The sequence below is a fragment of the Bradyrhizobium sp. SZCCHNRI2009 genome (assembly GCF_032485115.1).
Lineage (GTDB): Bacteria > Pseudomonadota > Alphaproteobacteria > Rhizobiales > Xanthobacteraceae > Bradyrhizobium.
This window is the reverse complement of record NZ_JAUEUH010000017.1, coordinates 1-46,713: the sequence shown is the minus strand read 5'-3', so window position 1 is coordinate 46,713 and position 46,713 is coordinate 1. Positions and strand designations below refer to the sequence as shown.

General features: G+C 64.8%; 49 protein-coding genes. 23 read left to right on the top strand and 26 right to left on the bottom strand.

Annotated elements, in window-relative coordinates; all coding sequences use genetic code 11:
* Nucleotides 1–362 precede the first annotated feature (362 nt).
* On the top strand, nt 363–2,525 hold the full coding sequence (locus tag QX041_RS34305) for a malate synthase G (protein WP_315713848.1): 2,163 nt from the start codon (nt 363–365) through the stop codon (nt 2,523–2,525).
* A gap of 64 nt (nt 2,526–2,589) precedes the next feature.
* Here QX041_RS34305 and QX041_RS34300 read toward each other — a convergent pair whose 3' ends face one another.
* Nucleotides 2,590–2,745 (bottom strand): Thivi_2564 family membrane protein, encoded by a 156-nt coding sequence (locus QX041_RS34300; RefSeq protein WP_315713847.1) that lies wholly within the window; start codon nt 2,743–2,745, stop codon nt 2,590–2,592.
* A gap of 178 nt (nt 2,746–2,923) precedes the next feature.
* Here QX041_RS34300 and QX041_RS34295 point away from each other — a divergent pair, with 178 nt between their 5' ends.
* On the top strand, nt 2,924–5,017 hold the full coding sequence (locus QX041_RS34295) for a methyl-accepting chemotaxis protein (RefSeq protein ID WP_316168110.1): 2,094 nt from the start codon (nt 2,924–2,926) through the stop codon (nt 5,015–5,017).
* 13 nt (nt 5,018–5,030) lie between these two features.
* Here QX041_RS34295 and QX041_RS34290 read toward each other — a convergent pair whose 3' ends face one another.
* Nucleotides 5,031–5,690: a DUF2865 domain-containing protein gene (locus QX041_RS34290; RefSeq protein WP_316168108.1), complete on the bottom strand. Its 660-nt coding sequence runs from the start codon at nt 5,688–5,690 to the stop codon at nt 5,031–5,033.
* Between the two features lie 15 nt (nt 5,691–5,705).
* Complete coding sequence (locus QX041_RS34285) at nt 5,706–6,455, bottom strand: L,D-transpeptidase (protein ID WP_315825994.1); 750 nt, start codon at nt 6,453–6,455, stop codon at nt 5,706–5,708.
* A gap of 218 nt (nt 6,456–6,673) precedes the next feature.
* Between QX041_RS34285 and QX041_RS34280 the strand changes: the two genes are divergently transcribed.
* From QX041_RS34280 to QX041_RS34270, 3 genes are all read left to right on the top strand, one after another.
* Nucleotides 6,674–7,792: an AI-2E family transporter gene (locus QX041_RS34280; RefSeq protein ID WP_315825993.1), complete on the top strand. Its 1,119-nt coding sequence runs from the start codon at nt 6,674–6,676 to the stop codon at nt 7,790–7,792.
* Between the two features lie 80 nt (nt 7,793–7,872).
* Nucleotides 7,873–8,244, top strand: a complete 372-nt coding sequence (locus QX041_RS34275) for a YqjD family protein (protein ID WP_315713842.1) — start codon at nt 7,873–7,875, stop codon at nt 8,242–8,244.
* A gap of 102 nt (nt 8,245–8,346) precedes the next feature.
* Entirely contained in the window at nt 8,347–8,790 is a 444-nt protein-coding gene (locus tag QX041_RS34270) for a hypothetical protein (RefSeq protein ID WP_315713841.1), read from the top strand.
* 91 nt (nt 8,791–8,881) lie between these two features.
* Here the strand turns inward: QX041_RS34270 and QX041_RS34265 are convergent, their stop codons facing one another.
* Nucleotides 8,882–9,322, bottom strand: a complete 441-nt coding sequence (locus QX041_RS34265) for a hypothetical protein (protein ID WP_315713840.1) — start codon at nt 9,320–9,322, stop codon at nt 8,882–8,884.
* Between the two features lie 378 nt (nt 9,323–9,700).
* On the opposite strand from QX041_RS34265, the gene QX041_RS34260 reads away from it, so the two are divergent.
* Nucleotides 9,701–10,186 (top strand): energy transducer TonB, encoded by a 486-nt coding sequence (locus QX041_RS34260; RefSeq protein WP_315713839.1) that lies wholly within the window; start codon nt 9,701–9,703, stop codon nt 10,184–10,186.
* Between the two features lie 78 nt (nt 10,187–10,264).
* Here the strand turns inward: QX041_RS34260 and QX041_RS34255 are convergent, their stop codons facing one another.
* Nucleotides 10,265–11,068: a response regulator gene (locus QX041_RS34255; protein ID WP_315713838.1), complete on the bottom strand. Its 804-nt coding sequence runs from the start codon at nt 11,066–11,068 to the stop codon at nt 10,265–10,267.
* Nucleotides 11,069–11,264: 196 nt separating this feature from the next.
* Between QX041_RS34255 and QX041_RS34250 the strand changes: the two genes are divergently transcribed.
* Both QX041_RS34250 and QX041_RS34245 read left to right on the top strand, forming a co-directional pair.
* Nucleotides 11,265–11,501 carry a NepR family anti-sigma factor gene (locus QX041_RS34250; protein WP_315713837.1) on the top strand — a complete coding sequence of 79 codons (237 nt, stop codon included), beginning with the start codon at nt 11,265–11,267 and terminating at the stop codon, nt 11,499–11,501.
* Nucleotides 11,502–12,050, top strand: a complete 549-nt coding sequence (locus QX041_RS34245) for a sigma-70 family RNA polymerase sigma factor (RefSeq protein ID WP_006612137.1) — start codon at nt 11,502–11,504, stop codon at nt 12,048–12,050.
* A 129-nt stretch (nt 12,051–12,179) separates the two neighbouring features.
* On the opposite strand, the gene QX041_RS34240 is transcribed toward QX041_RS34245, so the two are convergent.
* The 16 genes from QX041_RS34240 to urtA form a co-directional block, all read right to left on the bottom strand.
* The gene (locus tag QX041_RS34240; protein WP_315713836.1) at nt 12,180–13,835 is read right to left on the bottom strand and encodes an HWE histidine kinase domain-containing protein; all 1,656 of its coding nucleotides are present in this window, start codon (nt 13,833–13,835) and stop codon (nt 12,180–12,182) included.
* A 293-nt stretch (nt 13,836–14,128) separates the two neighbouring features.
* The gene (ureG, locus tag QX041_RS34235) at nt 14,129–14,752 is read right to left on the bottom strand and encodes an urease accessory protein UreG (RefSeq protein WP_315713835.1); all 624 of its coding nucleotides are present in this window, start codon (nt 14,750–14,752) and stop codon (nt 14,129–14,131) included.
* Nucleotides 14,753–14,815: 63 nt separating this feature from the next.
* On the bottom strand, nt 14,816–15,538 hold the full coding sequence (locus tag QX041_RS34230) for an urease accessory protein UreF (RefSeq protein ID WP_315714368.1): 723 nt from the start codon (nt 15,536–15,538) through the stop codon (nt 14,816–14,818).
* Nucleotides 15,525–16,142: an urease accessory protein UreE gene (gene ureE / locus QX041_RS34225; RefSeq protein WP_315713834.1), complete on the bottom strand. Its 618-nt coding sequence runs from the start codon at nt 16,140–16,142 to the stop codon at nt 15,525–15,527. Before ureE ends, QX041_RS34230 begins: the two co-directional genes overlap by 14 nt.
* A 42-nt stretch (nt 16,143–16,184) precedes the next feature.
* Nucleotides 16,185–16,484, bottom strand: a complete 300-nt coding sequence (locus QX041_RS34220) for a putative quinol monooxygenase (RefSeq protein ID WP_315713833.1) — start codon at nt 16,482–16,484, stop codon at nt 16,185–16,187.
* A gap of 47 nt (nt 16,485–16,531) precedes the next feature.
* Nucleotides 16,532–18,247, bottom strand: a complete 1,716-nt coding sequence (gene ureC / locus QX041_RS34215) for an urease subunit alpha (protein WP_315713832.1) — start codon at nt 18,245–18,247, stop codon at nt 16,532–16,534.
* 42 nt (nt 18,248–18,289) lie between these two features.
* The gene (locus tag QX041_RS34210; protein WP_315713831.1) at nt 18,290–18,820 is read right to left on the bottom strand and encodes a hypothetical protein; all 531 of its coding nucleotides are present in this window, start codon (nt 18,818–18,820) and stop codon (nt 18,290–18,292) included.
* Nucleotides 18,817–19,356: an HD domain-containing protein gene (locus QX041_RS34205; protein ID WP_315713830.1), complete on the bottom strand. Its 540-nt coding sequence runs from the start codon at nt 19,354–19,356 to the stop codon at nt 18,817–18,819. Before QX041_RS34205 ends, QX041_RS34210 begins: the two co-directional genes overlap by 4 nt.
* A 4-nt stretch (nt 19,357–19,360) precedes the next feature.
* Nucleotides 19,361–19,666, bottom strand: coding sequence for an urease subunit beta (locus QX041_RS34200; RefSeq protein WP_315713829.1), 306 nt, complete (start codon nt 19,664–19,666; stop codon nt 19,361–19,363).
* A gap of 127 nt (nt 19,667–19,793) precedes the next feature.
* The gene (locus QX041_RS34195; protein WP_315713828.1) at nt 19,794–20,096 is read right to left on the bottom strand and encodes an urease subunit gamma; all 303 of its coding nucleotides are present in this window, start codon (nt 20,094–20,096) and stop codon (nt 19,794–19,796) included.
* 48 nt (nt 20,097–20,144) lie between these two features.
* A complete protein-coding gene (locus tag QX041_RS34190) occupies nt 20,145–20,981 on the bottom strand; it encodes an urease accessory protein UreD (protein WP_315713827.1) in 837 nt (278 codons plus the stop codon).
* Nucleotides 20,982–21,039: 58 nt separating this feature from the next.
* A complete protein-coding gene (gene urtE, locus QX041_RS34185) occupies nt 21,040–21,735 on the bottom strand; it encodes an urea ABC transporter ATP-binding subunit UrtE (RefSeq protein WP_315713826.1) in 696 nt (231 codons plus the stop codon).
* A 3-nt stretch (nt 21,736–21,738) separates the two neighbouring features.
* Nucleotides 21,739–22,500 carry an urea ABC transporter ATP-binding protein UrtD gene (gene urtD / locus QX041_RS34180; protein WP_315713825.1) on the bottom strand — a complete coding sequence of 254 codons (762 nt, stop codon included), beginning with the start codon at nt 22,498–22,500 and terminating at the stop codon, nt 21,739–21,741.
* Between the two features lie 4 nt (nt 22,501–22,504).
* Nucleotides 22,505–23,668 carry an urea ABC transporter permease subunit UrtC gene (gene urtC / locus QX041_RS34175; RefSeq protein ID WP_315713824.1) on the bottom strand — a complete coding sequence of 388 codons (1,164 nt, stop codon included), beginning with the start codon at nt 23,666–23,668 and terminating at the stop codon, nt 22,505–22,507.
* Nucleotides 23,665–25,278, bottom strand: coding sequence for an urea ABC transporter permease subunit UrtB (gene urtB / locus QX041_RS34170; protein WP_410051909.1), 1,614 nt, complete (start codon nt 25,276–25,278; stop codon nt 23,665–23,667). Before urtB ends, urtC begins: the two co-directional genes overlap by 4 nt.
* Before the next feature lie 88 nt (nt 25,279–25,366).
* Nucleotides 25,367–26,689: an urea ABC transporter substrate-binding protein gene (urtA, locus tag QX041_RS34165; RefSeq protein ID WP_315713823.1), complete on the bottom strand. Its 1,323-nt coding sequence runs from the start codon at nt 26,687–26,689 to the stop codon at nt 25,367–25,369.
* A gap of 509 nt (nt 26,690–27,198) precedes the next feature.
* Between urtA and QX041_RS34160 the strand changes: the two genes are divergently transcribed.
* The 3 genes from QX041_RS34160 to QX041_RS34150 all read left to right on the top strand — a co-directional run bounded on the left by QX041_RS34160 (nt 27,199) and on the right by QX041_RS34150 (nt 29,436).
* A complete protein-coding gene (locus QX041_RS34160) occupies nt 27,199–28,608 on the top strand; it encodes a DEAD/DEAH box helicase (RefSeq protein ID WP_316168107.1) in 1,410 nt (469 codons plus the stop codon).
* Between the two features lie 24 nt (nt 28,609–28,632).
* On the top strand, nt 28,633–28,923 hold the full coding sequence (gene infA / locus QX041_RS34155; protein ID WP_315713821.1) for a translation initiation factor IF-1: 291 nt from the start codon (nt 28,633–28,635) through the stop codon (nt 28,921–28,923).
* Nucleotides 28,924–29,223: 300 nt separating this feature from the next.
* On the top strand, nt 29,224–29,436 hold the full coding sequence (locus QX041_RS34150; protein ID WP_006612155.1) for a cold-shock protein: 213 nt from the start codon (nt 29,224–29,226) through the stop codon (nt 29,434–29,436).
* 198 nt (nt 29,437–29,634) lie between these two features.
* Here the strand turns inward: QX041_RS34150 and QX041_RS34145 are convergent, their stop codons facing one another.
* The 4 genes from QX041_RS34145 to QX041_RS34130 form a co-directional block, all read right to left on the bottom strand.
* Nucleotides 29,635–30,195, bottom strand: a complete 561-nt coding sequence (locus QX041_RS34145; RefSeq protein ID WP_315713820.1) for a TadE/TadG family type IV pilus assembly protein — start codon at nt 30,193–30,195, stop codon at nt 29,635–29,637.
* Between the two features lie 68 nt (nt 30,196–30,263).
* Complete coding sequence (locus QX041_RS34140; RefSeq protein ID WP_315713819.1) at nt 30,264–30,809, bottom strand: TadE/TadG family type IV pilus assembly protein; 546 nt, start codon at nt 30,807–30,809, stop codon at nt 30,264–30,266.
* Nucleotides 30,810–31,119: 310 nt separating this feature from the next.
* Nucleotides 31,120–31,620 carry a pilus assembly protein N-terminal domain-containing protein gene (locus QX041_RS34135; protein WP_315713818.1) on the bottom strand — a complete coding sequence of 167 codons (501 nt, stop codon included), beginning with the start codon at nt 31,618–31,620 and terminating at the stop codon, nt 31,120–31,122.
* Nucleotides 31,621–31,754: 134 nt separating this feature from the next.
* Nucleotides 31,755–32,582: a sterol desaturase family protein gene (locus QX041_RS34130; RefSeq protein WP_315713817.1), complete on the bottom strand. Its 828-nt coding sequence runs from the start codon at nt 32,580–32,582 to the stop codon at nt 31,755–31,757.
* 462 nt (nt 32,583–33,044) lie between these two features.
* Here QX041_RS34130 and QX041_RS34125 point away from each other — a divergent pair, with 462 nt between their 5' ends.
* From QX041_RS34125 to QX041_RS34080, 10 genes are all read left to right on the top strand, one after another.
* Nucleotides 33,045–33,209, top strand: a complete 165-nt coding sequence (locus QX041_RS34125) for a Flp family type IVb pilin (RefSeq protein WP_231317342.1) — start codon at nt 33,045–33,047, stop codon at nt 33,207–33,209.
* A 326-nt stretch (nt 33,210–33,535) separates the two neighbouring features.
* A complete protein-coding gene (locus tag QX041_RS34120; protein WP_315713816.1) occupies nt 33,536–34,060 on the top strand; it encodes a prepilin peptidase in 525 nt (174 codons plus the stop codon).
* Between the two features lie 126 nt (nt 34,061–34,186).
* Nucleotides 34,187–34,987 (top strand): Flp pilus assembly protein CpaB, encoded by an 801-nt coding sequence (gene cpaB / locus QX041_RS34115; RefSeq protein ID WP_315713815.1) that lies wholly within the window; start codon nt 34,187–34,189, stop codon nt 34,985–34,987.
* Between the two features lie 17 nt (nt 34,988–35,004).
* Nucleotides 35,005–36,486 carry a type II and III secretion system protein family protein gene (locus QX041_RS34110; protein ID WP_315714366.1) on the top strand — a complete coding sequence of 494 codons (1,482 nt, stop codon included), beginning with the start codon at nt 35,005–35,007 and terminating at the stop codon, nt 36,484–36,486.
* A gap of 22 nt (nt 36,487–36,508) precedes the next feature.
* On the top strand, nt 36,509–37,249 hold the full coding sequence (locus QX041_RS34105) for a CpaD family pilus assembly protein (protein ID WP_315713814.1): 741 nt from the start codon (nt 36,509–36,511) through the stop codon (nt 37,247–37,249).
* Complete coding sequence (locus QX041_RS34100; RefSeq protein WP_315713813.1) at nt 37,246–38,514, top strand: CpaE family protein; 1,269 nt, start codon at nt 37,246–37,248, stop codon at nt 38,512–38,514. Before QX041_RS34105 ends, QX041_RS34100 begins: the two co-directional genes overlap by 4 nt.
* Nucleotides 38,515–38,535: 21 nt before the next feature.
* A complete protein-coding gene (locus tag QX041_RS34095; protein ID WP_315713812.1) occupies nt 38,536–39,999 on the top strand; it encodes a CpaF family protein in 1,464 nt (487 codons plus the stop codon).
* Between the two features lie 11 nt (nt 40,000–40,010).
* Nucleotides 40,011–40,985 carry a type II secretion system F family protein gene (locus QX041_RS34090; RefSeq protein ID WP_315713811.1) on the top strand — a complete coding sequence of 325 codons (975 nt, stop codon included), beginning with the start codon at nt 40,011–40,013 and terminating at the stop codon, nt 40,983–40,985.
* 8 nt (nt 40,986–40,993) lie between these two features.
* Complete coding sequence (locus QX041_RS34085) at nt 40,994–41,968, top strand: type II secretion system F family protein (protein WP_315753445.1); 975 nt, start codon at nt 40,994–40,996, stop codon at nt 41,966–41,968.
* Nucleotides 41,969–42,052: 84 nt separating this feature from the next.
* Complete coding sequence (locus QX041_RS34080; protein WP_316168105.1) at nt 42,053–43,294, top strand: Zn-dependent hydrolase; 1,242 nt, start codon at nt 42,053–42,055, stop codon at nt 43,292–43,294.
* A gap of 25 nt (nt 43,295–43,319) precedes the next feature.
* Here the strand turns inward: QX041_RS34080 and QX041_RS34075 are convergent, their stop codons facing one another.
* Complete coding sequence (locus QX041_RS34075; RefSeq protein WP_316168103.1) at nt 43,320–44,126, bottom strand: tetratricopeptide repeat protein; 807 nt, start codon at nt 44,124–44,126, stop codon at nt 43,320–43,322.
* 193 nt (nt 44,127–44,319) lie between these two features.
* Between QX041_RS34075 and QX041_RS34070 the strand changes: the two genes are divergently transcribed.
* The gene (locus tag QX041_RS34070) at nt 44,320–45,702 is read left to right on the top strand and encodes a leucyl aminopeptidase family protein (protein WP_316168102.1); all 1,383 of its coding nucleotides are present in this window, start codon (nt 44,320–44,322) and stop codon (nt 45,700–45,702) included.
* Complete coding sequence (locus QX041_RS34065; RefSeq protein WP_316168101.1) at nt 45,695–46,534, top strand: NlpC/P60 family protein; 840 nt, start codon at nt 45,695–45,697, stop codon at nt 46,532–46,534. Before QX041_RS34070 ends, QX041_RS34065 begins: the two co-directional genes overlap by 8 nt.
* Nucleotides 46,535–46,713: the final 179 nt, after the last annotated feature.

Here is a 46,713-nt window from a genome sequence, read left to right as displayed (position 1 = left end):
GATTTTGAAGTGTCAACCATCTCCCCGAACACCCGTCAGCTATGTCCCCGGGCTGAACAGAAGCGAAGCAATCCAGACTGTTTCCACGGAGGTAGCCTGGATTGCTTCGTCGCTTCGCTCCTCGCAATGACGGCGGAGCCTGGAGCGAGCGTTTGCGGGCCTCAGCAACGTCGGATCGTCCCGCCCTCGGACCACCGCACCCGGAACCACCGGCCCTCCCCCCGACCAACTGCGATACCCCTCCCCCCTTTCGTGGCCCCCGCTTTGGCGCTAAATGCACTGCACACGCCGCCTTCGAGGCGGCCATTTCAGCACGCCCAAGACACGCGCAACGTCGCCCTATTCGAGAGAAACGTCTCATCATGACCCGTATCGACGCCCATGGACTGAAGATCGCCCCCGTTTTGTTCGACTTCATCGCCAAGGAGGCCGCGCCGAAGACCGGGATCGATCCGGACGCGTTCTGGGCCGGCCTTGCCGCGATCCTGCGCGATCTCGGCCCTAAGAACCGCGAGCTGCTCGCCGTCCGCGACGCCCTGCAGGACAAGATCGACGCCTGGCACCTCGCCAACAAGGGCAAGGCCTTCGACCTCGGCGCCTACACCGCATTCCTGAAGGAGATCGGCTACCTGCAGCCCGAGCCGGCCACGCACAAGGTCGAGACCGCCAATATCGACGAAGAGATCGGCAAGATCTGCGGGCCGCAGCTCGTGGTGCCGCTCACCAACGCCCGCTACGCGCTGAACGCGGCGAATGCGCGCTGGGGCTCGCTCTACGACGCGTTCTACGGCACCGACGCCATCCCGCACGATCCGAGCGAAGCGGGCAAGGGCTACAACAAGGCCCGCGGCGACAAGGTGATCGCCAAGGCCAAGGCCTTCCTCGACGCCGCCGTGCCGCTCGCCACCGGCAGCCACACCGACGTCACCGCCTACAGCGTCATTGCCGGCCAGCTCTCGGCCAAGCTGAAGAGCGGCAACGCCACTGCGCTCAAGAACGCCGACCAGTTCGCCGGCTATCAAGGCTCGGCCGACGCGCCCTCCGTGATCCTGCTTGCCAACAACGGCCTCCACGTCGAGGTCGTGATCGACCGCAGCCATGTCATCGGCAAGGACGATCCGGCCGGCGTCTCCGACATGATCCTGGAAGCCGCGGTCTCGACCATCCTCGACATGGAGGACTCGGTCGCCGCCGTCGACGCCGAGGACAAGGTGCTAGTCTACCGCAACACGCTCGGCCTGATGAACGGCACGCTGTCGGCCGACTTCGAGAAGGGCGGCAAGACACTCACCCGCGCGCTGAACAGCGACCGCAGCTACACCACGCCGTCCGGGGGCAGCCTCACGCTGCACGGCCGCAGCCTGCTGCTGATCCGCAATTGCGGGCATCACATGTTCACCGACGCGGTGCTCGACTCCCAGGGCAAGGAGGTGCCGGAGGGCATTCTCGACGCCGCGGTGACCGGCCTGCTCGCGATGCACGACCTCAAGGGTCTCTCCAAGGTCAGGAACAGCCGCACCGGCTCGATCTACATCGTCAAGCCGAAGATGCACGGCCCGGACGAGGTGGCGCTGACGGTCGAGCTGTTCGCGCGCGTCGAGAAGATGCTCGGCCTGCCCGAGAACAGCATGAAGGTCGGCATCATGGACGAGGAGCGCCGCACCACGGTGAACCTCAAGGCCTGCATCCAGCAGGCGTCCAAGCGCATCGTCTTCATCAACACCGGCTTCCTCGACCGCACCGGCGACGAGATCCACACCTCGATGGAAGCCGGTCCGATGATCCGCAAGAACGAGATGAAGGCGCAGCCCTGGATCAAGGCCTACGAGGATTGGAACGTCGACAACGGCCTGACCTGCGGCCTGCCTGGCCATGCCCAGATCGGCAAGGGCATGTGGGCCGCGCCGGACAAGATGGCCGACATGCTGGCGCAGAAGATCGGCCACCCGCAGGCCGGCGCCACCACCGCCTGGGTGCCGTCGCCGACCGCGGCGACGCTGCACGCTTTGCACTATCACCAGGTCAACGTTCACGCCCGCCAGGCGGAACTCGCGAAGGGCGGCCCGCGCGCCAAGCTCGGCGACATCCTCACCATTCCGGTGTCGCAGTCGAACTGGGCGCCCGACGACGTGCGCCAGGAGATCGACAACAACTGCCAGGGCATTCTCGGCTACGTCGTGCGCTGGATCGACCAGGGCGTCGGCTGCTCCAAGGTGCCCGACATCCACGATGTCGGCCTGATGGAGGACCGCGCCACCTTGCGCATCTCGAGCCAGCATCTCGCCAACTGGCTGCACCATGGCGTGGTCAGCAAGGAGCAGGTGATGGATTCGCTGAAGCGCATGGCCGTCGTGGTCGACAAGCAGAATGCCGGCGACGCGCTCTATCAGCCGATGGCGCCGTCGTTCGACGGCGTGGCGTTCAAGGCGGCCTGCGACCTCGTGTTCGAAGGCCGCACCCAGCCGAACGGCTACACCGAATACATCCTCACGGCGCGGCGCCGCGAGGCGAAGGCAAGCGCCTGATGCGAAAAGCCCCGGCCATCCGCCGGGGCTTTTTTTGATCTGCCGAAGGTAACATGATGCTGGATCATATCACCGCGATGAATCGAAGCAGCGAGATCACGCCGAGCACGATGACGATCACACGGCAGATCTGCTTGGCCCGGCCGTCGATCGGCAGCAGGTTGATCAAATAGAGGATCAGGATGACGACGAGAAAGGTGACGAGAGCACTGACGAGCATGAATGAGCCCCTGAACGAGAGGAGGATGCGCTGGCGGTGATCAGCTAACACGCTCGGCGGCTGGTAGTTCCACTCCCGGAACCTGGGTGCTCAGCGACTGTCTCCGTAGTTCAACGGAGCCAGCCCTCATCCAGATTTTTACGGCTCTGCGGTCAAATGCGGTGAATCGGAGATCAACATGCTGAACCGCCTGACCATTTCCACGACCTTGAAGGCCATCATCCTGGTGACGGCATGCCTGTTTGTCGGCCTGTTCGCCTCGCGGGCCTACAATTCGTGGCAGCAGCTCGAGCTCACCGCGCGCATCAGCTCGATCGTCGATGCCTCCGAAAGCATGTTCAAGGCGATGGACAAGCTGCGGGCCGACCGCTCGACCTCGAACCGCATGGTGACTGTGGACGAGAAGGTCGAGCCAGAGACCGAGCGATACGTCCGCGGCCTGCGCGACGTCGCCATGCCCGCCATGGGCCGCGCGCTGGGCACCCTTCCGGGCATCGAGTTTGCCGACAAGGCGGCGCTGCTCTCGCAATTCCAGCAACTGCTGACAACGCTGAGCGATCAGCAGAAGGAATTCTGGCAGGAGGTCGCCAAGCCGAAGGCGTCGCGCCGATTGGCGCTCGGCAAGGAATACATGCAGACCGAGGACAGGCTGCTGGAGACGCTGGAGAAGATCCAGGCCATTCTCGCGGCCGAGGTCAACCATGCGGATCCGACCATCGATCAGCTGTTGCAGATCAAGCAGATCGCATGGCTGCTGCGCAACACCGCCGGCGACGCATCCTTCCTGGTTTCGAACGGCCTCGCCGCAGGCAAGATCACGCCCGAGGCGCGGCTGAACTATACCAAGGCGGTCGGCGGCGCCGAGGCCGCGTGGAAGGCGCTCGAACTCGCGACCACCGGCGCAAAATGGCCGGCCGCGATGACGGCCGCGCTGGAGGCCACGCGCAAGGCCTATTTCGAGACCGAGTACACGGCGCTGCGGGATCGCCTCGTCAACGCGCTCGCGAGCGGCGAGACGCCGGAGATGGTCGCCAACAAATGGAGCCCGTTCACGGTCGGGCGCCTCAATGCGGCGGTTGCGGTCGCCGAGACCGCGCTCGAGACCGCAAGGACCTATATCGAGCAGCAGCATGCGGCGGCCATGCGGACCCTTGGGGTCGAACTCTGCCTCCTGATCGCGGCGACTGTGATCGGCGGCACCGCGCTGATGCTGGTGAGCCGCCGGGTGATCCAGCCCCTCAATAGGATGCGCGATGCCATGCTGGCGGTTGCGGGCGGCGACCTCAGCGTCGAGACGGGCTACATGCAGCGGCAGGACGAGATCGGTGCGCTGGCGGGCGCGCTCGAAACGTTCAAGCAGCAGGCCAAGGACAAGCTCGCGATCGAGGCCCAGGAGCGCCAACGCAACGAAACAACGGTCGCGCGCCAGCGGGCGATCGAAAGCTATGTGAGCGAGTTCGAGGGGCTGGTCCGCGACTCGCTCGAGCAGCTCGGCCGCGCCTCCACCGACATGCAGGCGACGTCCGCCGGACTGACCAACGTCTCGCGGCAGACCAATGCCCGCGCCGAGGAGGCCTCGAAGGCCTCCAGCGATGCGTCGATGAGCGTGCAGACGGTCGCCTCGGCCGCGGAGGAACTGAACGCCTCGATCGCCGACATCAGCAAGCAGGCGTCGCATGCGGCCGGCATCGCCAGCCGCGCGGTGGAGCAGGCCCGCATGACCGACGGCACGGTGCAGGGGCTGGCACAATCGGCCAATCGGATCGGCGAGGTGGTCGGGCTGATCAACAGCATCGCCTCGCAGACCAACCTGCTCGCGCTGAACGCGACCATCGAGGCAGCGCGCGCCGGCGAGGCCGGCAAGGGTTTTGCCGTCGTCGCCTCCGAGGTGAAGACGCTGGCGAGCCAGACCGCGAAGGCGACCGACGAGATTTCCGAGCAGATCGCCGACATCCAGCGCGTCGCCAACGACGCGATCGACGCGATCAAGCGCATCGGCGGCATCATCGGCGAGGTCAACGAGGTGGCGACCGCGATCGCCGCGGCGGTGCAGGAGCAAGGGGCGGCGACGCAGGAGATCTCACGCAGCACCCAGTTCGCCGCCGACGGCACCAGGAACGTCTCCGACAACATCACCGGCGTCAAGTCGGACGCCGATGCCGCTGCGGCGGCGGCCGACGACGTGCGCACGGCCTCAGAGACGCTGGAGAGCCAGAGCAGGAATCTCGGTCATCAGGTCAGGGACTTCCTCGGCAAGATCCGCGCCGCCTGACGACCTCGCAGGATCAGTCGGACGCCGTCACCGGCGCGCGCTCGTATTTCGCGCGCAACGCCGCGGGCGCCGGCGAGAAGTTCAGCTCGGCGCGCTTGCCGCTGCCGGTCCGGTTGGCGACCTTGAGGCCGTCGTCGCTGGCAACGACGTCGCCCTTGCGCAGGGTCGGATCGTTGTCGATCGACACCTTGGCAAGGCCGAAATGGTCCTTGCCGTTGCAGGTGCAGCCGTCGACGATCTCGGTGCGATACTTGAAGGCGTTGGGCAGCGCCGAATACGGCTTGCCGCCATCGGTCTCGGCACCGTCGATCGAGCTGCCATATACAATCTCGGTCTTGGCCGCCGGGCAGAAGCTGTTGCAGGCGGCTTCCTTGCTCTGGTCGCCGGTCGCGCCGAGCGGGAAGTAGCGGCCATCACAGGTGCGGACACACCAGGCGACGCTGCTGCTGCCGCCGCGATAGGTGACGTCGCCCCGCGGGGCCGGCCGTGGCGCCGGTGGCGCCTCGTCGGCGAACGGCATCCGGATATAGGGCGCCTGACGCTGCGGTGCGTTGAAGCCGCCGAACAGCGCCGAGAAAAAATCCTGCGCGCCCGCTGTGGTCGGCGCTGCCAACGCACCCGCGGTTGCCACGGTTGCCACTGCAATGGCGGCGAGTGCACGTCGACCGTTCATCATTCCGCTCCCATATCAATTGACGGCCGAGACGGGCAGCGACATCGCCTGCCGCCCCGACGGCAGCGACGTCACGCGCGGCGTACGGCCGGCATTGGTGCGCGCCTGCAGCAAGGCGGCCTTCGGCAGCACCACGACCTTCGTCCCCACCTGCACGCGGCTGAACAGGTCGGAAACATCCTCATTGGTCAGGCGGATGCAGCCCGACGACACGAACTTGCCGATCGTCGTGGGGTCGTTGGTGCCATGGATGCGATACTCGCTGGACCCGAGATACATGGCCCGGGCGCCGAGCGGATTGCCTGGGCCGCCGGCCATGAATCGCGGCAGATAGGGCTGGCGCGCGATCATCTGCGCCGGCGGATGCCAGTCCGGCCATTCCGCCTTGCGCGTCACCGTCTGGACACCCGACCAGGTGAAGCCCTGGCGCCCCACGCCGACGCCGTAGCGCAGCGCGCGGCCGCCGCCGAGCACGTAGTACAGATAGGTATTGCCGGTATCGATGATGATCGTCCCCGGCGCCTCCCGCGTATCGAGATTGACGATCGTGCGCCGCAACCTGTCGGGCAGCCGGCTGTCCTCGTCCTGCTCCACGGCGGGTGCAGTCGCCTCGTCCGGCGGGAAGGCCTGCTGCTGTTCGACCGACGCATATCCGAGGCTCTGTGCGTGAGACGCGGTGGGACCAGCAACAAGAAGAACCGCGACGCCGGCGATCAGCGAAGCGGTCCGCGCAAAGCTGCGGTGATCGGAAACGAGCTGTGTCATGGAGTGCCCCTGTCAGACGAGCATCGCGGTACGATGCGTGATTGCTTTCCAAACGCCGAACGTCTCGCCGTAGTTCCGGCCCGGTGTGGTCGCCCTGCGTCAGTCAAGCGTATGAGTTCTCACGTTTGCGCGACGGAACCGGATGGCCCCTCGGCTGTTGGATGACGAGAACGTCACCACGCGAGCTGTGCGCGAACGACTCGATCGGGAGATTCATGGTGCGTGTACTTCCCACCGAGCGGCTGCTCGCCAGCGGGAACGACGATTCAGCCTTGAATGAAAGTCGCCAAGAAGTACCGCCCGTGATTAGGCGGGCTGACGTCGTCGCCATCGCTCTCGTCATCCTCACGGCCGTCTGCGTGACGGGTGTCCTCTATGTCGCCCGGGGGTTTTTCCTGCCGATCGTCATGGCCTTCGTGGTCGGCACCATGCTGTCGCCGGCCGCCAACTTTCTCGAACGCCATCACGTGCCGCGCGGCGTCGGCGCCGTGTTGATCGTGATCGCCGTTGCCACCGGGCTCGCCTTCATCATTGGCCTGATTTCGGCGCCTGTGCTCGACTGGACCAATCGCCTTCCCGAGCTTGCCACGACGCTCAAGGCCAAGCTGCACGTCTTCGATCGACCGCTGGCGCTGTGGCACGAAATGCAGGCGGCCGTCGGCGGCGGAAGCGCACAAGCCTCGGCCAGCCTGGAGCTCCCCAAGTTCGATTGGGTTCAGCCAACGATCGAATTCCTGTCGCCGACCTTCACCGAATTCCTACTGTTCTTCGCGACGCTCGTGCTGTTCATCGCAAGCTGGCGCGATCTCCGGCGAGCGCTGATCATGACCTTTGGTGATCACGAGGCACGGCTGCGGACGCTGCGCATCCTCAATGAGCTCGAGCTGCACCTCGGCAACTACCTCCTGACAGTGACGCTCATCAACACCGGTGTCGGTATTGCAGCCGGCCTCGCCTGCGCCCTCGCCGGCATGCCCAATCCCGCCGGCCTCGGGGCGCTTGCGGCAACGCTGAACTTCATCCCCATCATCGGGCCGATCGCGATGTTCGCGGTGCTCGTCCTGGTCGGCGCAATCGCATTCCCGACCTTGAGCGCCGGCATGGTCGCGCCCGCCATCTTCGCCGTGATCACCTTCATGGAAGGCCACTTCGTCACGCCGACCATCATCGGCAGGCGGCTGGCTCTCAACGCACTCGCGGTGTTCATCGCGCTGGCATTCTGGACCTGGCTGTGGGGCCCGATGGGAGCCTTCCTTGCCTCGCCGCTCCTGATCGTCGCCCTCATCGTCAAGGAGCATCTGCTGCCGGACGACTCGCCGCAACTGCCGGCAGACTAATTCGGTTTCCACCGTCGGAACTTCGGCTGAGACCCCGCGTTTGTCGAGCAGACGCAATCACCTTGCTCCGGGAGCTTGCCATGCCACCGACTGACGGTGAGACCGCCCTGAAAGATCTCGTCGACAAAGCGAACTACGAACGCCTGCAGAAGGATGTCCACGCCGTGAAAAACGATATCGCAGCTCTCACCGAACAGATCACCGACGCGCTCAATGCTTTCGCTGGGCAGGCCAGCAAGCAGGCCCGCAGCGGCTATCGTCAGGCACGCGAGAACGTAGACCAGACGTTCGACGACATGTCCGAGCGCGGCACTGCGATGTTTGGTGCAGCCCAGGATGCCGCAAACTCGCTGGAGGAGCGCCTTGAGGACGTGATCTCCCATCGCCCACTCGCCACCGTGGGTCTTGCGCTCGGACTCGGATTTCTCATCGGCGCCGCCTGGAGACGCTGAGGGTTGGCCCCTGAAATCCAGAGGTCGTCTTGTTTCGGCGCCGCGTTATCGGCGCCGATTTGAGTTTGTTGCGCAGATGAACGAGACGAGGAGGAGAATGACATGCTGCAGCGCCTGATTGCGGACTTCCAGGAATCGACCGGGCATGCCGTTCGGCTCACATCGCTCGCAATCGCTGCAGCGGTCGGACTGTTCGTAACCACGAGCTTTCTGTGCGCCGCAGCTTTTGTCGCCGTCCTGGATCGTTACGGGCTCGTGGCCGCGTGCCTCACAGGTGCCGCCATCTTCTTCGTGGTGACGTTGATGGCCGCAATCAGCTACATGGCGCGCAAGCGCGCAATCGAGAGTCGTGCCGCGCGGACCGCGGAAACGGCGCGGTCGGCAGTCCAATCTGCTTTCGCAGACCCGATGTTGTTGGCTAGCGGCCTGCAGATCGTCCGCATGATTGGCATCAAGCGGCTGATTCCCATTCTGGCTTTGGGCGGTCTGGCGCTCGGATTCATGGTCAGCCGCCCAGCCGCGGAGGAGCAAACTCCCGCAGAGTGAGGACTGCCCCTGACCGTCATCGGACGGCTTTTATCATTTGCCAGGCGTTGATCCGCCGCTTGAGCCGCGGGCCTGGTGCGAGGGGCTGTAACTAAGTCACACACCGTCCCGGTTGCAGGCGCTTGGCGATCTCCGTCAGCACGGACACCGACGGCTCGCACGCCACCGGATGCTTGACGGCCTGCCGCTCGTTGCCGGTGGTGATGAGCTGCGATCCCTGCGGCGATGGTAACGAGCCCGCGCTTACACCCGTGGGGTTGAAGGGAAGCCGCACCAAGAAGGAGGTCTCCGCGAAGGCTGCCAGCTTGATCGACACAGTCTGCGACGGCGCCGCAGTACCGTTTTGTTTGGCGCGGTCAGCCTTGGCGGCCCGGTTCACGTCATTCGCGGTTGCGACGATCGGCTGGGGAGAGGGGCTCTGAACCGGCAGGTTGGCGCCAAGATCATGGCCTGAAGCCAGTTGCATTGCGCCCACGAGCATCGCGGAAGCCGCAAGCGAACCCAAAACGATAACCTTCCTGGTCTGCGACATGTCTCTGCTCCCCTCGCCGTAAGGCGATCGGCATACCAACGTAAGTCGCAGGAACTGGGTTCTCGGTTGGGCAAATCACTTAACCGTGTGTAAACTGCGGCGGTATTCTTCAATTTCATGGCGCCAAAAAATTCGATCTCACGCGGAACGACTTTTCGGGTCGCGCGTCATCTCGGCAGCCGGTTATTCCCCCTGCCCCATTGACCGGCGACGCGGGGCACCGCCGTGGTGATGCCGGCGGTGCCCCGCATTCTTTTCTGATCCGCCCTTCCGGTCAGATCGCTGCCCCGACATTCGCGGCGCTTTATCCCCTTTTCGTCCCGGTTATATGTTGAAGCAGCGCGGCTGCGTTCATGGTCCGCGCGCGTGGGGGCAGGGATGCTGAGCTCGCTGGATCGCGTCGGCGTATGGAGAGGGTTTGGACTGGCGCTGGTTCTCGTGTGCCTGTTTCCCGGGATTGCAGCGGCCGACGGCGCCAGGGACACTTGGATCAAGAACCTCGTCGCACAATTGAAGGTTCAGCGTCGCTATCCGCTGCAGGCCTCGGATCAGGGCGGGACGGCCAAGGTCCTGTTTCACATCGACCGCGAAGGCCACCTGATCTCGGCGGTGCTGGCCGAAACGACCGGTGACCCCGCGCTCGACCGGGAAGCGCTCGCCATGGTGGAGCGAGCCCAACCATTTGCGCCACCGCCGCCGGAACTGGCGGACGGCGATCTCACTTTTCTCGTGCCGATCGTGTTCGCGCCTCGACGGACGTCCGCAATCATCCGGCTTGAGGAGACAACGTTGAAGCTCCAAGAGACCAAGCCGAATGACGCGACGCTGAAGGCACGGCTCAACGGCGTGTGCCGCGGCTGCTGATCTCGTCTTCGATGCTGCAACGAAATCCGGCGCGCTCCGTGAGGAACGCGCCGGGGCGACGTTGTGCGCGCGGCTTGATCAGGCCGCCGGCTTCGGCATCCTGTTGCGCGAGTTGCGCTGGAAGAACAGAGCCTGGCTGGCGACTGCCGACACCATGGCCGGCTGGAACGGCTTTGAGATCAGGAACGCCGGTTCGGGCCGCTCACCCGTGAGGAAGCGCTCCGGATAGGCGGTAATGAAGACCACCGGCACTTCGAAGGTGCGCAGCAGCTCGTTGACGGCATCCAGGCCGGACGAACCATCCGCGAGCTGAATATCAGCCAGGATCAGACCGGGCTTCTTGTTCTTGGCCAGAGCCACCGCGTCGGCATGGGTGCGGGCCACGCCGATCACGTTGTGACCGAGGTTCTTGACGAGGCTCTCGAGGTCCATCGCGATGAAGGTCTCATCCTCGATGATCAGGACATCGGTGGCGATCTCGGCGGCGAGCTCACGTCCGGCTGCATCCGCCAGCCGGCGGGTTTCCGCGACGTCGATGTCGAGGATGAAGGCCACTTCCTCCTCGGGAAAACCCTCGAGCGAGAGCAGCAGGAAGGCCTGGCGGGGCAAGGGGGTGATGTTGGAGAGGCGCCGCTCCGGCGGCATCGGCAGAGTCGCCACTTCGGCGTCGTCGTTGAGCGCCACCGAGTTCCAGATCTGCGTGAACAGCCGGAACAGCGCAGCCCGCGGGCCATAGCGCTCGTCCAGCAGAGCGGGATCCTGAATCAGCGCCTCGAGCATCGCTCCGACATAGGCGTCTCCGGAACCCTGGCTACCGGTGAGGGCCCTCGCATACCGGCGCAACAGCGGCAAATGTTCAGCAACAAGCTGTGATCGGCTCATCCCCACTCCATTCGGTCATCTGGGCTTCCCGCCCGGGTTCCATGATGGGCTGATTACGCCCGAACCGACGAAAAGTTCCCCAAACGCGTGGAACTTTTATCGCCCCGTCGCATTAGTTCCCGACAGACCCTCTCGGTGGCGAGAATAATTCTTGAAGCTTCAGGGACTTAACTCTCGGGGAAACGTGGAAAAGGTCATGAAAGATGTAAAGTCTCAAGCCAGCAAGAATGCGGCACCGCGCAAGCCCGGCGGACTGAACGCGGAAATTCAATCCAGAATCGGTCATCAACTCCGCGCGATGTACGACGACGTCGTCCGTCAGGGAGTGCCGGACCGCTTCGCGGATCTGGTGCGGAAGCTTGATGCGCCGGCAGCACAGTCCCACGTGGAGAACGGCGGGGGATCCAACGACCAAACCGACGGGAGGGAGTGAATGCCTCTCACTGATTCCTTGCGGGACGATATCCTCGCGGCCGTCCCCAGCCTTCGCGCATTTGCGATTTCCTTGAGTGGTAACAGCGATCGTGCCGACGACCTCGTGCAGGAAACCCTGCTCCGGGCGTTGGCCAACATCGACTCGTTTCAACCAGGATCGAATCTGCCTGCCTGGCTGTTCACGATCCTGCGCAACCTGTTCCGATCCGACTACCGAAAACGCCGGCGCGAAGTGGAGGATGCCGAAGGGAACTACGCCAAGACGCTCAAGACGCATCCCTCGCAGGGCGCGCATCTCGAGTTCGAGGAGTTCCGCGCGGCGCTCGAGAAGCTGCCTCAGGACCAGCGCGAGGCGCTGATCCTGGTCGGTGCATCGGGCTTCTCCTACGAGGATGCGGCAGCAATCTGCGGCTGCGCGGTGGGCACTATCAAGAGCCGCGTGAACCGCGCGCGCTCGAAGCTGGCAGCGCTGCTCTATGTCGAAGGCGCCGAGGATTTCGGCCCGGACGAGACCGTGCGGGCGGTGATCGGCGGCAGCGGCGGCTGATCAGCCAAGCCGTCGCAAACGAACCAGTAAAGAGGCGGCTCGCGAAAGAGCCGCCTCTTCTTGTTGTTGTTGATCACGTGCACTCGGGCATCGTGCGCCCTGGCATCCTGTTTGCCGAGAGCGCTGCGGCTATCGCGCCGGATGCACCGGCGCGGAGAACTGCTCGGTGCGATCGCGCTCGGTCATGTCGATCACCGTCTCCATCGGAGCGGTCAGCTCATACACATAGCTCGCCTCGGTGAAGAAGCGCTTTGACGTGCCGCCGAGCGCCTCCGGCGCCACGCGATCGAGCAGGATCAGTCCGAAATCGCTGTCCGGCCGCCGCGTTGCTTCACTGGTGTTCAATTCCTCCCAACGGAAGTGGAAGACGGCATTCGGCTCCTCGCCGGTCACCTCCCATTTGGCGGTGATGTGCGGGTGCTTTCCCACCAGCGAGAGGCCTTCGTCCGAGTGCGAGGCGAGTTCGAAAAACAGCAGCGACAGGCTCTGCGCGGCACGCGCGCTCACGGTGATGTCGGGTCCGTTGACCGCAATCCTGTCCGCATGCGGGATGGCGCGAGCTTCGAACAGTCCGCGCAATTGCACGCCTTGCCATTGGCTCTCGCTGAGCAGCGTGACGACGTTCGACATCGCATGGATCCGTCCGATCAGCAGCTCGCGTGCGACGTCCATGTCGCTGCCATGACGCAGCGTGCGCGTCACGATGGACTGGATCACCGCCAGGATGTTCTTGACCCGGTGGTTCAGCTCGTCGATGACCGCCGTCAGTCGGCGCTCGAAGCCGATCCGCACCTGGATTTCGCGGCTCAGGCGCAGATTGTTGTAGGCGACGTAGCCGAACAGGCCGCAGATGATACCGGTCAGCGCCATCCCGATGACGCCGACGATCGCCGCGGTCTGTTGCGCGCGCCGGACCGCATTGCCCTTGGCGTAATAGACCAGCGACCAGTCGTGATTGCCGAAGGCCACGGTGCGGGTCGACGACGGAGCAGGATCGTCCGGCCTGCGGGTCCGGCTCGTCACCGCCCCCTGATCGTTGGCAACCAGCTCATCCGAGGCGTTGCGCGGATCCTTCAACGCCACCGAGAACAACGACAGATCGTCATTGGTGAGCAGCAGTGGCCCGATCTCGTAGGAAAACGTCACGAAGCCCGCCGGCGCAGTGGCACCTTGCGGGACAACCGGGGCTGCCAGCACGATCCCGATCGGACCATCGCTCCGCACCAGCGGAGTGGGATCGGATGCGACCGGCTTGCCCTCGGCCATGGCACGCGCGAGCATCGGTCCGACGATCGGCTGCCGGTCGAGTGCGATACCGGGAAGCTTCGAGGTCTCGGCATTGCGTGGCTCGAGATCCATCAGAACGTCCAACGGACGATCGACGTTCGGCCCGAGCGGCATGTCGTCGAAATTGCGAATGGTTGGATTCGGGAAGCCAGCCTGACGCAGCTCGGCTTGCGCGATGGGGAGCTCATCCGGCCGCAGCCGTGCGATCCACGATGCCACCACGAAGTCGGTCTTGAACGCGTAGATCGACGATCGCAGCGGCTCCAGCATATTGGCCTTGATCACGGAGGGAGCGCGGAACAGCCCGGAGGCCACCCGGGCCAGCAGCTCACGTTCGGTCAGCCGGTCCTGGACGAGGCTGGCATGGACGTCGATGGCACGGGCCAGCGCAATGCGATCGAGCGCCAGCTCCTGGTCGTGTACGCGATAGGCGGCCAAGCCGGACAGCGCCGTCCCGACCAGCGCGATCAAACCGATGATGACACCCAGCCGGAGCACTCGTTCACTCTGAAGTAAAGGGTTGGCGAAGGAGGAGACGAGTCATCCAATAACCGGGCCTGCAACTCAAGGACGCACCTCGGGGCGATCGGAAGTGATCGGAGCGATCAGCGGATAGCGATCCCAGGATACCGGTGCATCGGCGCCGAGACGCCTTGGGCAAGGCGCACCCCGGGTCGAGGCAACACCCGAGGGCTCAAGTTGTTCCGGCCGGATGAGGCTTTTTTGCGTCGGTCATTCCAGCAGACGCATCGAGCAACGAAGAGCCGTGCGACGCAGATCCGTCCCCGCGCTCAGGCCGACGGCTTCAGACCGCCCTTGGCTTCGATGAAGCCGATGATCCGGTCAAGCCCCTGGCTCTTCTTCAGGTTGGTCATGACGAAGGGCCGTGAGCCGCGCATGCGCTTGGCATCCGTCTCCATCTTCTCCAGAGAAGCGCCCACATGGGGTGCCAAGTCAATCTTGTTGATCACCAGAAGGTCGGAGCGGGTGATACCCGGTCCGCCCTTCGACGGGATCTTGTCGCCCGCCGCGACGTCGATGACGTAGATCGTGATATCGGCGAGTTCCGGCGAGAACGTTGCGGCGAGGTTGTCGCCGCCCGACTCGATCAACACCAGGTCGAGTCCGGGAAACTTGGCTCGCATGTCGGCCACGGCGGCGAGGTTCATGGACGCGTCCTCGCGGATCGCAGTATGCGGGCAGCCGCCGGTCTCCACGCCGGCGATACGATCCGGAGTCAGCGATCCCGAGCGAACGAGAAACTCCGCGTCCCACTTGGTGTAGATGTCGTTGGTGATCGCAGCGATGTCGTAGTGCTCCCGCATCGACTTGCAGAGCAGATCCATCAACGCAGTCTTGCCGGACCCGACCGGGCCACCGACGCCAACGCGGAGCGGACCGTGAGACGATGCCATGTCATTTATCCTTCTGTCGTGCGCGCGACCGCGCGGGGCCGTGATCGCCGTTGCCCCGCTTCATCACGACCGAAACAGCCTTGTATATTGCGTCTCGTGATGAAGGCTTGCGAGATCGGAGCGGAACGTTGCGCCGCCGATGTGATCGAGCGAGGCGAGCAGAGCGCGGTCCGCCGTCGCGGCGACGACAGGTTCCAACGCGGCGAGCACGCGCTGGCTGTCGGTCTGCCCCAACGGTACGAGACGACTGCCGGCGGAAATCCAGTTCGACGTCAGGGCGTGCAGAAAGCCGTGCAGCAGGGGTCCCAGAGGAACGCCGTGAAGCGCGCCGACCAGCCCCACGGCGACCGGATAGACGATGGTCTCACAGCGCGCCACCGCCTCGTCGAGGCCTGCGCAGTTCCAGGCGGACCGCGCGATCTCGATGAAGGCCCGGCCCTGCGCGGTGGTCTCGAGCTGACGCTCGCGCGACGGTACGAACGCGGCCGCAAGCTCGGCCACCTCGCGGAGGCTGGCCATATCGTCGAGCTCGACCGCGCGATACGCGTGCGCGAGGAAAGCCGCGTCGCAGAAGCCGGAGCCGTTGGTCAGCATCGTCGCGAGCCAGCCGCGCAGCTCCGCCGCATCGCCGATGTCGCCTGCCTCCACGGCCCATTCGATGCCGCTCGAATAGGAGAAGCCGCCGATCGGAAACGCCGGCGACAGCCATGTCAGCAGCCGATACAGCGCAGCCGAATCCGCGGCCCTGATTGCAGCCGGCCGAGCCCCCTCCTCATTTGTGCTCATGAGCATGGGAATGACCGTGATCGTGATGGTCATGGCCGCAGTGCTCGTCATGCACGTGATGATCATGTGCATGGCCGTCGTCGTGGCCGTGATGCGCGTGATCGTGCCCGGCATGATCGTGATGATGATCGTGACCGTGGTGATCATGATCATCGTGGCCGTGCGCATGGCTGGGCTCGGCGTAGGCGCCGCCTTCCGGATCGAACGGTGCCTCGATCTCGATGACGCGCGCGCCGAGACCCTTGACCATGGCCTCGATCACGTGGTCGCGGCGGATGCGCAGGCTCTTGGCCATGATCTGCGTCGGCAGGTGCCGGTTGCCGAGGTGCCAGGCCAGCCGCACCAGATGATGCGGATCGGAAGCCCGGATCTCGAGCAGCGGCTCGGCCGCCGCCACGACCTCGATCAGCCGGCCGTCCTCCAGCACCAGGGCATCGCCACCGCGCAATGCGGTAGCGTGCTCGAGGTCCAGCAGAAACTCCAGCCCACGCGTTCCGGTCATCACCAGCCGCCGCCGGTGCCGGTCATCGAAATCGAGCAGGACGGAATCGGCGGCAGCCTCCTTCCAACGATGCTGCCCGAGCACGCGTGTCGCGCGGATCATGCTGAAACTCTCATTCTCTTATTGCGCTCACTCTTATTCCGCTCAGCGGACATCGACCTTCTCAGGCGTGATGATCTCGATCTTCGGCGGGGCCGACATGCATTTGACCGCGACGCGCCCGAACGTCTTCATGTGCTCGGTCGCGCGGTGCGGCACCAAGGCCTCGGCATTCTCCCACTGCTCGACGAAGACCATCTTGCTCGGGTCGGTGACGCTCTCATGCAAATCATAGGCGATATTGCCGGGTTCTTTGCGGGTCCCCGCAATGCAGGCAGCCGCAGCGGCGATGAATTCCGCACGGGTTTCGGGCTTGATGGTCAAGGTGGCAACGACATAGATCACGAACTCGTCCTCCCGGTACTTTTCTGGTTCTGGTACCGGGCGGGAGCTTAGTACATGAAGTAGCGCTGCGCCATGGGCAGCACCTCGGCCGGCTCGCAGGTCAGGAGCTCGCCGTCGGCCCGCACCTCGTATGTCTCCGGATCGACCTCGATGTTGGGCGTCGCATCATTGTGGATCATGCTCTTCTTCGAGATCCTGCCGCGGGTGTTCTGCACCGCGTAGAGCTTCTTCGAAAGGCCGAGCTTGCGGGCGAGCCCGCCGGTGATGGCCGCCTTCGAGGTGAAGATCACGGACGAAGCCGTCAGCGACTTGCCGAACGCGCCGAACATCGGCTGGTAATGCACCGGCTGCGGGGTCGGGATCGAGGCGTTCGGATCGCCCATGGGCGCGGCGACGATGGTGCCGCCCTTGATGACGCAGTCCGGCTTGACGCCGAAGAAGGCGGGCGACCACAGCACGAGGTCGGCGAGCTTGCCCTTCTCGACCGAGCCGATCAGCTTCGACACGCCATGCGCAATCGCCGGGTTGATCGTGTATTTGGCGATGTAGCGCTTGACGCGGAAATTGTCGTTGTCCTTGCCCTTGTCCTGCGGCAGCGCGCCGCGCTGCTTCTTCATCTTGTCGGCGGTCTGCCAGGTCCGGATGATGACCTCGCCGAGCCGGCCCATCGCCTGCGAATCCGATGACATCATCGAGAGCGCGCCGAGATCGTGCAGGATGTCCTCCGCCGCGATCGTCTCCTTGCGGATGCGGCTCTCGGCAAAGGCGAGATCCTCGGCGATCGACGGATCGAGATGGTGACACACCATCAGCATGTCCAGATGCTCGTCGATGGTGTTGCGCGTGAACGGCCGCGTCGGGTTGGTCGACGACGGCAGCACGTTCTTCAGCCCGGCGACCTTGATGATATCAGGCGCGTGCCCGCCGCCGGCGCCTTCGGTGTGGAAGGCGTGGATGGTGCGGCCCTTGAAGGCCTTGATGGTGTCCTCGACGAAGCCGGATTCGTTCAGCGTGTCGGAGTGCAGCATGACCTGCACGTCGTGATCGTCGGCGACCGAGAGACAATTGTCGATCGCCGCCGGCGTCGTGCCCCAGTCCTCGTGCAGCTTCAGCGCGCAGGCGCCGGCCTTGACCATCTCGACCAGCGCGGCCGGGCGCGACGCGTTGCCCTTGCCGGAGATGCCGAGGTTCACAGGGAACGCATCGAACGACTGCATCATGCGCCCGATGTGCCAGGGGCCGGGCGTGCAGGTGGTGGCGAAGGTGCCGTGCGACGGGCCGGTGCCGCCGCCGAGCAGCGAGGTGACGCCACTCATCAGCGCGTGCTCGATCTGCTGCGGGCAGATGAAATGGATGTGGCTGTCGAAACCGCCGGCGGTGAGGATCTTGCCCTCGCCCGCGATCACGTCGGTGCCCGGGCCGATCACGATGGTGACGCCGGGCTGGATGTCCGGATTGCCGGCCTTGCCGATCGCTGAGATCATGCCCTCTTTGATCGCGACGTCGGCCTTCACGACACCCCAGTGATCGACGATGAGCGCATTGGTGATGACCGTGTCGGCGGCGCCCTGCTTGTTGGTCGCCTGCGACTGGCCCATGCCATCACGGATCACCTTGCCGCCGCCGAACTTCACCTCCTCACCATAGGTGGTGAAGTCCTTCTCGACCTCGATGATCAGGTCGGTGTCGGCGAGGCGCACCTTGTCACCGGTGGTCGGGCCGAACATGTCGGCGTAGACGGAACGCTTGATCTTGACGGACATGTCGTGCTCCAGCCTCTAGCTCTCAAATATATCCGGTGCGGCTCATTTGGGACGCGCGCAGATCGATTGAAACTTGGCGACGTTCTCAAGACCCGCCTTGAACTCCTCGCGAACGACGGTCTTGCCGACTTTGAACGTCAATCGTCCGGACCGCTTAAACGCATCGAAGGCGGGCGCATCCGCCTCCAACTCAAAGCTATACTCCCAGACCGATCCCGCCTCGCTGTAGGACACGCTCAGGAGGGCTTGCCCGAACCGGCTCGCCGGGACCATCTCGACCTGCGGATAGCCGTTGGACCGCAGAAGATCAGCGACCGCATTGCGAAGCTCCTGGCCGGCATCTCCCGTGACGGCGATGGTCCCGGATTTGGCCTTGCAGCGAAAGGAGGGCGAACCGACATCGTCGGTGGCCTCATCGCTATGACTCGGAGATAGCAGCGCTCCCCCGTCCTGTTCGAAAATGCGCCAGCGCTGATCGTCGGCCGCCCAAGCAGCAGAGGCAAATGCTGCAAGAGCCGATGCCGCACGCAGGCCGCAGACAGCAGCAGGGCGCATGCGAGCCAATACGCTCACAACGTCGCCCTCGCATTCGCAACCGTCTCATCGAACAGCACATCGAGCCGCGCGTTGACACCGCGGCAGCCGGCGACGACCTGCTCGGCCCAGCCGAGATACTCCATCAGCTCGAGCTGCTGCTCCAGGTCCGGCTCGAAGAAGATGCGGGCGCGGATGTTGCTGATCTTGTCGGCGATCTTGATCTGCTTGGCACCAGCGGACTTGCCGGGCGCGGCGATGACCTGGACCTGGCGCCGCTCGCTCTTCGGCAGGGTCATGTCATCTGTGACTTCCACGACGAGGTCGGCAACACGACGCCCAAAGCGCTCCGCCAGCTCGTCAGCGGCCGTATCGGTGTCCTCGATGGTGTCGTGCAGCCAGCCTGCCGCGACGAGCTCGGCGTCCTCGCCGTCGCAGGTTGCCGACAGGATGTTTGCGACCTCGGCGAGATGATTGATGTAAGGCTCCTCGTCGCGGCCCTTGCGCTGCTGGCCGGCGTGACGGCGCGCCGCCAGCTCGGCGGCTTCGGAGACGAGGCGTAATCCGGTCAGCATCGGCTTACAACTTGCCCATGACGTCGCCGCGAAAGCCGTAGACCATGCGCTTGCCGGCGAGCGCCACCAGTTGCACGTCGCGGGTCTGGCCCGGCTCGAAGCGCACGGCCGTGCCGGCCGCGATGTCGAGCCGCATGCCGCGCGCGCGTCTGCGATCGAACTTCAGCGCCGGATTGGTCTCGAAGAAATGGTAGTGCGAGCCGACCTGGATCGGCCGGTCGCCGGTATTTGCGACCGACAGGGTCACGGTTTTGCGGCCGGCATTGAGCTCGATCTCGCCGTCCTGGATGAAGAGTTCGCCGGGGATCATTTCGCTTTTTCTCCGTCATTCCGGGGCGGTCCGCAGGACCGAGCCCGGAATCTCAAACGATTGTTTTCAAGCCATCTCTGGATTCCGGGCCCAGCGCTGCGCGCTGTCCCGGAATGACGTGCAATGATTAGCGGATCGGCTCGTGCACCGTGACCAGCTTGGTGCCGTCCGGAAACGTCGCCTCGACCTGGATGTCGTGGATCATCTCGGGGATACCGGGCATCACCTGGTCACGGGTCAGGACCTGGGCGCCGGCCTGCATCAGTTCGGCCACGGTGCGGCCGTCACGCGCGCCCTCCAGGATGAAGTCGGAGATGATCGCGACCGCTTCGGGGTGGTTCAGCTTGACGCCGCGATCGAGCCTGCGGCGGGCCACAATGGCGGCCATCGAGATCAGGAGCTTGTCCTTTTCGCGGGGAGACAGGTTCATGCGGACTCTCTGGTGATGGTCTTCTGGTAGTCATCAGTTGGTAAACGTCTAGTTGAGCCACAGCCGCGGCAGCGGCCCGGTCGAAGCACAGCCGAGCACCGCCATCATGTCGGCGCGCAGGCTTGCGGCATCTTGGGCACAGAAGCGGGCCATTGCAAATCCATTCCAGGCCGACAGCGCGACCTCTCCCCGGAAGGCCGGCAGGCTGTCCCTGATGCGGTCGACCAGCGCGGCGTCGCCCGGCACGATCAGCGCGGTCCCGATGGCCGCGCCGCCCTTGGCGATGGCCGGCCGCGCCAGCTTGTCGCCGATGTCGCCGTCGAGGCGGACCGTCTCGGCGAACACCAGCTTGCCGCCGCGCCGCAGCCGCCAGCGATCGACGAATTCGCCCTCGCGCATGCACTCACCCATCGCGGTGCGGCCGAACACGACGATCTCGCACAACAACAGCGAGGCGGTATCGGCAAGGTCGATGTCGATCCGGCGATGGATGCGGGCGCGGTCGAACAGGATGGTCTCCTGCGGCAGCCAGGAGATGTGGGCACCCGCATGGGCGGTCAGCGCGATATCGAGCTCTGCGGGCTTGCCAGCGGCGCGATAGACCTTTTCGGCCGCGGCGCTCGAAAGCGTCATGCGGCTACCTTCGCCGGCTGTGACCTCGATCGCAAAGTGGTCACCGCCGGCGATGCCGCCGGCCGTGTTGACGAACATCGCCGACAGACCGTCGTCCTCGGGCGAGGGAAAGCGCACCCGCAGCGAGCCGGATTCATGCAGATGATGGCGCCGCGTCATGCCATCCTGCAGCCGCACGTCGAAGCGCACCGCGCCTCGGGCGCGGTTGGCCTCGAAGATGTCGGCAGCGGCGCTGGCGGGATCGGCCCGCATCGATCCCCTCCCCTGGGACCAGACGCGGGCGAGACCGCGTCGAGAAGCTACGTGATGATCACAGCGCCATCTGGCGGCTGATCTCGGCCTGATCGAGATTGGCGCGGGTGCAGGTGAACTTCACCGCGCCGCGATCCATAACGGCGAAGTTGTCGCCGAGTTCGCAGGCAAAGTCGAGATACTGCTCGACCAGGACGATCGCGATGTTGCCAAGATTGCGCAGATACGAGATCGCCCGGCCGATGTCCTTGATGATCGAGGGCTGGATGCCCTCGGTCGGCTCGTCGAGAAGCAGGAGCTTTGGCCGCATCACCATGGCACGGCCGATCGCAAGCTGCTGCTGCTGGCCGCCGGAAAGATCGCCGCCGCGGCGGCCGAGCATCGATTCCAGCACCGGAAACAGCGAGAACACGTCGTCCGGGATGCTGCGATCGCTGCGCTTCAGCGGTCCGAAGCCGGTCTTGAGGTTCTCCTCCACCGTGAGCAGCGGGAAGATCTCGCGACCCTGCGGCACGAAGCCGATGCCCTTGCGCGCCCGTTCATAGGGCTTGAGATGGGTGATGTCGGCGCCATCGAAGGTGATGCTGCCGGAGGCCAGCGGATATTGTCCGACCAGCGCCCGCAGCAGCGAGGTCTTGCCGACGCCGTTGCGGCCGAGCACGCAGGTGACCTTGCCGGGCTCCGCCGCGATCGAGACGCCGCGCAGCGCCTGGGCGGCGCCGTAATAGAGGTTGATGTCCTTGACGTCCAACATCGCCTAGCGCCCCAGATACACTTCGATTACCCGATCGTTCGACGACACCTGATCGATGGTACCTTCGGCCAGCACCGTGCCTTCGTGGAGGCAGGTGACCTTGACGCCGAGCTCGCGCACGAAGGTCATGTCGTGCTCGACGACCATGACGGTATGATCCTTGTTGATTTCCTTGAGCAGCTCAGCCGTCTGATGCGTCTCGACGTCGGTCATGCCGGCGACCGGTTCGTCGACCAGCAGCAGCTTCGGGTCCTGTGCCAGGAGCATGCCGATCTCCAGCCACTGCTTCTGGCCGTGCGACAGGCTGCCGGCGAGCTTGCGTCTGGCATCCTTGAGCCGCACGGTCTCGAGCACCCGGTCGATCTGCTCGGACTCGCTCCTCGAGCCGCGCCAGAACAGCGTGCCCTTGACGCTGTGATCGACATTGAGCGCGAGCAGCAGGTTGTCCTCGACCGACTGGCTCTCGAACACCGTCGGCTTCTGAAACTTGCGGCCGATCCCGAGCTCGGCGATGCGGGTCTCGTCGAGGCGGGTGAGATCCGTCTTGCCGTCGAACAGCACCGTGCCCTCGTCGGGCTTGGTCTTGCCGGTGATGATGTCCATCATCGTGGTCTTGCCGGCCCCGTTCGGGCCGATGATGGCGCGCATCTCGCCGGACTCGAGCGTCAGCGAGAGATTGTTGATGGCGTGGAAGCCGTCGAACGAGACGTGCACGCCGTCGAGATAGAGCAGCGACGACGTCGCGCGGGTGTCCATCACGTTCATGCGCTCACTCCGCCATCTTGGGTTCGGTGACGCCGTCCTCGCGGGCGGCGCTCTCGGCGTTCAGCCTCCTGCTGCCGAGCTGATCCCACCAGGAATTGAAGGTGCCTATGATGCCTTTTGGCAGCAGCAGAGTGACGAGCACGAACAATGCGCCGAGCATGAACAGCCAGTACGGCGCCAGCACGCCCGAGGTGAAGAACGTCTTCGCGTAGTTCACGACGACGGCGCCGAGCGCAGCACCTACCAGCGTGCCTCGGCCGCCGACCGCGACCCAGATCACGGCCTCGATCGAATTGCCGGGCGCGAACTCGGATGGATTGATGATGCCGACCTGAGGAACGTAGAGCGCGCCTGCGACGCCGGCCATGCACGCCGACAGCGTGAACACGAACAGCTTGTAGGACTCGACACGATAACCGAGGAAACGCGTCCGCGACTCGGCATCGCGGATCGCGATCAGCACCTTGCCGAGCTTCGACGACACGACGGCCCGGCAGATCAGGAACGCCAGAATGAGCGCGAGACAGCTCAGCGCGAACAGCGCGGCGCGGGTGCCTTCCGCCTGGACGTTGAAGCCGAGGATGTCCTTGAAGTCGGTCAGGCCGTTGTTGCCGCCGAAGCCGAAATCATTGCGGAAGAAGGCGAGCAGCAGCGCGTAGGTCATCGCCTGGGTGATGATCGACAGATACACGCCGGTGACGCGCGAGCGGAAGGCGAGCCAGCCGAAGCAGAAGGCGAGCAGGCCGGGCACCACGAGCACCATCAAAGCCGCGAACCAGAACATGTCGAAGCCGTGCCAGTACCAGGGCAGCTTGGAATAATTCAGGAACACCATGAAGTCCGGCAGGATCGGATTGCCATAGACGCCCCGGGTGCCGATCTGGCGCATCAGATACATGCCCATCGCATAGCCGCCGAGCGCGAAGAACGCGCCGTGACCGAGCGAGAGGATGCCGCAATAGCCCCAGATCAGGTCGATCGAGAGCGCCAGGATCGCGTAGCAGACATATTTGCCCCACAGCGCGACCAGATAGGTCGGCACCTGCAGCGCCGAACCGGCCGGCAGCAGCAGGTTGGACAGCGGGATCAGCACGCCGCAGGCGGCGACGACGAGCACGAAGACGGTCGCAGCGCGGTCCAGCGACCGGGTGAGGACGTGCGGCATCATGCTTCCACCGCCCGGCCCTTGAGCGCGAACAGCCCGCGCGGGCGCTTTTGAATGAACAGGATGATCAGCACCAGAATCGCGATCTTGCCGAGCACGGCGCCGGCGACCGGCTCCAGGAACTTGTTGGCAATGCCGAGCGTGAAGGCGCCGACCAAGGTGCCCCAGAGATTGCCGACGCCGCCGAACACCACGACCATGAAGGAGTCGATGATGTAGCTCTGGCCGAGATTCGGGCTGACATTGTCGATCTGCGACAGCGCCACCCCGGCGATGCCGGCGATGCCGGAGCCGAGCCCGAAGGTGAGCGCATCGACCCGCGAGGTCGCGATGCCCATCGACGCCGCCATGCGCCGGTTCTGCGTCACTGCACGCATCTCCAGGCCGAGCGCGGTGTAGCGCAACATCGCCAGCAGGATGGCGAACACCGCCATGGTGAAGCAGAGGATCCAGAGCCTGTTATAGGTGATGGTGATCTGTCCGAGTTCGAACGCACCGCTCATCCAGGAGGGATTGCCGACCTCGCGGTTGGTCGGACCGAATGCCGTGCGCACCGCCTGCTGCAGGATCAGCGACAGGCCCCAGGTCGCCAGCAGGGTTTCGAGCGGGCGGCCGTAGAGGAAGCGGATGATGGTGCGCTCGATCAGCACGCCGATCGCGCCGGCCACCAGGAAGGCGAGCGGGACGGCAATCAGCAGCGAATAGTCGAACAGCGCCGGGTAGCGCGTGCGGATGACCTCCTGGACGACGAAGGTGGTGTAGGCGCCGAGCATCACCATCTCGCCATGGGCCATGTTGATGACACCCATGACGCCGAAGGTGATGGCAAGGCCGATGGCGGCCAGCAGCAGCACCGAGCCGAGCGACAGGCCGTACCAGGCGTTCTGCACGCCGGACCAGATTGCGAGCGAGCTCTGGATCGACGAGATGGCGCTCGCCGCAGCCTTGGCGACGGTTGCCGGCTGGTCCGCGCCGCCGATCTCCGTCAGCAGCGCCAGAGCTTCCTGGTCGCCGCGCGCCCTCACGGTGGCGACGGCTTCGAGCTTGTCGACCTCGCTGGCGTCAGACTTGAACAGGAGGATGGCGGCACGCGCCTCGGTCAGCGCCTGCTTCACGGCGCGATTGGTTTCCTTGGCGAGCGCCGACTCCACCGTCGGCAACGTCGCCTCGTCATGCGACTTGAACACCGATCTTGCGGCGGTCAGGCGCGTGTTGGTATCCGGCGACAGCAGCGTCAAACCGCCGAGCGCGGCATCGACGCTGCGGCGCAGCCGGTTGTTGAGGCTGACGGCGGCGGCATTGTCGGGCAGTTTGTCGACGGCGGCGCCGGTGGCAGCATCGATGATCCTGCCGTCGGCCTGCTTGATGAAGACCTTCTTGGTGTCGGCATCGAACATCAGCCATTCGTCCTGGAGCGCGCTGATGATCGGGAAAGCCAGCGGGTTGCCCGACACGGCGATCTCGCCGACGGCCTCGTCCGTGTCCGAGAAATCATCGTTCGCGAACTTCGCGACGGACTCTTCGAAACTGGCTGCGAAGGCGGGAACGGAAACGGCGATCAGGGCGAGCAAAACAAGCAGACGGCGAATGATCGCCAAAAAAGGAGCAGGCACTGGACAACCCCGGCAGGAGTTCAGGAGGTCGGGAGAAGGCGGCAACATCGCCGCCTTCTCCTGTCGTCATGGTCGCGTCAGGTCGAGATCAGGAGCCCGAGCCCAGGCACTTGTTGGTCTTGACGTTGAAATTGCCGCACTTCTTGCCGACCCAGTCGCCGATCAGGTCCTTCGAGCCCTCGAGCTCCTTCGACCAGGCGTCGCCGGGGACGAGGTCCTTGGTCTTGTAGACGACACTGAACTGGCCATCGCCCTTGATCTCGCCGATGAACACCGGCTTGGTGATGTGGTGGTTCGGCAGCATCTTCGACACGCCGCCGGTCAGATTCGGCGCCTCGGTGCCCGGGAGAGCGTCGATGACCTTGTCCGGATCGGTCGACTTCACCTTCTCCACCGCCTTCACCCACATGTTGAAGCCGATCACATGCGCTTCCATCGGGTCGTTGGTCACGCGCTTCGGGTTCTTGGTGTAGGCCTGCCAGTCCTTGATGAACTTCTCGTTCGCCGGGGTCTTGATCGACTCGAAGTAGTTCCAGGCGGCGAGATGGCCGACCAGCGGCTTGGTGTCGATGCCGGCGAGCTCTTCCTCACCCACCGAGAATGCGACGACCGGAATGTCCTTGGCCTTGATGCCCTGGTTGCCGAGCTCCTTGTAGAACGGAACGTTGGCGTCGCCGTTGATGGTCGAGACCACGGCGGTCTTCTTGCCGGCCGAGCCGAACTTCTTGATGTCGGCGACGATGGTCTGCCAGTCGGAATGACCGAACGGCGTGTAGTTGATCATGATGTCGTCCTGAGCCACGCCCTTGGACTTCAGGTAGGCTTCGAGGATCTTGTTGGTGGTGCGCGGATAGACGTAGTCGGTGCCGGCCAGCACCCAGCGCTTCACCTTCTCTTCCTTCATCAGGTAGTCGACCGCCGGGATCGCCTGCTGGTTCGGCGCCGCACCGGTGTAGAACACGTTGCGCTCGCTCTCCTCGCCTTCGTACTGGACCGGGTAGAACAGGATGCTGTTCAGCTCCTTGAACACTGGCAGCACCGACTTGCGCGACACCGAGGTCCAGCAGCCGAACACGACCGCGACCTTGTCCTTGGTGATCAGCTCACGCGCCTTCTCGGCGAACAGCGGCCAGTTCGAAGCGGGGTCGACCACGACGGCCTCGAGCTTCTTGCCGAGCACGCCGCCCTTCTTGTTCTGTTCGTCGATCAAGAACAGGATCGTGTCCTTCAGCGTGGTCTCGCTGATGGCCATGGTGCCGGACAGAGAATGCAGAACGCCAATCTTGATGGTGTCGTCAGCGGCCTTGGCCGGGCCAAAGCCGGCTGCGCCGAGCGCCAGGCCGGCAGCAGCAGCCAGCCAGCGACGGCGGCTGAACGGCGCCGTTAATTCCCGAGTGAGTCGAGTAAGCATGAGGTAATATCTCCCTGACGCAGACCTGCTTCGCAGCCAAGGCGGCCGGCGGTCTGCGCAGGCAGGAATCGCAAGAAGTGTGCCATGCCGTGCACATCTGGTAAGGCATTGACATAAAAGTGGAACTAGGCGTTCTCGCAGAGAGGTACCGCGACCTTCTGCTGCCGGATTGAGCAAGCCCGATGATTAATCAGATGGCATACAGCGCAGGATTTGTGCACTTTGTTTTGAATGGCTAAATTTAAAGCAGCCGAGTACCACCCGGAAAGCCAATCCGTTGCGCACCGGCCTTGAAAGTGCCGTCCATCTGTTCCATATAGCTGGTAGATCAGGGCGAATCGGCCGGATCTTTGCAAGCCGCGTGTTCTTTAGCTCGACCAGAGCTTCTGGCTTCGCATTCTCACCCATCCAATCTAGGCGCTCCAAACACGCGGGTGTCTCTCAACCACCCACCCGCGTCCGGCTGCCTGCCGACACGGGCCTTATCCTCTTATGGAAAGCCCCATCTTTTGACATCCTTCCAGGATTTTAACCTCGCCGAGGCGCTGACGCGCGCGCTGAAGGAAGAGAACTACACCACCCCTACCCCGATCCAGGCCCAGACCATCCCGCTCGCGCTCGAAGGCCGCGACGTGATCGGCATCGCCCAGACGGGAACCGGCAAAACGGCCTCGTTTGCGCTGCCGATCCTGCACCGCTTGCTGCAGAACCGGATCAAGCCGCAGCCGAAGACGGCACGCGTGCTGGTGCTGAGCCCGACCCGCGAATTGTCGGGTCAGATCCTCGACAGCTTCAACACCTATGGCCGGCACATCCGGCTGAGCTCGGCGCTCGCGATCGGCGGCGTGCCGATGGGGCGCCAGGTCCGCGCTATCATGCCCGGCCTCGAAGTGCTGGTTGCCACCCCTGGCCGGTTGCTCGATCTGGTTCAGAGCAACGCTTTGAAGCTGACCCATGTCGAGTTCCTGGTGCTCGACGAAGCCGACCGCATGCTCGACATGGGCTTCATCAACGACATCCGGAAGATCGTGGCCAAGCTGCCGATCAAGCGGCAGACGCTGTTCTTCTCGGCCACCATGCCTAAGGACATCGCCGAGCTCGCGGACGCCATGCTGCGCGACCCCGCGCGGGTCGCGGTGACCCCCGTCTCCTCGACGGTCGAGCGCATTGCCCAGCGCGTCATCCACGTTGACCACTCGGCCAAGCCGAACCTTCTGGCTCAGTTGCTCAAGCAGGAGCCGGTCAACCGCGCGCTGGTGTTCACCCGCACCAAGCACGGCGCCGACAAGGTCGTGAAGAGCCTCGAAAGAGCCGGCATCCCCGCCCAGGCGATTCACGGCAACAAGTCGCAGAACCATCGCGAGCGCACCCTGGCGGCGTTCCGCACCGGCGAGATCCGAACCCTCGTCGCAACCGACATCGCGGCCCGCGGCATCGACGTCGACGGCGTCAGCCATGTCGTCAATTTCGACCTGCCGAACGTGCCCGAGACCTACGTCCACCGGATCGGCCGCACGGCGCGCGCCGGCGCCGAGGGCGTTGCGATTTCGCTCGTGGCCGGATCGGACGAGCTGTCCTACCTTCGCGACATCGAACGGCTGATCAAGATCTCGCTGCCGCGCGACGATCGCCGCACGCCCGGCCTCCGCGAGGCCGCTGCACCGGCCAAGCCGCCTCAGCGCGGTGGCCGTCCTGGCATGCAGAATGCGCGGACCAACGAGGGTGGCACCGCCGCAAAAGGCCCTCGCCGTCACCGTCGTTCCAATGCTAAGATGGCGTCTCTGCCAGGCAATCGTCAGGAGCCCCAGCGGCCGTCGCAAGGCGGCGGTAAGGCCGGGTCGATTCAAGGCGTTGCTTTCCTGCATCGCGAGGGCAGACCCAAAAACCACGCTCAAAACCGCAACCAACGGCCAAACTAGACGTCTATCGATCTGGAGAAAGACATGGCTAAGGAAGAGCTGATCCAGTTCGAAGGGCTGGTCACCGAAATCCTTCCCGACGCACGCTATCGGGTACAACTCGACGCGGGGCACGAGATCGTCGCCTACACCGCGGGCAAGATGAAAAAGAATCGCATCAAGACGCTCGCGGGAGACCGCGTGACGGTCGAGATGTCGCCCTACGACCTCGAAAAGGGCCGGCTGATCTTCCGCCACAAGGACGAGCGTGCCAGCTCGCCCGGCGGTCCTCCGCGTGGCGCAGCGCAGCGCGGCGGCCAGTTCCGTCGGCGCTAGGGGCATTGGGCGGAGCAATGTTCCGCCCGGCCCGGCGGATTGATCAAGCCTTGCGCAATCAGCGACAATTCAGCGCGTCGGCGTCGAGCCGGCGCGTCAAAAAATCATGCACTCTCGCGCAGCTCAGGATTGTTTTGCGCGGGCATTTCCAATAATATATCCCGCAATCGATTTTCGGCCGGACGAGATTAGCTATTACCGGTACAGCCGGTTCAGACGCTGACGACCCTTCCAAAAATTCGATCTAACCAGCCCAGGAGACTGGGCTACGCATTTGGTATCTGAGAAGGGAACTACCCCGTGAGCATGGGAACCGTGAAGTGGTTTAACGCAACCAAGGGCTATGGCTTCATTCAGCCGGACGACGGCGGCAACGACGTGTTCGTGCACATCAGCGCCGTCGAGCGCGCTGGTCTCGGCACGCTGCGGGAAGGCCAGAAGATCTCCTACGAGATCGTGGCGGACCGCCGTTCGGGCAAGTCGTCGGCCGACAATCTCCGCGCCGCCAATTGAGCGACGCCGGGCGATCGCGCATGCGATTGCCCATCTGGACAACGAAAGGCCGCCTTGCGCGGCCTTTTTTATTGCCTTGATTGTTTGCCGCCGAGTTCTGCTCGTCCAAATGACCGTAGTGTCGGTCGCTCCGGTTCGCAGGCGCGTATGCGACTGCGGCCCCGGGGCCGGGCGGGCTCCGTTGCGGCAGCCCTCACCTCAGCAGGAAGTCGCCGGGCTATACATCACACAGGTCGACTGCCGCGGGCGGGTATAGGCGACGTCGCTGAGATTGACGCCCGTCTTGCCCATGACGTAGCCGATCGTCGGAACGTACTGGTAGTTCACCTCGCTGAAGATCAGATAGGTGCCGGACACCAGCAATTCAGCCGGCACGCCGACCGTCATGCCGACGGTTCGCGGCGTCGATCCCTTGCTCCACTTCACCGTCGCCTGCTTGGTGGTGGGATCGACATAGAGCTCGGTGATCGTCGCATTCACCGGCGTCGTGGAATACGGGTACATGATGCCGGTCGAGGCGGCGAAGAAGTTCGACATGTCGCTGTCGCCAACCGAGGTCGATTGCGAGGTCAGATCCGACAGGGTGCGCGCCATCAGGGTGACCTTGCGGTCGACGGCGATGGCCGAGCAGAATTCGACCGTGCCGAAGAACATCACCAGCATCAGCGGCACGATGAATGCGAACTCGGTGGCCGCGACACCGCGACAATCGGCAGCGAAGGCGTCGATGCGACGCCACAGGCGCAGGCTCGAAGACATACCCGGCATTCTTCCCAACGGCATGATGAATTCCTGGTGTCCCTCAGAAGAAGCTCGCGAGGTCAGCGTTATGAATACGGCTCGTTCTTGAATGCGGCCGTACCCACCAGCAGGCGCTTACTGCCGCTCAGATTGGCGATGTTGTAGCCGAGCCCCGTCACGAAGATCGGCCATTGATAGAACAGCCTGACGACGACGATGTCTCCGGCCGCGCCCGGGCTGTAGGTCATGTTGTTGACGAAGTTGCCGCTGTTGTCGATCTGGTTGCTGATGGAGACGCTCCCGAACGAGGAGTAGCTCTTCACGTCGATATAGATCTTGTTGCAGTCGAACAGCGCGGGAACCTGGGTGCAGACGTAACTCGCGAACTGCGACTGCGTATAGGCGCCCTGTTGCGCCTGTCCGGTCAGGATCATGCGCGCCGAGTCCTGCGTGATCGTCTCGAGCACCTGGCCGGCAAAGAACATCAGCGCCGTTTCGATGATCGCGAACAGCAGCGCAAAGAAGACCGGCGCGACCAGCGCGAATTCGAGCGCGGCCGATGCCCGCCGGTTACGCCGGAAGCGGCGCAACAGCCGGCGCATCGAAGCGGTCAAGGAGACGGGGGCTTGCATGGGGTCATCCGGACTGGAAGGCATCAACCTGGGTGAAACGAATAGCGGAAACTCCTTGGGAAAGAGTTTCCTACAATACGGACAGTATGGCCCGCCGCATCAACGTCCCGCTAACCATGCTTGGGGGTTCGCTCGCAGCCAGCCCTTCGAGGCAGCGCGCCACCTGCCCGACCCGATCATCGAAACCAAACGAATCGGGCGATCCAGCCGCAGCACCGGCGGCAAGGCTCACCGCATCGTCGGTGCGGAGGCGCGTGGAGATCCGGTCAGGCGCTGCCATCGACCCGGCCAAGCATGGCCAGGCCAGCGCTCAGTTGGTCTTCGAGGCCGCTGCCGCGTTGCCGCTCGCCGTGCTGGACATCGTTCCAGCCTGGTCGAGCACCGATTTGAAGTAGTTGTCGCCGTCGCCCAAGGTCACCCGGCGCTGGCAGATCGGCATGCAGCTATAGGTCTCACGATCGACGCCCCGATACACCGTCACGAGCTGGTCGGTGGGTCCGGCGACCTGGATCTGGCGATCGATCAGCACCTGTCCGCCGCGATCCATCGCAATGAAGTTGGTGGCACCGTAGCTCTTGCCGGTGACGACGATGATGCCGCCGCTCTGCAAGGTCACATCGGCGATCATCGGATTGCCGACGACGAGCGTCGCGACCCGGTCGGGCAACTTGACCAGCTTGGCCTGGTCGACATTCACGGCGATGGCGGGATCAGGCTCCGCCGAGACGGCAGCCGGCCACAGCAGCACCGCGGCGACGGCCGCCCGCAATGCGAAGGAAACACTAGGACGACACGACACAAAGAACGACATACTCAACCCCGGGACATTGACGAGCCGTCTCAAGCGATACGCAGCGGTGACGGCGCCCGACGCGGCAAATCTGCGCTCAATTGGTGAATGATCTGCAAACGTCGCGACGAAGCCTCGGGCGGTTGCAGAACACGTCATCTTCGGAACGGAAAGGCGAGCTGACCGCCGAACTCACCGGGCATCGTCGCCTCGTCCTTGCCGTAGGCCATGGGCAACTGCCCCTCCGGCATCCGAAACGTGCCGAACAGGATGTCCCAGATCGGGAACGTGCCGGCGAAATTGGTGTTGCCGCCCTGCTCCATCGACGTGTGGTGCCAGCGATGGAAGACGGGTGTGGCGAGGACATATTTCAGCGGGCCCAGCGTCCAGTTGAGATTGGCGTGGACGAAGGCCGAATGGAACGTCGTGAACGGTCCGACCCAGATCATGACGTTGGGCGAGATGCCGGCCATCAAGAGGATGACGTCGACCGCGATCGTGCCGAGGATCAGGTTGATCGGATGGAAGCGGGCCGCCGAAATCCACTCGAGATCCTCCGACGAATGGTGAACCGCGTGGTATTTCCAGAACTCGCCGCCATGGAACAGACGATGCGTCCAGTACAGCATGAAGTCGGAGAGCACGAGGAAGAGCCCCCCCTGCAGCCATTCGGGAAGCTGCGCCAGCGGGCCGTGCCCGTTTTCATAGAAGGCGATCAACTCGTCGGCGTCGCGGATCTTGAAGACAACGCTGGCGCCGAGCACGAGAAAGCCGATGCGGAGCACCCGCGCGAACACCGGCACGAAGAACCAGTAGACCACGTCGGTGACGAGCTCGCGCTTCTGCCACCACGGCTTGCCGGGATTGCAGGCCCAGAAGTGACTGAGCACCGAGAACACCACTGCCAGCATCAAGGTGATCGGCAACACCTTCTCGATGGTCTGGCCGAGCATCAGCGCGACTTCCCATGGCAGACCGGACATCACATTCCTCATCTCATGAACTGTTCCGAGGGGTACTCCCAGGCGCTTAAGGAGCCGTGAACCTGCGCGCCCGCAGAACCGCTCTGCCGATCGGCCCAGCGCGATCGACATCGAGCCACATGCTCCACCAGCCAGGTCGACACGGCCCCATGCATATCGTGTGGATAGTGTGGAATGCGGAGCAGGCCTGGCGATGGATGGGGCCGGGCATGACGGCCAAAACCCTGCGCTCGTCTTTTCAGCGAGACCGACTGCGGCGTGGCCATGCGTTATTTCGAATGGTCGTGCTGCACTTCATCCAATGTTTACTCTGCACAATAACAGCCATTTGTCGCCGTGTTTCGGCGACCGAATTAACTACGCCGAAATTCCTGCCCCCTACGGTGGCCGCATGGTCACGGTGCTGAGAACGCCGCAACGACCAGAGTTTGTTCGACCAGCCACGTGTACATGGAGTTACCTATGAAGAATCTTCTTGCTCGCTTCGTGAAGGATGAATCCGGCGCGACCGCGATCGAATACGGTCTGATCGCCGCCGGCATCTCGCTCGCGATCATTGCCGCGGTGAACGGTCTCGGCTCCAGCCTGAGCTCCAAGTTCGGCGCGATCAACACCTCGCTGAAGTAAGCGGTCGTCACGGCCGAGCAAAAAAGGCCCCGGACATCCGGGGCCTTTATCATTTCCACATTCAGCTTCGCGGCGTTCAGTGATGCGTAACCACGTTTTGTCCGCAGCCGCGTCCCGGCCTCCGTCCAGCGGGGCCGACGTCGCCTTGCGTTGGATCTGCGGCGGCCTCGGCCTGTCCATCCTCGCTCTGGCGGCCCGCATCGTCAGCGTCTGGTGAGAATGACAACCAGCCAGCCATTCCGGCTGTTTCCCGATCGTTTATTTCTTGCAGCTAGGCTCTGGCGCAGCGGCGCACCCATGCCCCGCGTCGATGCCATTGAGAGCCCATGACCCTCGATCTCGCGCGCCTTCTGCTGTTTCCGGCCCTGATGGCCTTTGCCGCGGCGAGCGACCTGTTCACGATGACCATTTCGAACCGGGTCTCCCTGGCGCTCGTCGCCGGCTTCCTGGTTCTGGCGCCGCTGAGCGGGATGAGCATGGCTGACATGCTGATGCATCTGGGCGCGGGCGCGACCCTGCTGGTGATTGCTTTCAGCTGCTTTGCATTCGGCTGGATCGGCGGCGGTGACGCCAAGGTCGCATCCGCCGCCGCCCTGTGGTTCGGCTTCGCCCACCTGATGAACTACCTGTTGTACGCCTCGATCTTCGGCGGCGTGCTCACCCTCGCCCTCATGCAGTTCCGGCAATGGCCGTTGCCCTACATGCTGGCGGGGCAACCCTGGCTTGCACGCCTGCACGCCAAGGAGAGCGGCGTGCCCTATGGCATCGCGCTCGCCCTGGGCGCTCTGATGGTCTATCCGGAGACCGATTGGGTGAAGGCGATCGACGCCGCGCGCCTTGCATTGCTCTGAACACACCGTGTCAACGCGGTGTTAAGGCGATTTAGATACGCCTCATTAACCATGCTTTGACGAATAACTGCTCAACTCCCATCACGGCGGCGGAAACGTCGCGGCGTCATGTGGAAAGTGAAGCGTATGAATACCGCACGCATTGTGGTTCTGACCATCGCTGTAGGCGCTGGCGGCGTGGCCGCATATCTCGCGAGCGGGTCCGACGACCGGCCGGCTCAAGTCGCCGCGCCCGCGCCGCAGATGCCGACCGTCGACGTTCTCGTCGCCAAGGGCGACATCGCCCTCGGCCAATCCCTCAAGCCCGAAGATCTGCAGTGGCAGAGCTGGCCGGCGGCCACGGCTAGTGCCAGCTTCATCCGCCGCAACGAGCGGCCTGAAGGACAGACGCAGATAACCGGCACGATCGCGCGGGCGCCGTTCATTGCCGGCGAGCCCATCCGCGAACAAAAGCTCGTCAAGGCCGACGGCTCGGGCTTCATGGCCGCGATCCTGCCGGCCGGCATGCGCGCCGTTTCCACCGAGATTTCTCCGGAGACCGGCGCCGGCGGCTTCATCCTGCCGAACGACCGCGTCGACGTGATCCTGTCCAAGCGCGAACGCAATCCGGATCAGCCCAACGCGGGCGACGTCGTCAGCTCCGATATCATCCTGTCGAACATCCGTGTGCTGGCGATCGATCAGGCCCCCAAGGAAAAGGACGGCCAGACCACGGTGGTCGGCAAGACCGTCACGCTGGAGCTGAAGCCGGAACAGGCCGAGACGCTCGCGCGTGCCCGTCAAACCGGAACGCTGTCCCTGGCGCTCCGCAGCATCGCCGACGTCAACGTGGCCGAGCGCCGCACGGACGAGACCAGCCGCAAGCGCAGCGACAGCGTTGCCGTCGTCCGCTTCGGCATTCCCAGCACGATGACGACGCAGAAGTGAGCAAGAGGACCACCCAGATGACCTGCAGCGAAAATCAGCGTAAGATGCGGACCCTGCTGGTCCGCGCGCTGTCGTTTTCGGCCGCCGCTGCGCTGACCCTCAATCCGGCGATCGCGCCGGTGATCGCGGCAGACTATCGCCCGGCGACTGCAGCCGCCGCCGCGGACGGCCAGATCAATGCACGTTTCCTTGCGCTCGGCATCGGCAAGTCCGTCGTCATCGATCTGCCGCGCGACATCAAGGACGTTCTTGTCGCTGATCCGAAGATCGCGAATGCCGTCGTGCGCTCCTCTCAGCGCGCCTACATCATTGGTGCGGCGATCGGTCAGACGAATATCGTCTTCTTCGACGCGCAGGGCCAGCAGATCGCGGCCTACGACATCGCGGTCAAGCGCGACCTGAACGGCGCCCGGGCGGCGCTGAAGCAGTTGCTGCCGAATGCCGATATCCAGATCGAGGGCCTCGCCGACAGCATCGTGCTGACCGGCTCGGCGTCGAGCCAGATCGAAGCCCAGCAGGCCGGCGAACTGGCCGCCCGGCTCGCCGGCGGCGCCGACAAGGTCGTCAACTCGATCACCGTGCGCGGCCGGGACCAGGTGATGCTGAAGGTGACGGTCGCCGAGGTGCAGCGCTCGGTCGTCAAGCAGCTTGGCATCGATCTCTCCGGCCAGCTCAACTACGGAACTGCTGTCGTCAAATTCGCGAACTCCAATCCGTTCACCGCCTACGGTAGCAATCTCGTCTCCAACAACGCCGTGACCGCAGCGTTGGGCGGGGCGACCCCGACGGTGCAGGCGACACTGCGCGCCATGGAGAACGCGGGCGTGATCCGTACGCTCGCCGAACCCAATCTGACCGCCATCTCGGGCGAGTCCGCGACCTTCATCGCCGGCGGCGAGTTTCCGGTTCCCGCCGGTTACTCCTGTGATCCGACGACCCATGTCTGTACGACGCAGATCAGCTTCAAGAAGTTCGGCATCTCGCTCAACTTCACGCCCGTCGTGCTCAGCGAGGGCCGGATCTCGATGCGGGTGATGACCGAGGTCTCGGAGCTCTCAAACGAGAACTCGATCACGCTGTCGCAAGCCGTCAGCTCGACGACGGTCAACTCGTTGACGGTTCCATCGATCAAGACCCGGCGCGCCGAGACCACGCTCGAAATTCCCTCCGGCGGCGCCATGGCGATGGCCGGCCTGATCCAGCAGCAGACCAAGCAGGCGATCAGCGGCATGCCGGGCCTGATGCAGCTGCCGGTCCTCGGCGCGCTGTTCCGCAGCCGCGACTACGTCAACAACCAGACCGAACTGATGGTTCTGGTGACGCCGTTCGTCGTCCGCGCCGTGGCACAGAAGGATCTCTCCCGCCCAGACGACGGCTTTGCGGCCGCGTCCGACCCCCAGGCCGATCTCCTGGGTAGCATCAACCGCATCTACGGCGTACCCGGCCGGGTCGAACCCGGACGCAACTATCGCGGCACCTATGGCTTCATCACGGACTGAGCCGGGACAAGGACCTGCAACGATGACCACCACATCCAGCCCCGCCCGATACCGACGCCTGCCCCTTGCCGCAGCGCTCGCCGGAGCCGCAGCCCTGCTCGGCGCCTGCAACTACACCAGAGACGCCGCCACCACGGCGAGCATCCCCGACGACTACCGGCTGCGCCACCCGATCGCGATCCAGGAGGCCCCGGACTCCCTGGTGGTCTTCGTCGGCCAGGGTCGTGGCGGCCTGACGGCCGAGCAGCGCGCCGACGTGATGGGACTGGCCCAGAGCTGGATTCGCCAAGGCACGGGCGCGATCAGCGCCGACGTGCCGAGCGGCACCCCCAACGCACGGGCGGCCGCCGACTCGATGCGGGAGATCCACTCCCTGCTGGCCGCCGCCGGCGTCCCGCCGCACGGCATCACCGTACGCAACTATCAGCCGAAGGACCCGCGCCAGATGGCCGCGATCCGGCTGAGCTACCCAAAAATGTCGGCCACGGTGGGGCCCTGCGGGATCTGGCCGGATGACCTCGGGCCGTCGATCAAGAACAAGAACTGGTTCGACAACAAGCCTGACTGGAACTACGGCTGCGCCTACCAGCGCAACATGGCGGCAATGGTCGCCAACCCGTCGGATCTCGTGCAGCCGCGATCCGAAACGCCGTCCTATACCACCCGGCGCACGGCATTGTTCGACAAATATCGCAAGGGACAATCAACCGCGATCACGTATCCAGAGGCCGACAAGGCCAAACTCAGCGACACAGGCAAATGATCAGCTACGCCCGACAGACCCAAGAGGAGCAGCCTGACGTCGTGCCGCCGCCGGCCGACGATCACATCGCGCCCGCGCCGCGCGTGTCCGTGCAGGCGTTCTGTGAGACGGTGGAAACCGCCGCGACGGTCCAGGCCGCCGGTGAGGACCGGCGCCTCGGCAAGGCCCATCTGAAGGTTCAGATGGGTGGCATGGCGGCGGCGATCGAGGCCTACCGGTCTGCCCCGACCCCGAACGTCATCATTCTGGAGACGGATGCACGCACCGACATCCTGGCCGGCCTGGATCAGCTCGCGACGGTTTGCGACCCGGGCACGCGCGTCGTCGTGATCGGCCGCGTCAACGACGTCACGCTGTATCGCGAGCTCGTTCGGCGCGGCGTCAGCGACTATGTGCTGTCGCCAGTGACGCCGATCGACGTCGTCCGCTCGATCTGCAACCTATTCTCCGCGCCGGAAGCCAAGGCCGTCGGGCGCATCGTTGCCGTCGTCGGCGCCAAGGGCGGCGTCGGAGCCTCGACCCTGGCCCATAACATTGCCTGGGCGATCGCGCGCGACCTGTCGATGGACTCCGTGGTGGCAGATCTCGATTTGGCGTTCGGCACCGCCGGCCTCGACTACAACCAGGATCCCGCGCAGGGCATCGCGGACGCCGTCTTCTCACCGGACCGGATCGACATCGCCTTCATGGACCGGCTGTTGTCGAAATGCACCGATCATCTGAGCCTGCTGGCCGCGCCTGCGACGCTCGACCGGGTCTACGATTTCGGCGCCGAGGCATTCGATGCGGTCTTCGACACGCTGCGGGCCTCGATGCCATGCATCGTGCTCGATGTTCCGCATCAATGGGCAGGCTGGACCAAGCGGGCGCTGATCTCCGCGGATGATATCCTGATCGTCGCGGCGCCGGATCTCGCCTCGCTGCGCAACACCAAGAACATGTTCGATCTCCTCAAGGCCGCCCGGCCGAACGATCGCATGCCGCTCTACTGCTTGAACCAGGTCGGCGTTCCCAAGCGGCCCGAGATCAATGCGAGCGAGTTCGCCAAGGCGATCGAAAGCCCGCCGATCGCAACGATCCCGTTCGAGCCGCAGATCTTCGGCGCGGCCGCCAACAACGGCCAGATGATTGCGGAGATGTCTCCCAGCCATCGGACGACGGAGATGTTTCTCCAGATCGCGCAGCGGCTCACCGGCCGCAGCGAGACAAAGAAGCCGAAAGGCTCCTTCCTGTCGCCTCTGCTGGACAAGCTGAGGGCGAAGTAAGCACGCGTGGAGTTCTAAGTCGTGTTTGGTAAGCGTAGCGGATTGGACAACGATACCAGGGCCCTCAGGCCGGCCGCGCCGGCGCCCGAGCCGGCGCCGGCTGCACCACGCGCGGCGTCTCCGGCCGTGCCGTCGCCACCTCTGGCTCCGACCCGGCAGGCTCCGCCGCCGCCACCACCGGTTGTCGAGGCCCGGCGTTCGGACAGTTACTATCAGGTCAAGGCGACGATCTTCGGGGCGCTGATCGAGGCGATCGATCTCGCTCAGCTGGCCAAGCTCGACGGCGAATCCGCGCGCGAGGAAATCCGCGACATCGTCAACGAGATCATCGCGATCAAGAATATCGTGATGTCGATCGCCGAGCAGGAAGAGCTGCTCGACGATATCTGCAACGACGTGCTCGGCTATGGCCCGCTGGAGCCGCTGCTGTCGCGTGACGACATCGCTGACATCATGGTCAACGGCGCCGGTACGGTCTTTATCGAAGTCAACGGCAAGATCCAGCGCACGGGCATCCGGTTCCGCGACAACCAACAGCTCCTGAACATCTGCCAGCGCATCGTCAGCCAGGTCGGCCGCCGCGTCGACGAATCGTCACCGATCTGCGACGCGCGTCTCGCCGACGGCTCGCGCGTCAACGCCATCGTTCCGCCGCTGGCGATCGACGGCCCCGCGCTCACCATTCGTAAGTTCAAGAAGGACAAGCTGACGCTCGATCAGCTCGTCAAGTTCGGCGCGATCTCGCCGGAGGGCGCGGAGATCCTGCAGATCATCGGCCGCGTCCGCTGCAACGTGCTGATCTCCGGCGGTACCGGTTCGGGCAAGACCACGCTGCTGAACTGTCTGACCAATTATATCGATCACGACGAGCGCGTCATCACCTGCGAGGACGCCGCCGAGCTCCAACTGCAGCAGCCACATGTGGTGCGCCTCGAAACCCGGCCGCCCAACATCGAGGGCGAAGGCCAGGTGACGATGCGCGAGCTGGTGAGAAACTGCCTGCGTATGCGGCCCGAGCGCATCATCGTCGGCGAGGTCCGCGGACCCGAGGCCTTCGACCTGCTGCAGGCCATGAACACCGGTCACGACGGATCGATGGGCACGCTGCACGCCAACAACCCGCGCGAAGCGTTGTCCCGCTGCGAATCCATGATCACGATGGGCGGCTTCTCGCTGCCGTCGCGGACCATCCGTGAGATGATCTGCGCCTCGATCGACGTCATCGTCCAGGCGGCGCGACTGCGCGACGGCTCCCGCCGCATCACGCACATCACCGAGGTGATGGGCATGGAAGGCGACACCATCATCACCCAGGACATCTTCCTCTACGACATGATCGGCGAGGACGCGAACGGCAAGATCATCGGGCGCCACCGCTCGACCGGAATCGGCCGGCCGCGGTTCTGGGAACGTGCGCGCTACTACGGCGAAGAGAAGCGGCTTGCGGCTGCACTCGATGCCGCCGAAGTTGCGAGCAAGGACTGAGGAGAGACCCCATGAAGCTTCAGGCTCTCGCCCTTGCCTTCCTCGCCGCCACCGCGATCGGCGGCATCGCCTGGGTGTTCCTTTATCCCCTGCTGTCGGGTGAGCGGAAGGCCGAGCAGCGGCGCAGCACCGTCGCCAAGTCCGAGCCGGTGGTCCGACAGGCCGAACGCAGCCAACGCTCGCGCCGCGAGCAGGTCGAGTCCTCGCTGAAGGATCTCGAGGCGAAGGCCCAGAAGCAGAGTAAAGTCCCGCTGAACATGCGGATTTCGCAGGCCGGACTCGACTGGACCGTGCAGAAATTCTGGATCGTTTCCGGTGTCCTCGGCTTCGTCGTCTGCGCCGTTGCCTTCTTCGCCGGTGGCGGCCCGCTCGGCGCGCTCGGGCTCGGCTTCGCCGCCGGTCTCGGTCTGCCGCGTTGGATCCTCGGCTACCTCAAGAAGCGGCGCGAGAAGAAATTCCTGGCGGCATTGCCGGACGCCGTCGACGTCATCGTGCGCGGCATCAAGGCGGGCCTGCCGCTGTTCGAATCCATCAAGGTCGTCGCCGCCGACGCGCCAGAGCCTTTGCGCAGCGAGTTCCTCGGGATCATCGAGACCCAGGCGATCGGCATGCCGCTCGGCGAGGCTTGTGCGCGGCTCTATGAACGGATGCCGCTTCCCGAAGCCAACTTCTTCGGCATCGTCATCGCGATCCAGCAGAAGTCGGGCGGCAATCTCTCCGAGGCGCTCGGCAACCTCTCGAAGGTGCTGCGCGACCGCAAGAAGATGAGCGAGAAGATCCAGGCGATGTCGATGGAGGCCAAGGCGTCCGCGGGCATCATCGGATCGCTGCCACCGATCGTGATGCTGCTGGTCTATCTGAGCACGCCCGACTACATCTCGTTGCTCTGGACCCATCCGACCGGCCAGCTGATGCTGGTCGGCTGCGTGATCTGGATGTCGATGGGCATCCTGGTCATGAAGAAGATGATCAATTTCGATTTCTGAGGTGGACCATGGTCGACATTCTGGTCTCCAAGCTGCACGACCCGCACTTCATGACGATGTTCTTCGCCGCCATCGCGGCGACGGCCACCGTCTATACGCTGATCATGCCGCTGTTCGCAGGCGAGAACCTGAACAAGCGCATGAAGGCGGTCGCCAGCGAACGCGAGCGGATCAAGCAGCGCGAGCGCGAGCGGTTGAACGCCGGCGAGAAGGTCTCGCTGCGGCAGACGCCGAAGCAGCTCATCTCTCGTGTGGTGGAGGATTTCAACCTCACCAAATGGCTCGCTCAGGAGGCGGCCCGCGAGAAGCTCATCATGGCGGGCTACCGCGGCCAGGCGCCCTACATCACCTTCCTGTTCGCGCGCCTGGTGACGCCGCTGGTTCTGTTCGTCGGTTCCGTGCTGTACGTCTTCGTGATCGCGCATCTGCAGAAATCGATGCCGGTCAAGATCGGCATCTGCGTCGGCATGGCCTATCTCGGCCTGCAGGCTCCGATGCTGTTCCTCAGCAACGCGATTTCCAAGCGGCAGCTGTCGATCAAGCGCGCGTTTCCCGACGCGCTCGACCTGCTGCTGATCTGCATCGAATCCGGCATGTCGATCGAGGCCGCCTTCCGCCGCGTGGCGATCGAGATCTCGAGCCAGTCGATCGCGCTGTCGGAGGAGTTCACGCTGACCACCGCGGAGCTCTCCTACCTGCAGGACCGCAAGGTGGCCTACGAGAACCTCGCCCGGCGCACCGGCCTCGAAGGCGTGAAGTCGGTCTGCCTCGCGCTCCAGCAATCGGAGCGCTACGGCACCCCGCTCGGGCAATCGCTGCGCGTGATGGCGCAGGAAAATCGCGACATGCGCATGAACGAGGCCGAGAAGAAGGCGGCCGCGCTGCCGCCGAAGCTGACGGTGCCGATGATCCTGTTCTTCCTGCCGGTGCTGTTCGTGGTCATTCTGGGACCGACCGGCATCAAGGTCGCGGCCATGCAGTAGAGGTAGACCGCTCGCGAGAAATTTCGCTTGCGGTCGCGGCTCTACGCTGGAAGCTAGGCGGAGCATGATCGAGGTCTCCGCCTGATGTCCGACAAGCACCGCCGCGCCGATGGCGCCCGCGTCCTGGCCGATCTGAACGCGCTGCGCGCCTTCGGCACCTACAAGACCGGCGTGCACCGGCCGACCTTCTCCGACGCCCATCGTCAATCGCTCGCTTGGCTCGCCGAGCGCCTGCCCGACGCGCAGCTGACGCCTGATATCGACGGCATCGGCAACGTGCTGGGCACCAGCGCCAAGCCAGGCCCCAAGCTGCTGGCCGGATCGCATCTGGAGAGCCAGAACCAGGCCGGCTGGCTCGATGGCCCGCTCGGTGTCGTCTACGCGCTGGAGGCGGCGCGCGTGCTCAATCCCGATCCGTCCATTGTCGGTGCGGTGGAGGTCGCCTCCTGGTGCGACGAGGAGGGCCATTTCGGCAGCATGCTCGGCAGCCGGTCCTATGTCGGCGACGTCAGCGAGGCCGAAATCGATGCTGCCCGCGACCGCAGCAGCCCGCGTACGATGCGGGAGGCGCTTGCCGAGATGGGCCTCGCCGGACGGCCGCGCCTGCAGGCCGAGCGCGGCCGGCATATCGGCTATCTCGAAGCTCATATCGAGCAGGGCGACACGCTCGAGGCGAGCGGGCTCAAGATCGGTGTCGTCACCTCGATCGTCGGCATCTGGCAATACCGCATCACCTTCACCGGCGAGCAGAACCATGCCGGCACGACGCGGATGGCGGTGCGCAAGGATGCCGGGCTCGCGCTCGCCAAGTTCTGTGTGGCGATCGATGCGCGCTTTCCGGCCGCCTGCGGCCCGCGCACGGTGTGGACCACGGGACGCATCACGCTCGATCCGGGCGCACCGAGCATCATCCCCGGCCACGCCGAGATGCTGTTCCAGATCCGCGACGACAATGCCGCCGTGGTCGACCGGCTCGAAGAGCTGCTGCGTGAGATGGCTGCGCAGGCGTCAGCGGCAGGTCCATGCCAGGTCGCCGTCGAGCGCATCCGGACCGGCGCGCCGGCCATGATGGACGGCACGTCCCAGGATGCGATCGAGGCCGCCAGCCGCGATCTCGCCGCCGGCAAGTCGCTGCGGATGCCGAGCGGCGCCGGACACGACGCGCAGGTGCTGGCCACCATCATGCCGGCGGGCATGCTGTTCGTGCCGTCGATCGGCGGCATCAGCCATCACTGGACCGAGAACACCTCCGATGCCGACATCGTCACCGGAGCCGACGTGTTCGTCGACACCTGCCGCCGCCTGCTGACAGGCGCGACACGATAGGCCACGTCATCAGCGAGGCACGTCGTCAGTCCGGCTGGTTGAGCGCGGCCATCGGCGGATTGCGCGCCTTGCCCTTGCCCTGGCTCTGCCCCTGAATCATCTGCTTGAGATAGGCGACGTTGGCGGCGGCCTCGTCCGGCGGCAGATCGGCCCGTGCGATCTGCTCGGCCTCCGCGAAGCGCCCCTGCAGGCCAACGACGAGCGCGAGGTTCTGGCGCACCCGCGCGTCCGCCCCCTGCGAGCCGTAGGCCTGCCGCAGCACCTCCTCGGCCTTCGGCAGCTCCCGCGTCAGCATGTAGGACAGGCCGAGATTGGACAGCACCGAGGGCTCGCCGGGCACGATCTTCAGCGCGCTATCGTAATAGCGCCGCGCCTCCTCGTGGCGGCCCATCTGGTCAAGCACCGTGCCCTGCACCGACAGCAGCTTCCAATCGGGATTGTCCGGCGAGTGCGCGCGCGACAGCACGTCGAATGCGAGCTTGAAATTGCCGTTGTCGGCCAGCGCTCGGCCATAGGCCGCGAGCACGGTCTTGTTGCCGGCGTTGGCGAGCGTCGCCTGCTCCAGCACCGCAACCGCCTGCTCGCGCTGGCCGTTGTTGCGCAGCGCCTGGCCATAGGAGACCGCGATGGCCGCATCCTTGGGGTTGGCGCGGTAGCGCTCGCCATACACCTCGACCGCGCGCTGCGGGGTCGCGGGCGGCGGCGGCTCGGCCCGACCGCGCAGCGAGCCCGTGACGTCGGACATGGTCTGGCAGCCGCCGAGGCCCGCAGCGACGAGCGCGGTGAGGACAACGGACGCAAGCAGCCGGGGAATGGAAGGCGATTGACGCATGTCACGTGGACTCGAACGAGCGAATTGAACGCGCCAGCAATAAACTGTTAACGCTAACAGCCGGTTAATGGCGCGGCCACGGCGCCATCGTCACATCCGCGTCGGTTTGCGGGCCAGGCGGCCGGCGTGATTGCAGCGGCCTTCAAACTCTGCGAAGTCTGGCTGCCGCGCGCCAGTTAGGGAACCATTAGGCATGCCGTCGATGTTCGAGACCGCCTCCACAACGTCCGCCATCCCGATCACCTTCGTAACGAAGGCGAGCTGGCCGGGGATCAAGGAGAGCCTGTCGGCTGAAGCACGCAACTTCGCCGAGGCCAACGTCTACGCCGCCAAGCCCGGCAGCTATCTGGCGCTGCCCGCCGCCGACGGCCACATCGCGCAGGTGCTGTTCGGCCTCGAGGACGACGACGCCAAGCACCGTGACCTGTTCCGGCCGGGCGCCCTGCCCGGCCTGCTGCCCGCCGGCACCTACCGCTTCGCCAATGCGCCGCATGATGCACGGCTCGCCGCGCTCGCCTTTGCGCTCGGCAGCTACCGTTTCGGCCGCTACCGCAAGACCGAGACGCCGGAGGTCCGCCTCGTTCCGCCGGATGGCGTCGACGCCGCCGAGCTGAACCGCCTGGCCGACGCGGCGACATTGGCGCGCGACCTCGTCAACACGCCGTCCAACGACATGGGACCCGAGGAGCTCGAGGCCGCGGCGAAGCAGGTCGCCGACCGCTTCGGCGCGCGCTTCACCAGCATCGTCGGCGACGATCTGCTGCGCCAGAACCATCCGCTGATCCATGCCGTCGGTCGCGCCTCGACCCGCGCGCCGCGGCTGATCGAGCTCGTCTGGGGCGATCCATCGCATCCCAAGGTGACCCTGGTCGGCAAGGGCGTCTGCTTCGATACCGGCGGGCTCGACCTCAAGCCGTCGAGCAGCATGCTCCTGATGAAGAAGGACATGGGCGGCGCCGCCAACGTGCTGGCGCTGGCGCAGATGGTGATGGATGCCAAGCTCAAGCTGCATCTGCGCGTGCTGATTCCAGCGGTCGAGAACGCGGTCGCCGGCAACGCCTTCCGGCCGATGGACGTGTTTCCCTCGCGCAAGGGCCTCACCGTCGAGATCGGCAACACCGATGCCGAGGGCCGGCTGGTCCTGGCCGATGCGCTGGCGCTGGCCGACGAGGAGAAGCCCGACCTGCTGATCGACATGGGCACGCTGACCGGCGCCGCGCGCGTCGCACTCGGTCCCGATTTGCCGCCGTTCTACACCCAGGACGAGGCGCTCGCCGCGGACGTCGCGCGCTGCGCGGCCGCCGAGAACGATCCGCTGTGGCGGATGCCGCTATGGGCGCCTTATGACTCGTGGCTCGACTCCAAGGTCGCGACCATCAACAACGCGCCCTCGGGCGGCTTCGCCGGCTCAATCACCTGCGCGCTGTTCCTGCAGCGCTTCGTCGAGCACGCGAAGAGCTGGCTGCATCTCGACATCTTCGCCTGGACGCCGTCGGCCAAGCCGGGCCGGCCCGAAGGCGGCGAGTGCCAGGCCGCACGCGCGCTCTACAAGCTCCTGAGCGAGCGCTATGGCTGATCCGCGCCTCACGCCCGCGCGCGGCGACATCGCGGCGAAGCATCTCCAGGGACAGGTGACGGCCGCGCGCTTCGTCGAGGGCGAGGCGCTGGTGGTCGTCGATTCCATCGCGCCGCTACGCCAGCAGCCGTTCTCCGGCGCCGAGCTGGCGACGCAAGCGCTGAGGGGCGAGCGCGTCATAGTCTACGATCGCAATGGCGAGGGCTGGGCCTGGGGCCAGCTTGCAGCCGATCAGTATGTCGGCTGGCTGCCGGAGGCGGCGCTGGCAACGCCGGCTGCGGCGCCAACGCACAAGATCAGCGCACTGCGCAGCTTCGCGTTCCCGGGTCCGTCGATCAAGCTGCCGCCGGTCGCGACGCTGCCGATGGGGTCCGCTGTCGCGGTGGTCCGCGAGGACGCGAGCTTCGCCGTGACGGCCGAGGGCTGGTTCGTGCCGAAGCCGCACGTGGCGCTGCTCGGTGCCATCGAGCCCGATTATGTCGCGGTCGCCGAGCGCTTCGTCGGTACGCCCTATCTGTGGGGCGGCAAGAGCAGCCTCGGCATCGACTGCTCCGGCCTGGTGCAGGTGTCGTTGAATGCTGCGGGTGTGCCGTGCCCGCGCGACAGCGACATGCAGCTCGCCGCGCTGGGGCGCTTGCTCGACGGGGGAGAGCCGCTTCGCCGCGGCGATCTGATGTTCTGGAAGGGCCACGTCGCCATCGTGCGCGATGCTGACACGATCGTCCACGCCAACGCGTTTCATATGGCCACGCAGATCGAGCCGATCGGCGAAGCGATTGCCCGTATCAAGGCGAGCGGGAGCGATGTGCTCGCGATCAAGCGGCTGGATTGACTCGCCTCATCGCGCTGGCGCGTCCTCCCGATGAGGTTTTGAGACGCAGGCTCCCTCCTCCGTCATTGCGAGCGTAAGCGAAGCAATCCAGAGTCCCGCCCACGACTCTGGATTGCTTCGCTGCTGTTCAGCCCGGAGACATAGCTTACACCTGTTCGGGGACATAGTTGACAGTTTTG

Excerpts from the sequence above, each read along its gene's own strand:
- QX041_RS34305 (WP_315713848.1), top strand. The coding sequence starts at position 363 with ATGACCCGTATCGACGCCCATGGACTGAAGATCGCCCCCGTTTTGTTC.
- QX041_RS34300 (WP_315713847.1), bottom strand. The coding sequence starts at position 2,745 with ATGCTCGTCAGTGCTCTCGTCACCTTTCTCGTCGTCATCCTGATCCTC.
- QX041_RS34295 (WP_316168110.1), top strand. The coding sequence starts at position 2,924 with ATGCTGAACCGCCTGACCATTTCCACGACCTTGAAGGCCATCATCCTG.
- QX041_RS34290 (WP_316168108.1), bottom strand. The coding sequence starts at position 5,690 with ATGAACGGTCGACGTGCACTCGCCGCCATTGCAGTGGCAACCGTGGCA.
- QX041_RS34285 (WP_315825994.1), bottom strand. The coding sequence starts at position 6,455 with ATGACACAGCTCGTTTCCGATCACCGCAGCTTTGCGCGGACCGCTTCG.
- QX041_RS34275 (WP_315713842.1), top strand. The coding sequence starts at position 7,873 with ATGCCACCGACTGACGGTGAGACCGCCCTGAAAGATCTCGTCGACAAA.
- QX041_RS34270 (WP_315713841.1), top strand. The coding sequence starts at position 8,347 with ATGCTGCAGCGCCTGATTGCGGACTTCCAGGAATCGACCGGGCATGCC.
- QX041_RS34265 (WP_315713840.1), bottom strand. The coding sequence starts at position 9,322 with ATGTCGCAGACCAGGAAGGTTATCGTTTTGGGTTCGCTTGCGGCTTCC.
- QX041_RS34260 (WP_315713839.1), top strand. The coding sequence starts at position 9,701 with ATGCTGAGCTCGCTGGATCGCGTCGGCGTATGGAGAGGGTTTGGACTG.
- QX041_RS34255 (WP_315713838.1), bottom strand. The coding sequence starts at position 11,068 with ATGAGCCGATCACAGCTTGTTGCTGAACATTTGCCGCTGTTGCGCCGG.
- QX041_RS34250 (WP_315713837.1), top strand. The coding sequence starts at position 11,265 with ATGAAAGATGTAAAGTCTCAAGCCAGCAAGAATGCGGCACCGCGCAAG.
- QX041_RS34245 (WP_006612137.1), top strand. The coding sequence starts at position 11,502 with ATGCCTCTCACTGATTCCTTGCGGGACGATATCCTCGCGGCCGTCCCC.
- ureG (WP_315713835.1), bottom strand. The coding sequence starts at position 14,752 with ATGGCATCGTCTCACGGTCCGCTCCGCGTTGGCGTCGGTGGCCCGGTC.
- QX041_RS34230 (WP_315714368.1), bottom strand. The coding sequence starts at position 15,538 with ATGAGCACAAATGAGGAGGGGGCTCGGCCGGCTGCAATCAGGGCCGCG.
- ureE (WP_315713834.1), bottom strand. The coding sequence starts at position 16,142 with ATGATCCGCGCGACACGCGTGCTCGGGCAGCATCGTTGGAAGGAGGCT.
- ureC (WP_315713832.1), bottom strand. The coding sequence starts at position 18,247 with ATGTCCGTCAAGATCAAGCGTTCCGTCTACGCCGACATGTTCGGCCCG.
- QX041_RS34205 (WP_315713830.1), bottom strand. The coding sequence starts at position 19,356 with ATGCTGACCGGATTACGCCTCGTCTCCGAAGCCGCCGAGCTGGCGGCG.
- QX041_RS34200 (WP_315713829.1), bottom strand. The coding sequence starts at position 19,666 with ATGATCCCCGGCGAACTCTTCATCCAGGACGGCGAGATCGAGCTCAAT.
- QX041_RS34195 (WP_315713828.1), bottom strand. The coding sequence starts at position 20,096 with ATGAACCTGTCTCCCCGCGAAAAGGACAAGCTCCTGATCTCGATGGCC.
- QX041_RS34190 (WP_315713827.1), bottom strand. The coding sequence starts at position 20,981 with ATGCGGGCCGATCCCGCCAGCGCCGCTGCCGACATCTTCGAGGCCAAC.
- urtE (WP_315713826.1), bottom strand. The coding sequence starts at position 21,735 with ATGTTGGACGTCAAGGACATCAACCTCTATTACGGCGCCGCCCAGGCG.
- urtD (WP_315713825.1), bottom strand. The coding sequence starts at position 22,500 with ATGAACGTGATGGACACCCGCGCGACGTCGTCGCTGCTCTATCTCGAC.
- urtC (WP_315713824.1), bottom strand. The coding sequence starts at position 23,668 with ATGATGCCGCACGTCCTCACCCGGTCGCTGGACCGCGCTGCGACCGTC.
- urtA (WP_315713823.1), bottom strand. The coding sequence starts at position 26,689 with ATGCTTACTCGACTCACTCGGGAATTAACGGCGCCGTTCAGCCGCCGT.
- infA (WP_315713821.1), top strand. The coding sequence starts at position 28,633 with ATGGCTAAGGAAGAGCTGATCCAGTTCGAAGGGCTGGTCACCGAAATC.
- QX041_RS34145 (WP_315713820.1), bottom strand. The coding sequence starts at position 30,195 with ATGTCTTCGAGCCTGCGCCTGTGGCGTCGCATCGACGCCTTCGCTGCC.
- QX041_RS34140 (WP_315713819.1), bottom strand. The coding sequence starts at position 30,809 with ATGCAAGCCCCCGTCTCCTTGACCGCTTCGATGCGCCGGCTGTTGCGC.
- QX041_RS34135 (WP_315713818.1), bottom strand. The coding sequence starts at position 31,620 with ATGTCGTTCTTTGTGTCGTGTCGTCCTAGTGTTTCCTTCGCATTGCGG.
- QX041_RS34130 (WP_315713817.1), bottom strand. The coding sequence starts at position 32,582 with ATGTCCGGTCTGCCATGGGAAGTCGCGCTGATGCTCGGCCAGACCATC.
- QX041_RS34125 (WP_231317342.1), top strand. The coding sequence starts at position 33,045 with ATGAAGAATCTTCTTGCTCGCTTCGTGAAGGATGAATCCGGCGCGACC.
- QX041_RS34120 (WP_315713816.1), top strand. The coding sequence starts at position 33,536 with ATGACCCTCGATCTCGCGCGCCTTCTGCTGTTTCCGGCCCTGATGGCC.
- cpaB (WP_315713815.1), top strand. The coding sequence starts at position 34,187 with ATGAATACCGCACGCATTGTGGTTCTGACCATCGCTGTAGGCGCTGGC.
- QX041_RS34110 (WP_315714366.1), top strand. The coding sequence starts at position 35,005 with ATGACCTGCAGCGAAAATCAGCGTAAGATGCGGACCCTGCTGGTCCGC.
- QX041_RS34105 (WP_315713814.1), top strand. The coding sequence starts at position 36,509 with ATGACCACCACATCCAGCCCCGCCCGATACCGACGCCTGCCCCTTGCC.
- QX041_RS34100 (WP_315713813.1), top strand. The coding sequence starts at position 37,246 with ATGATCAGCTACGCCCGACAGACCCAAGAGGAGCAGCCTGACGTCGTG.
- QX041_RS34090 (WP_315713811.1), top strand. The coding sequence starts at position 40,011 with ATGAAGCTTCAGGCTCTCGCCCTTGCCTTCCTCGCCGCCACCGCGATC.
- QX041_RS34085 (WP_315753445.1), top strand. The coding sequence starts at position 40,994 with ATGGTCGACATTCTGGTCTCCAAGCTGCACGACCCGCACTTCATGACG.
- QX041_RS34080 (WP_316168105.1), top strand. The coding sequence starts at position 42,053 with ATGTCCGACAAGCACCGCCGCGCCGATGGCGCCCGCGTCCTGGCCGAT.
- QX041_RS34075 (WP_316168103.1), bottom strand. The coding sequence starts at position 44,126 with ATGCGTCAATCGCCTTCCATTCCCCGGCTGCTTGCGTCCGTTGTCCTC.
- QX041_RS34070 (WP_316168102.1), top strand. The coding sequence starts at position 44,320 with ATGCCGTCGATGTTCGAGACCGCCTCCACAACGTCCGCCATCCCGATC.
- QX041_RS34065 (WP_316168101.1), top strand. The coding sequence starts at position 45,695 with ATGGCTGATCCGCGCCTCACGCCCGCGCGCGGCGACATCGCGGCGAAG.